Annotated in this window: 58 protein-coding genes and 1 other RNA gene (2 of these 59 cut by a window edge); 25 read left to right on the forward strand and 34 right to left on the reverse strand. The window is 36.7% G+C overall.

The features are described 5' to 3' along the window. Positions 1 to 988, forward strand: partial view of an SLC13 family permease gene (locus tag M0G43_RS11405; RefSeq protein WP_248026634.1) — the 3' portion only. 482 nt of this gene lie to the left of the window's left edge; 988 of the gene's 1,470 nt are visible here — the last part of the coding sequence; its start codon lies off the left edge, out of view; its stop codon occupies positions 986 to 988. A gap of 47 nt (positions 989 to 1,035) precedes the next feature. Here the strand turns inward: M0G43_RS11405 and M0G43_RS11410 are convergent, their stop codons facing one another. Genes M0G43_RS11410 through tilS form a run of 3 tightly spaced genes read right to left on the reverse strand, consistent with a single transcriptional unit; the run spans position 1,036 to position 4,944 of the window. Further along, a complete protein-coding gene (locus M0G43_RS11410; protein WP_248026635.1) occupies positions 1,036 to 1,998 on the reverse strand; it encodes a YheT family hydrolase in 963 nt (320 codons plus the stop codon). A 12-nt stretch (positions 1,999 to 2,010) separates the two neighbouring features. Then, positions 2,011 to 3,633: an adenine deaminase gene (gene ade, locus M0G43_RS11415; RefSeq protein WP_248026636.1), complete on the reverse strand. Its 1,623-nt coding sequence runs from the start codon at positions 3,631 to 3,633 to the stop codon at positions 2,011 to 2,013. Next, entirely contained in the window at positions 3,634 to 4,944 is a 1,311-nt protein-coding gene (gene tilS / locus M0G43_RS11420; protein WP_248026637.1) for a tRNA lysidine(34) synthetase TilS, read from the reverse strand. Between the two features lie 121 nt (positions 4,945 to 5,065). Here tilS and M0G43_RS11425 point away from each other — a divergent pair, with 121 nt between their 5' ends. Further along, positions 5,066 to 5,758: a hypothetical protein gene (locus tag M0G43_RS11425; RefSeq protein ID WP_248026638.1), complete on the forward strand. Its 693-nt coding sequence runs from the start codon at positions 5,066 to 5,068 to the stop codon at positions 5,756 to 5,758. Here M0G43_RS11425 and pabB read toward each other — a convergent pair. Then, entirely contained in the window at positions 5,750 to 7,054 is a 1,305-nt protein-coding gene (pabB, locus tag M0G43_RS11430; RefSeq protein ID WP_248026639.1) for an aminodeoxychorismate synthase component I, read from the reverse strand. The two genes, M0G43_RS11425 and pabB, sit on opposite strands and share 9 nt — an antisense overlap. A 93-nt stretch (positions 7,055 to 7,147) precedes the next feature. Here pabB and M0G43_RS11435 point away from each other — a divergent pair, with 93 nt between their 5' ends. From M0G43_RS11435 to M0G43_RS11445, 3 genes are read left to right on the forward strand one after another with little or no spacing between them, the layout of a single operon-like run. Beyond that, on the forward strand, positions 7,148 to 9,526 hold the full coding sequence (locus M0G43_RS11435; RefSeq protein WP_248026640.1) for a hypothetical protein: 2,379 nt from the start codon (positions 7,148 to 7,150) through the stop codon (positions 9,524 to 9,526). Positions 9,527 to 9,538: 12 nt separating this feature from the next. Next, a complete protein-coding gene (locus tag M0G43_RS11440; RefSeq protein ID WP_248026641.1) occupies positions 9,539 to 10,429 on the forward strand; it encodes an aldose 1-epimerase family protein in 891 nt (296 codons plus the stop codon). A gap of 40 nt (positions 10,430 to 10,469) precedes the next feature. After that, complete coding sequence (locus M0G43_RS11445; RefSeq protein ID WP_248026642.1) at positions 10,470 to 11,819, forward strand: DEAD/DEAH box helicase; 1,350 nt, start codon at positions 10,470 to 10,472, stop codon at positions 11,817 to 11,819. A gap of 134 nt (positions 11,820 to 11,953) precedes the next feature. Here M0G43_RS11445 and M0G43_RS11450 read toward each other — a convergent pair whose 3' ends face one another. The 7 genes from M0G43_RS11450 to M0G43_RS11480 all read right to left on the reverse strand — a co-directional run bounded on the left by M0G43_RS11450 (position 11,954) and on the right by M0G43_RS11480 (position 16,964). After that, the gene (locus M0G43_RS11450) at positions 11,954 to 12,781 is read right to left on the reverse strand and encodes a mechanosensitive ion channel family protein (protein WP_248026643.1); all 828 of its coding nucleotides are present in this window, start codon (positions 12,779 to 12,781) and stop codon (positions 11,954 to 11,956) included. 32 nt (positions 12,782 to 12,813) lie between these two features. Then, on the reverse strand, positions 12,814 to 12,987 hold the full coding sequence (locus M0G43_RS11455; protein WP_248026644.1) for a hypothetical protein: 174 nt from the start codon (positions 12,985 to 12,987) through the stop codon (positions 12,814 to 12,816). Beyond that, a complete protein-coding gene (locus M0G43_RS11460; RefSeq protein ID WP_248026645.1) occupies positions 12,971 to 13,567 on the reverse strand; it encodes an RNA polymerase sigma factor in 597 nt (198 codons plus the stop codon). Before M0G43_RS11460 ends, M0G43_RS11455 begins: the two co-directional genes overlap by 17 nt. Before the next feature lie 132 nt (positions 13,568 to 13,699). Then, positions 13,700 to 15,100, reverse strand: a complete 1,401-nt coding sequence (gene lpdA, locus M0G43_RS11465) for a dihydrolipoyl dehydrogenase (protein ID WP_248026646.1) — start codon at positions 15,098 to 15,100, stop codon at positions 13,700 to 13,702. A gap of 111 nt (positions 15,101 to 15,211) precedes the next feature. Further along, positions 15,212 to 15,775: a porin family protein gene (locus M0G43_RS11470; protein WP_248026647.1), complete on the reverse strand. Its 564-nt coding sequence runs from the start codon at positions 15,773 to 15,775 to the stop codon at positions 15,212 to 15,214. A gap of 99 nt (positions 15,776 to 15,874) precedes the next feature. Then, positions 15,875 to 16,501 (reverse strand): CPBP family intramembrane glutamic endopeptidase, encoded by a 627-nt coding sequence (locus tag M0G43_RS11475; RefSeq protein ID WP_248026649.1) that lies wholly within the window; start codon positions 16,499 to 16,501, stop codon positions 15,875 to 15,877. A 4-nt stretch (positions 16,502 to 16,505) separates the two neighbouring features. Then, positions 16,506 to 16,964 carry an Lrp/AsnC family transcriptional regulator gene (locus M0G43_RS11480; protein WP_248026650.1) on the reverse strand — a complete coding sequence of 153 codons (459 nt, stop codon included), beginning with the start codon at positions 16,962 to 16,964 and terminating at the stop codon, positions 16,506 to 16,508. A gap of 159 nt (positions 16,965 to 17,123) precedes the next feature. Between M0G43_RS11480 and M0G43_RS11485 the strand changes: the two genes are divergently transcribed. Further along, a complete protein-coding gene (locus tag M0G43_RS11485) occupies positions 17,124 to 18,326 on the forward strand; it encodes an aminotransferase class I/II-fold pyridoxal phosphate-dependent enzyme (RefSeq protein ID WP_248026651.1) in 1,203 nt (400 codons plus the stop codon). 257 nt (positions 18,327 to 18,583) lie between these two features. Here the strand turns inward: M0G43_RS11485 and M0G43_RS11490 are convergent, their stop codons facing one another. The 4 genes from M0G43_RS11490 to M0G43_RS11505 all read right to left on the reverse strand — a co-directional run bounded on the left by M0G43_RS11490 (position 18,584) and on the right by M0G43_RS11505 (position 21,205). Then, complete coding sequence (locus M0G43_RS11490; protein ID WP_248026652.1) at positions 18,584 to 18,754, reverse strand: hypothetical protein; 171 nt, start codon at positions 18,752 to 18,754, stop codon at positions 18,584 to 18,586. Positions 18,755 to 19,269: 515 nt separating this feature from the next. After that, positions 19,270 to 19,533, reverse strand: a complete 264-nt coding sequence (locus M0G43_RS11495; protein WP_248026653.1) for a hypothetical protein — start codon at positions 19,531 to 19,533, stop codon at positions 19,270 to 19,272. Between the two features lie 112 nt (positions 19,534 to 19,645). Then, positions 19,646 to 20,542, reverse strand: coding sequence for a hypothetical protein (locus tag M0G43_RS11500; protein WP_248026654.1), 897 nt, complete (start codon positions 20,540 to 20,542; stop codon positions 19,646 to 19,648). 243 nt (positions 20,543 to 20,785) lie between these two features. Then, on the reverse strand, positions 20,786 to 21,205 hold the full coding sequence (locus M0G43_RS11505; protein ID WP_248026655.1) for a hypothetical protein: 420 nt from the start codon (positions 21,203 to 21,205) through the stop codon (positions 20,786 to 20,788). A gap of 96 nt (positions 21,206 to 21,301) precedes the next feature. Here M0G43_RS11505 and nhaC point away from each other — a divergent pair, with 96 nt between their 5' ends. From nhaC to M0G43_RS11525, 4 genes are all read left to right on the forward strand, one after another. Next, positions 21,302 to 22,786, forward strand: a complete 1,485-nt coding sequence (nhaC, locus tag M0G43_RS11510) for a Na+/H+ antiporter NhaC (protein WP_248026656.1) — start codon at positions 21,302 to 21,304, stop codon at positions 22,784 to 22,786. 210 nt (positions 22,787 to 22,996) lie between these two features. After that, on the forward strand, positions 22,997 to 23,641 hold the full coding sequence (locus M0G43_RS11515; RefSeq protein ID WP_248026657.1) for a peroxiredoxin: 645 nt from the start codon (positions 22,997 to 22,999) through the stop codon (positions 23,639 to 23,641). A gap of 77 nt (positions 23,642 to 23,718) precedes the next feature. Next, positions 23,719 to 24,033 carry a thioredoxin family protein gene (locus M0G43_RS11520; RefSeq protein ID WP_248026659.1) on the forward strand — a complete coding sequence of 105 codons (315 nt, stop codon included), beginning with the start codon at positions 23,719 to 23,721 and terminating at the stop codon, positions 24,031 to 24,033. Next, on the forward strand, positions 24,014 to 24,271 hold the full coding sequence (locus tag M0G43_RS11525; protein WP_248026661.1) for a DUF6952 family protein: 258 nt from the start codon (positions 24,014 to 24,016) through the stop codon (positions 24,269 to 24,271). Before M0G43_RS11520 ends, M0G43_RS11525 begins: the two co-directional genes overlap by 20 nt. 92 nt (positions 24,272 to 24,363) lie before the next feature. On the opposite strand, the gene katG is transcribed toward M0G43_RS11525, so the two are convergent. Further along, complete coding sequence (gene katG, locus M0G43_RS11530; protein ID WP_248026664.1) at positions 24,364 to 26,619, reverse strand: catalase/peroxidase HPI; 2,256 nt, start codon at positions 26,617 to 26,619, stop codon at positions 24,364 to 24,366. Positions 26,620 to 26,820: 201 nt separating this feature from the next. After that, on the reverse strand, positions 26,821 to 27,393 hold the full coding sequence (locus M0G43_RS11535; RefSeq protein ID WP_248026665.1) for a fasciclin domain-containing protein: 573 nt from the start codon (positions 27,391 to 27,393) through the stop codon (positions 26,821 to 26,823). Positions 27,394 to 27,575: 182 nt separating this feature from the next. Between M0G43_RS11535 and M0G43_RS11540 the strand changes: the two genes are divergently transcribed. Continuing rightward, positions 27,576 to 27,812 (forward strand): DUF2007 domain-containing protein, encoded by a 237-nt coding sequence (locus M0G43_RS11540; protein ID WP_248026666.1) that lies wholly within the window; start codon positions 27,576 to 27,578, stop codon positions 27,810 to 27,812. 29 nt (positions 27,813 to 27,841) lie between these two features. On the opposite strand, the gene M0G43_RS11545 is transcribed toward M0G43_RS11540, so the two are convergent. After that, complete coding sequence (locus M0G43_RS11545; RefSeq protein WP_248026667.1) at positions 27,842 to 29,467, reverse strand: ABC-F family ATP-binding cassette domain-containing protein; 1,626 nt, start codon at positions 29,465 to 29,467, stop codon at positions 27,842 to 27,844. Positions 29,468 to 29,585: 118 nt separating this feature from the next. Between M0G43_RS11545 and M0G43_RS11550 the strand changes: the two genes are divergently transcribed. Further along, positions 29,586 to 31,064: a TlpA family protein disulfide reductase gene (locus tag M0G43_RS11550; RefSeq protein WP_248026668.1), complete on the forward strand. Its 1,479-nt coding sequence runs from the start codon at positions 29,586 to 29,588 to the stop codon at positions 31,062 to 31,064. A 31-nt stretch (positions 31,065 to 31,095) separates the two neighbouring features. Here the strand turns inward: M0G43_RS11550 and fsa are convergent, their stop codons facing one another. From fsa to ffs, 3 genes are all read right to left on the reverse strand, one after another. Beyond that, on the reverse strand, positions 31,096 to 31,749 hold the full coding sequence (gene fsa, locus M0G43_RS11555; protein ID WP_248026669.1) for a fructose-6-phosphate aldolase: 654 nt from the start codon (positions 31,747 to 31,749) through the stop codon (positions 31,096 to 31,098). Positions 31,750 to 31,792: 43 nt separating this feature from the next. Beyond that, positions 31,793 to 32,596 (reverse strand): SDR family oxidoreductase, encoded by an 804-nt coding sequence (locus tag M0G43_RS11560; protein WP_248026670.1) that lies wholly within the window; start codon positions 32,594 to 32,596, stop codon positions 31,793 to 31,795. A 105-nt stretch (positions 32,597 to 32,701) separates the two neighbouring features. Beyond that, an RNA gene (ffs, locus tag M0G43_RS11565) (signal recognition particle sRNA small type) lies at positions 32,702 to 32,800 on the reverse strand. Between the two features lie 88 nt (positions 32,801 to 32,888). On the opposite strand from ffs, the gene M0G43_RS11570 reads away from it, so the two are divergent. The 3 genes from M0G43_RS11570 to M0G43_RS11580 all read left to right on the forward strand — a co-directional run bounded on the left by M0G43_RS11570 (position 32,889) and on the right by M0G43_RS11580 (position 35,927). Beyond that, entirely contained in the window at positions 32,889 to 33,920 is a 1,032-nt protein-coding gene (locus M0G43_RS11570) for a glutaminyl-peptide cyclotransferase (protein ID WP_248026671.1), read from the forward strand. Position 33,921: 1 nt separating this feature from the next. Beyond that, positions 33,922 to 34,311, forward strand: a complete 390-nt coding sequence (locus M0G43_RS11575) for an acyl-CoA thioesterase (protein ID WP_248026672.1) — start codon at positions 33,922 to 33,924, stop codon at positions 34,309 to 34,311. A 62-nt stretch (positions 34,312 to 34,373) separates the two neighbouring features. After that, a complete protein-coding gene (locus M0G43_RS11580; protein WP_248026673.1) occupies positions 34,374 to 35,927 on the forward strand; it encodes a right-handed parallel beta-helix repeat-containing protein in 1,554 nt (517 codons plus the stop codon). A gap of 64 nt (positions 35,928 to 35,991) precedes the next feature. Here the strand turns inward: M0G43_RS11580 and glyA are convergent, their stop codons facing one another. Next, positions 35,992 to 37,263 carry a serine hydroxymethyltransferase gene (glyA, locus tag M0G43_RS11585; RefSeq protein WP_248026675.1) on the reverse strand — a complete coding sequence of 424 codons (1,272 nt, stop codon included), beginning with the start codon at positions 37,261 to 37,263 and terminating at the stop codon, positions 35,992 to 35,994. 198 nt (positions 37,264 to 37,461) lie between these two features. Between glyA and fahA the strand changes: the two genes are divergently transcribed. From fahA to M0G43_RS11600, 3 genes are all read left to right on the forward strand, one after another. Beyond that, positions 37,462 to 38,757, forward strand: coding sequence for a fumarylacetoacetase (fahA, locus tag M0G43_RS11590; protein WP_248026676.1), 1,296 nt, complete (start codon positions 37,462 to 37,464; stop codon positions 38,755 to 38,757). Between the two features lie 171 nt (positions 38,758 to 38,928). Continuing rightward, a complete protein-coding gene (locus M0G43_RS11595; RefSeq protein ID WP_248026677.1) occupies positions 38,929 to 40,110 on the forward strand; it encodes a hypothetical protein in 1,182 nt (393 codons plus the stop codon). A gap of 134 nt (positions 40,111 to 40,244) precedes the next feature. Then, entirely contained in the window at positions 40,245 to 40,385 is a 141-nt protein-coding gene (locus M0G43_RS11600) for a DUF5679 domain-containing protein (protein ID WP_262917175.1), read from the forward strand. A 121-nt stretch (positions 40,386 to 40,506) separates the two neighbouring features. On the opposite strand, the gene ytxJ is transcribed toward M0G43_RS11600, so the two are convergent. Then, the gene (ytxJ, locus tag M0G43_RS11605) at positions 40,507 to 40,902 is read right to left on the reverse strand and encodes a bacillithiol system redox-active protein YtxJ (RefSeq protein WP_248026679.1); all 396 of its coding nucleotides are present in this window, start codon (positions 40,900 to 40,902) and stop codon (positions 40,507 to 40,509) included. 211 nt (positions 40,903 to 41,113) lie between these two features. On the opposite strand from ytxJ, the gene clpB reads away from it, so the two are divergent. From clpB to M0G43_RS11625, 4 genes are all read left to right on the forward strand, one after another. Further along, positions 41,114 to 43,723, forward strand: a complete 2,610-nt coding sequence (gene clpB / locus M0G43_RS11610; protein WP_248026680.1) for an ATP-dependent chaperone ClpB — start codon at positions 41,114 to 41,116, stop codon at positions 43,721 to 43,723. Positions 43,724 to 44,104: 381 nt separating this feature from the next. Continuing rightward, positions 44,105 to 44,767: a deoxyribose-phosphate aldolase gene (deoC, locus tag M0G43_RS11615; RefSeq protein WP_248026681.1), complete on the forward strand. Its 663-nt coding sequence runs from the start codon at positions 44,105 to 44,107 to the stop codon at positions 44,765 to 44,767. Between the two features lie 33 nt (positions 44,768 to 44,800). Beyond that, on the forward strand, positions 44,801 to 45,499 hold the full coding sequence (deoD, locus tag M0G43_RS11620) for a purine-nucleoside phosphorylase (protein WP_248026682.1): 699 nt from the start codon (positions 44,801 to 44,803) through the stop codon (positions 45,497 to 45,499). Positions 45,500 to 45,528: 29 nt separating this feature from the next. Then, complete coding sequence (locus M0G43_RS11625) at positions 45,529 to 46,050, forward strand: phosphoglycerate mutase family protein (RefSeq protein ID WP_248026684.1); 522 nt, start codon at positions 45,529 to 45,531, stop codon at positions 46,048 to 46,050. Here the strand turns inward: M0G43_RS11625 and M0G43_RS11630 are convergent. Then, the gene (locus M0G43_RS11630) at positions 46,043 to 46,783 is read right to left on the reverse strand and encodes a DUF6503 family protein (RefSeq protein WP_248026685.1); all 741 of its coding nucleotides are present in this window, start codon (positions 46,781 to 46,783) and stop codon (positions 46,043 to 46,045) included. The two genes, M0G43_RS11625 and M0G43_RS11630, sit on opposite strands and share 8 nt — an antisense overlap. Positions 46,784 to 46,875: 92 nt before the next feature. On the opposite strand from M0G43_RS11630, the gene smpB reads away from it, so the two are divergent. The 3 genes from smpB (at position 46,876) to M0G43_RS11645 (ending at position 50,342) form a co-directional block, all read left to right on the forward strand. Further along, positions 46,876 to 47,334: an SsrA-binding protein SmpB gene (smpB, locus tag M0G43_RS11635; RefSeq protein ID WP_248026686.1), complete on the forward strand. Its 459-nt coding sequence runs from the start codon at positions 46,876 to 46,878 to the stop codon at positions 47,332 to 47,334. Positions 47,335 to 47,442: 108 nt separating this feature from the next. Then, the gene (locus tag M0G43_RS11640) at positions 47,443 to 49,908 is read left to right on the forward strand and encodes a DUF5686 and carboxypeptidase regulatory-like domain-containing protein (RefSeq protein ID WP_248026687.1); all 2,466 of its coding nucleotides are present in this window, start codon (positions 47,443 to 47,445) and stop codon (positions 49,906 to 49,908) included. 134 nt (positions 49,909 to 50,042) lie between these two features. Next, a complete protein-coding gene (locus M0G43_RS11645; RefSeq protein ID WP_248026688.1) occupies positions 50,043 to 50,342 on the forward strand; it encodes a hypothetical protein in 300 nt (99 codons plus the stop codon). Between the two features lie 195 nt (positions 50,343 to 50,537). Here the strand turns inward: M0G43_RS11645 and M0G43_RS11650 are convergent, their stop codons facing one another. The 10 genes from M0G43_RS11650 to M0G43_RS11695 all read right to left on the reverse strand — a co-directional run. After that, positions 50,538 to 50,996 carry a hypothetical protein gene (locus M0G43_RS11650; protein ID WP_248026689.1) on the reverse strand — a complete coding sequence of 153 codons (459 nt, stop codon included), beginning with the start codon at positions 50,994 to 50,996 and terminating at the stop codon, positions 50,538 to 50,540. Positions 50,997 to 51,200: 204 nt separating this feature from the next. Continuing rightward, positions 51,201 to 51,794: a hypothetical protein gene (locus M0G43_RS11655; RefSeq protein ID WP_248026690.1), complete on the reverse strand. Its 594-nt coding sequence runs from the start codon at positions 51,792 to 51,794 to the stop codon at positions 51,201 to 51,203. A gap of 138 nt (positions 51,795 to 51,932) precedes the next feature. Next, positions 51,933 to 52,697, reverse strand: coding sequence for a DUF6090 family protein (locus tag M0G43_RS11660; RefSeq protein WP_248026691.1), 765 nt, complete (start codon positions 52,695 to 52,697; stop codon positions 51,933 to 51,935). Positions 52,698 to 52,862: 165 nt separating this feature from the next. Next, positions 52,863 to 53,534 (reverse strand): hypothetical protein, encoded by a 672-nt coding sequence (locus tag M0G43_RS11665; RefSeq protein WP_248026693.1) that lies wholly within the window; start codon positions 53,532 to 53,534, stop codon positions 52,863 to 52,865. Positions 53,535 to 53,862: 328 nt separating this feature from the next. Continuing rightward, the gene (locus tag M0G43_RS11670) at positions 53,863 to 54,336 is read right to left on the reverse strand and encodes a hypothetical protein (protein ID WP_248026694.1); all 474 of its coding nucleotides are present in this window, start codon (positions 54,334 to 54,336) and stop codon (positions 53,863 to 53,865) included. 181 nt (positions 54,337 to 54,517) lie between these two features. Beyond that, a complete protein-coding gene (locus tag M0G43_RS11675) occupies positions 54,518 to 55,564 on the reverse strand; it encodes a hypothetical protein (protein ID WP_248026695.1) in 1,047 nt (348 codons plus the stop codon). A gap of 160 nt (positions 55,565 to 55,724) precedes the next feature. Then, the gene (locus M0G43_RS11680; RefSeq protein ID WP_248026696.1) at positions 55,725 to 56,207 is read right to left on the reverse strand and encodes a hypothetical protein; all 483 of its coding nucleotides are present in this window, start codon (positions 56,205 to 56,207) and stop codon (positions 55,725 to 55,727) included. A 192-nt stretch (positions 56,208 to 56,399) separates the two neighbouring features. After that, positions 56,400 to 56,852, reverse strand: a complete 453-nt coding sequence (locus M0G43_RS11685; RefSeq protein ID WP_248026697.1) for a hypothetical protein — start codon at positions 56,850 to 56,852, stop codon at positions 56,400 to 56,402. 153 nt (positions 56,853 to 57,005) lie between these two features. Next, the gene (locus M0G43_RS11690) at positions 57,006 to 57,386 is read right to left on the reverse strand and encodes a VOC family protein (protein ID WP_248026855.1); all 381 of its coding nucleotides are present in this window, start codon (positions 57,384 to 57,386) and stop codon (positions 57,006 to 57,008) included. A gap of 137 nt (positions 57,387 to 57,523) precedes the next feature. Continuing rightward, positions 57,524 to 57,671 carry the end of a helix-turn-helix domain-containing protein gene (locus M0G43_RS11695; protein WP_248026698.1) on the reverse strand. The gene runs 680 nt beyond the window's last position, so only the last 148 of its 828 coding nucleotides appear in the window; its start codon lies beyond the right edge, outside the window; its stop codon occupies positions 57,524 to 57,526.

The following is a 57,671-nucleotide window of genomic DNA, read 5'->3' on the forward strand; positions in this document are numbered from 1 at the left end:
TACCGTAGAAAACGAAACACAGTTGTTCGGAAAAGCGTTAATGCTTGCCATTGCTTATAGTTCGTCCATAGGCGGTATCGCAACTTTGATTGGAACACCACCAAATCTTGTCTTGGCTGGCGTGGTGCTTGATACCTATGATTATGAGATTACCTTTTTGCAGTGGTTTATGTTTGGCTTTCCGATTGCTGTCATACTTCTATTCTTATGTTGGAAATATTTGACAACTTATGCCTTCAGTTTTAAACAGAAAGAATTTCCCGGCGGCAAACAGGAAATAATGCGTCTAAAATGCGCCTTAGGCAAAGTGAGTTATGAGGAAAAAATGGTGGCTTTGGTATTTGGAACAACTGCTTTTTTCTGGATAACCCGCTCGTTGTTGTTTGATAAGTTGTTGCCAGGATTGGATGATACCATCATTGCGATTGTTTTTGCAATAGTTCTTTTTTTAATTCCATCAAAAGAAAAAAAAGTAAAACTGATGGATTGGGATGATGCCGTAAAACTGCCTTGGGGAATTATTTTGCTGTTTGGAGGTGGTATGGCACTTGCCAACGGATTCGAAAGTAGTGGTTTGGCACAATGGCTGGGCAACCAGATGACCACCTTTGCAGGAGTGACCACTATTTTATTGATTCTATTATTGATTGCTGCGGTGAATTTCTTAACTGAAATAACATCCAATCTTGCCACGACCGCTATGTTGCTACCTGTCCTCGCTCCTATGGCTTTGACGGTTGATATCCATCCGTTTGTGTTGATGGTGGGTGCTGCAGTTGCTGCAAGTTGTGCTTTTATGTTACCTGTTGCAACGCCGCCAAACGCAGTGGTATTTGGTTCTGGTTATTTACGTATTCCCGATATGGTACGTAAAGGTTTTGTGATGAATATTGTCTCCATTATTATCCTGACGGCATTTGTATATTTTGTGTTGCCAATGCTGTGGGATTTGGTAGTTGAGGGTTTTCCGGAGGAGTTGAGAGGTTAGACGGTAGACGGTAGACGGTAGACGGTAGACGGTAGACGGTAACAAAACTAATTGTTCTTCACTACAAATTCCAGAGCTCGTTTTTCATTATAATAGACGTTCTTCTTATCAATAAATCCTACGTGTCCGCCGTGTTTTGGCATTTCTAGATAGAGATTAGTATTTTCTTTAGCGGCTTTTACTGGATAACATTCAGGTGATAGAAAAGAGTCATTGAGCGCATTAATGATGAGCGTCGGCACCTTAATGTTTGGAAGAAATTGAAGGCTGCTGCTCTTTTCATAATAGTCGAAAGCATCTGTAAATCCGTGCGCCTTGGAGGTATAAACATTATCAAAGTCGATTAACGCCTTGATTTTATTGATGTCTTCTTGGGTGACCATTTCTGGGAATTGTTGATGTTTGACTTTCAGTTTTCCTTTGAGATGCCGTTTGAAACGTTCGTGATACAAAATGTTCTTGAAACTGTGAAGGGCATCCGAAGAACCTTTTAAATAGCAAGGCACAGAAACAGCGATGCCGGCTTTTATTTGAGAAGGAAGCTGTTCTCTCTCTCCTAAATATTTCAAAACAACATTACCGCCAAGACTGAAACCTTTCAGATAAATTTCATCATAATTTTTAGAAGAAAGAATGTGATGAATGACTTCATCCAAATCTTCCGTAGCACCAGAATGATACGATTGAAACTTGGTGTTTTCTTCGCCACTACAGCCTCTGAAATTTACACATACCGCATCAATTTGATTATTATTGAACAATTTTGCTGTGCCTGTCATATAAGGTCGCTGTGAATCGCCTTCGAGTCCGTGTAAGATGATGATAAGTTTGTCTGACTTCTCTTTTGAAAAACTCCAATCCAAATCCAAGAAATCTCCATCTGACAATGTCAGGCGTTCACGTTCTTGATTGACGCCACTCACCCGTCTTACCAAACCTGAATAAACGGTGGATACAAAGCCATTTTTGAAGCCGATGGGTGGTTTGTAAGTTGAGTCTAAAATTGGCATTTATAGTTTCTATTAATCAATAGTTACTGATGTGAATTTAAAGTCTTTTCCGTTGAACAAGCCTTTATCGCTCAACTTCAAAGATGGGATGACCAACAATGCCATAAACGATAATGTCATATATGGTGCATTGAGTTGACTGCCTAACTGCTTCGCCATTTTGTCGAGCTCGGCGTATTGTTTTCCAATAGTTTCTCCATCTTGGTCACTCATAATACCTGCAACTGGGAGCGGAACCACTTTTTCTTCTTTTTCCGAAACTGCACAAATGCCACCTTTGTTTTCAATAATGAGATTGACGGCTTTGCAAATCATTTCGTCAGACACACCCACAGCAATAATATTATGCGAATCGTGCCCAACCGATGACGCAATAGCACCTTGCTTTAATCCGAAGTTTTTGATAAACGCAATGGCTGGTGGCGCATTATTGTAGCGATTGACAACGGATATCTTTAGAATATCTTTCTCAACATTGGAAACCAGATTGCCATCCACAATTAAACTATCCAGTTTCAACTCATTCGTTACCAATTGACCTTCCAAGGCTTCGATGACGCGTATTTGTTTTGCTTCAGATTCAAACCTGAAATCGGACACTTGTTTTTTATCACAGTTGAAATTATTCAGATTATTGAATTCTACTGTTTTGATGAATGATGTTCCGTTATTAAAAACCAACTCACCGTCAATGTACGTTTGAATCGTTTTGAACTGTTTTAAATCTTCTACAACAATAAAATCAGCGGCATCACCGACTTGAAGCTGCCCAACCTCAAGGTTATAATGTTTGACAGGGTTAATGCAGGCCATTTGAAGCACTTTATAAACATCGATACCTTTTGCCACAGCTCTTGCGCAAAGGTTATTAATGTGATGCAACATCAAATCATCAGGGTGTTTGTCGTCACTGCAAAACATCATACGTTCAAAATGCTCCGGAATCAAATCGGCCAACGCTTCAAAATTCTTGGCTGCACTACCCTCTCGAATCAGGACTTTCATCCCTTTTTGTAGCTTCTCCAGGCCTTCTTCATAGGTAAAACATTCGTGGTCAGTTGAAATGCCAGAATTGATATATTTGGTAATGTCGTCACCTCGCAATCCAGGAGCGTGACCATCCACAGGTTTGTTGAAATGTTTTGCCCAAGCGATTTTTTTCATCACTTCTTCATCTTCAAACAACACGCCTGGATAGTTCATTAGTTCTGCCAGATATTTGATTTCGGGATTTTCAAGCAGCTGTTTGATACCATCAGAATCAATCGTTGCACCAGCCGATTCAAAACTGGTAGCTGGAACACAAGATGGCGCACCGAAATTGAATTTAAACGGCACCTTATTGCCATTGTCAATCATAAACTCAACGCCTTCGATACCCAAAACATTGGCGATTTCGTGAGGGTCGGAAACCGTTGCGACCGTTCCGTGAGTGACTGCCAACTTTGCAAATTCGCTCGGCACCAACATCGAACTTTCTATATGGATGTGCGCGTCTACAAAACCTGGAAGGATAAAATGGTCAACGTTATGGTCTTTTTCCTTAATTGATGAAATCTTTCCGTTTTCAATGCTGATTTCACCTTTATAAATGCGTCCGTTTGGAATATCGACAATTTGACCTTGTAGAACCATTTATTGCAATGTGATTTTTAGAAGTTTATTGGTGTTTTGTTTTACTTTGAAACGCTCGTCAGCTCTCATACCTATAATCCAAACAATCGTTGAATCCGAAGAAAGCACATACACTTTTTCTTTATCAAGCCTCGACAATTTTTCATCCTTTAGATATTTGCTCACTTTCTTTTTGCCTTTCATTCCGATGGGATGGAAATAATCGCCATCCTCCCATTTACGGATTGTCAACGGGTATTTCAAAGTTTCGGCATCGACCAAAATTGTATTTTTTTCTGTTTTGAAGATGGCATCGGCTTCGTCAAAAAATAGAATTCCGAGAGGTGTTTCAACCGTTTTATCTTCTTTGAAAATTTGAATTTCATCAGTTTCTTCTTCAGAATTGATAGCACTCAACAACAAATAATCCCGATTTCTTAACAACCGATGAGTATCGGAAAAGACCTGTTTGCCAGTTTGCGCATCCAAAAGCCCAACCACATCATTCCATTCGGTAAAGTTGAAATCTTTCAACAGCTCATAGAGATAAGCTTTCGGATTGGAAAGTTTTTTTATTTTTTTGACATCCAATTTAATTAAATCATCATCAACAGAAATAACTTTCTTCTGTGCTCTAATCAGCGAATCATCCACCAATTGTTGTGCATCCTGTAGATTGGAAATCGTTGTTTTGAAGTTCTGAAGCAGTTGCGGATTCATCTGTTTCAAAGTCGGAATAATGTCGTGACGCAGTTTGTTACGCAAGTATTTTTTGGAGGCATTGCTGCTATCCTCTCTCCATTCAATTTTGTTTCCGATGGCATAGACTTCTAGGTCTTCCCTTGAAAACGGCAATAGTGGCCTAACGACATTGTCATTCACTTCGGGAATGCCTGTCAAACCTTCCAGTCCTGTACCACGAGTAAAATTGATTAAAAAGGTTTCCAGATTATCATCGGCGTGATGTGCCGTGAGAATGTAATCAAAATCCAATTGCTGTGAGAGCTGCTGAAACCAATCGTAACGCAACTCGCGTGCAGCTACTTGAATAGATACTTTATGCTTTTTTGCGAATTCTTCAGTTTCAAAACTTTCGATGAAGACTTCCAAGTCCAAATCTTCTGCCAAATCGAGCACAAAAGCTTCATCAGCATCACTTTCAGCAGCGCGTAGGTTGAAATTGCAATGCGCCAAAGCGAAATTCAATGCTGATGTTTTACACAAATGCGCCAACACCACGCTGTCCAATCCACCGGAAATGGCAATGAGCAATTTTCCCTTAAACAGAAAAGGCAAATTGAGATTGAGATGGTTCTGAAACGCTGAAAGCATGGCTTAAAGATACAATTTTGGCGGTTTTATGGTATCAGTCTATTCAATTTATCATCAGGCATATGTTTTAAATAAACGGAATATTCCGTAACTTTAAGAGCAGGACATAAAGATGCAGCTTATGGAACAAACAGCGCAATCCAATGAAAGGTCCATTAAAAAGGACTATGACAAAAAGGTACTTTCGGTGGTGCAACACCTTCATCCTTATGTAAAACAACGCCTTCACGTTGCCGAAAGTGTCGGTATTCTTCCAAAAAATCTTTATTGTTCCAACGGAGTTATTGACGATTGCATCATCAAGTTATACGAGAAAGGTTTCAATCCTGACGCCGATGTCAAGCACATCAAACTGCAACTATTTTCAACCGTTGATGATTATCTTGAGGAGTTGTTTGTAAAAGAGGCATATCATAAAAACACAATCAGCACTAATCGATTGCTGAAGGAAGAACTGCATCGCTTGGAAGAATCGTTTACCATTGATGCCGAGGAAGACTATTTGATGCTGGAACAATTGGATGATATTTCCTATCACCAACACGGCCACGATTACGAGGTGTTTGTCTATGACGACCATAACAGTAGGATTTTAAATGAATTGGATTTGGAAGCGTCCACACAGCTCAACAACCGAAAAACCATCAGTAAGTTTTACAATTGGCTACCGATACGTGTAGCTAATATTGTGGACTTATACACGTTTGGGAAATTGGATTATAAGGACATTGCCAAAATCAAGCACATTGAAGTTAAGCGTGTTGAACGGATTTTAAAACAAGTCAAGAAAGGATTTCGCTCACATCTAGAATAGTTCCTGACTCTCCAAAACATCTCGCATAGCTTTCGCCTTTATGAGACATTCTTCGTATTCGTCTTGAGGCTTACTTTTTGCCGTGATGGCACCACCAACGGAGTATGATACATATTTCTTTTCAGCATTGTACAATATACTCCTAATCACCACATTGAAATCAAAGTCGCCTTCAGGAGTAAAATAGCCAACGGCTCCAGAATACAAACCTCTTTTAGTTTCCTCTAAAGCTTCAATGATGTTCATAGCAGAAATTTTTGGTGCGCCTGTCATACTTCCCATTGGAAAAGTGGTCTTTATAACATCTACAGGATGTGTGTTGTCCTTGACTTCAGAAGTGATGGTTGAAATCATTTGATGAACTTGGTCAAAAGTATAGACTTTACAAAGTTCTTCAACTTTGACGCTGCCTTTTTTGGCTGTGTGTGACAAATCATTCCTTACCAAATCGACAATCATAATATTCTCGCTTCGGTCTTTTTCGCTATTTTCCAGATTTTTTCTCAAATCTTGGTCCTCAATAATATTGGTTGAGCGTTTGCCTGTGCCTTTGATAGGCTGTGAAATAATCGTGTTGCCTTGTTTTTTCAGATAGCGTTCAGGAGAAGCAGACAATAAATAATGCTGATGACATTTTAAAAAAGTCGCAAAAGGAGGTCGCGAAATGCGATTGAGTTTATCATACGTTTCCAACGGATTGATGATGGTATCTTCAGCATAAAATTCTTGGCAAAAATTGGCTTCATAGATATCACCACGATGAATGTGCTTCAAAACGCGATTGATTCTGTCAAAATACTCATCTTTATGAATACGCAATTTGATTTTGATGTCGCTCGTTTCCAACGATTCTGATAAATCCACAAATTGATTGATGGTTTTTAAATCGTCCTGCAATTCATCTGCAACCATATTTAGATAGTGTGTTTCCAGAGAATTTCCTTTGAAAAAAAAGACTTTTTTAGGTTGGAAAAAGTACAATTCTGGAAACTCGATGCCATCAAAATTTTCAGAAGTCAAAGCTTCCAGGTCATTCTTCAAATCGTAGGAAAGGCTCCCAAAAATCCAGTCATTTGTGACGGTTTGATACTCTTTCAACTTATCAAACGCTTGATGGGAATCGGTTTTGATACTTGTAAAAGCATCTACTGCCAATATGGCGTCATAACTGCTATAATGCGGAGAATGCTTGTTGGAATCCAGCCAAATAACATCATCAAATTGTTGACTCCAAGTCAATATTTTTTTTTTATATTGCTCGATGTTCGATATGTGATTTTGTTGAATCTGTCTCAAGTCAAATTGATGGTTGTTGCCTCAAATTTATTAAGAAACTCTCAATAATATGATATATCAGCTCTTTTAAACCATCAAACCATCTCATTCCGCATGAATCCTGACAAACTTTTTTTACTGAAAGCCAAATATTTAATTGGCGCATTTACTTTCTTAACGGCTTCCATTGTTTATTCTCAAAGACCAATCAACATATCCTCTGAAGCTACTAAAGTAGACAACGCTACTTTTTTAAGGGTTATCAATGATGTTTTATTGAATCCATCAGATTTCTCTTTTGAAAATAATCCATCTGAAATTTCAACCTTCAAAACGGCTAAAAAATGGATTCAATATAAAAATGAGCTTGGTGCTTTTTCAGTAAAGCTGCCCGAAGAGCCAAAAGATATCTCACGCGAAATGCCGAATCCGCTTGATGAAGAAGGTGATCCTTATAAAGTACACATGCTTTCTTCGGTCGATGAGAAAAACAACTGCTTTTATTTGGTGAGATATAATGATATGCCAAATGGCTATTATATGAGCGACCGGGAAGCAGGCTTCTCGTCCATTCAAGAAAATTTACAAGGCAAAGCCATATTGGTGAGCGAACCAAAGGAAATTTATCTGGATTCAGTGGAAGGTCGTGAGGTTGAGTTATTGATTAGTGGGAGTTATCATGCCATCTTGAAAATTTACATTCGTGGCAATCGTGTGTATGTGTTGATGGCTCAAAAACTTAACACATCAGATAAAGTAGACCAAAAACGCGAATTTTTTAAGAGTTTCAGACTAGACCCTTATTCCAACATTAAACTTACCACTTTCAAGCCAGAGAGCAATAAATTTGAAGTCGGACTTTTTGGCGATGTAAAAACGACGGTAGACTCTGTAGGATATGAAAGCACGAGAGTAAAACAATCTATTAACCACTACTCCATCAATCCGACATCTGGAGGTTTATATCAATTGAATGAAGGTGAACTTCAAGAATATGTTCAGATTAAAGACTTGAGTGAATTTTACAAGGAGCATTTTGAACTTTATAAAGACTGGAATGATTCCATTATCTCTCAAAAAGACGTGAAAGTCAACGGAACCGACGGAATGGAGTTTTTGTTGGAAAACGGTTATTCCAAAATTAAAGAACGTCATCAAATTTGGCTAGACAACAATCACTTATTTGTGATGACAGGTTATCTGTCTGATGAAGAACGGAATAGCACTATTGCCAATGCGGCATTCAATTCGTTCAAATACAATGCTTCCAATGGCGCAAAATTTGATCGAATGAGTTCAAAAGCAGATTTATTGTTTAAGGATTTACATGCTGAAGATTCCATCAGAAGACATCGTGCTTATGGCGCATTTGATTATTATAAATTTGAGCAAGCTGATTTACCAAAACTCTACAACGCTTTGAATGAAACCTATACAGACACTACATATGCAAGTGCTATCAAGGAAGTGATCATTGGCGAGTTTGCAAATGTACACGATGCTCAAACCGTTGAAAATTTAAAATCAATGTACCTAACGACCTTTAAGAACGAGGAGGAAATAAAGGGAGCCATACTTGTAACGCTTCCGACCATAGAAGAAAATGGTGCTCTTGAAACCTACAAAGAACTTCTTGTACAATCGCCACCGACCAAATCTGAAAATTATATGTGGCAACTGCTTCAACCTTTTAGAGATTCAACGGCATTTACCATCGATAACATTAAGGTACTGACAGATTTGATGAAACACGAAGAGCACAGATATTACGTGATGAATATTGCAACTAACCTCATTACAGAGCATCCGGATAAAAAGGATGTTGTCCTTGATAATAAAGAGAAATTCTTAAAGCACGTAAAAGAGGATCTAGAATCATACACCAAATCACTCAAAGACAGCATTGAAAACTACGAATACTATGGTGTCATCTATTCCTATTTATCTTTTTTCAACGAATCAAGGCTCGATACGCCAATTTCAGATGAATTTACCTCTAAAATCATAAGTGATTCCAACCTTTCGTGGCATAGAAGTTTGGCAATGACCTCACGGATTTATAGCAATCAAAGTTTGGATCCGATTTTAGTGAACAGTTTTATGGATAGTTTGAATTATCGTTTCGAACTTATGAAAGCCTATAAAACTGTTGGAAAGTTTGAGAAAGTACCAGAAAAATATAAACAAAATAAAGCTTTTGCAGAATTGTCGCTTTACACATACTACACAGAGGATGATTATGGCTATGAAAGCATTGATTTCTTGGGTGAGATCACAAAGAATGATGACGTTTACTATGCTTATAAGGTTAAATATGAAGAAGATGAAGAAACCGTCACGTCTTACATTGCGACTGTTGGACCAATAAAGGATGTGATGAGCATGGAATCATTGGAAAATTATGATGTGCATACAGATTGGGAACAATTGGACATTATAAAATGGAAATCGCAGGCAGAGGCATTGATTCCTGATGTTTCTGAAGAAGATTAATATGCGTTAAACATGATACAACTTCAAAACGAATTTCTTAACATACGCATCGATAAAAAAGGCGCTGAACTTTGCGGTATTGCATCCACAAAAAAAGATACAGAATTTATGTGGAATGCCAATCCAGACGTTTGGGCAAATTATGCACCGAATCTCTTCCCTATCGTAGGAATGTTGAAAGATGAAACTTATTTTTTTGATGGAAAAAAGTATTCTTTGCCAAAACACGGATTCATTCGCAATAATCCGAATTTCCATATTATAAAACAAACAGACACCGAAGCAGTTTTACGACTTTCTTATGATGAAAATACACTAAAATTATATCCATTTAAGTTTGAATATGATGTCATTTATGAGCTTGAAAACTCTACCTTGAAAGTCTCTTATCGAGTCAAAAATGTCGATGATAAGACTATGTATTTTTCAGTTGGTGGTCATCCCGCTTTTAAATGCCCTGTTTATGACAATGAGCGTTATGATGATTATCAGCTAATCTTTGAAACGCATGAAACTTCTGAAACTCATTTGTTGGACTTACAAACTGGACTTGTTACCGATAAAAGCGAACCTGTTTTTGATTCCCCAACAATTATAAAATTGCGTCATAATCTTTTCGATAAAGATGCCTTAATCTTTAAGGATTTAATATCTCGAAAAGTGAGCCTTTATAGTTCTATAAACGGAACGATTCTAACCGTTCATTTTGATGGCTTTCCTTATCTAGGCCTTTGGGCAAAGCCAAATGCCGATTATATCTGCATCGAACCTTGGCAAGGAATTGCAGATAGCATACATACAAATCAGCAGTTAATTGACAAAGAAGGAATTACACATCTTCATCCGAATAAAACATTTAAAGCCACTTATAGTATTGAAATAGAAAAAACTCATTTAGTCTAACCCAAATAATTATGGTAGCTTTGCAGAATAATTTAGGATTGTGACTTTTAGAGATTTAAATTTAAACAATGTGCTATACAATGCCCTCGACGATTTAGGGTTTGAAGAGCCAACACCTATTCAGCAGCAGGCCTTTGGAATGGTGGCATCTGGCAAGGATGTTGTCGGCATCGCGCAAACAGGTACAGGAAAGACATTTGCTTACCTCCTTCCCATTTTACGAGACCTTAAGTTCTCAAAACAAGACAATCCTAGAGTGATGATTTTGGTGCCAACCAGAGAATTGGTGGTGCAAGTAGTTGACGAGATTGAAAAGCTCACAAAGTACATCAATACTCGTGTTCTAGGAGTTTATGGTGGCGTGAACATCAATCAGCAGAAACAAGATGTTGCGCAAGGTCTCGATATCATTGTGGCTACGCCTGGTCGTGTATTTGACTTGGCAATGAGTTATGTTTTGCAACTTAAATCGATTCAGAAATTGGTCATTGATGAAGTTGATGTGATGCTCGATTTGGGTTTCAGACATCAATTGCTGAACCTTTTTGACATTATGCCAGAAAGACGCCAGAACATTATGTTTTCTGCAACGATGACTGAAGAAGTCGACGAACTCATCAATGAATTCTTTGTAACGCCAGAACGCGTAACAGTGGCCGTTTCTGGTACTCCTTTGGAGAACATCACACAACAGCGTTATGACGTTCCGAATTTCCATACCAAGTTCAATTTGCTATCCCATTTACTAAAAGACAGAGAAACTTTCAACAAAGTTTTGGTATTTGTGTCGCACAAAAAAATGGCAGATCGACTGTTTGATCTTATGGAAGAACATTTTTATGGCGAAAGTTGCGTGATTCACTCAAACAAAACACAAAACTATCGATTGAGAAGCATTGAGCAATTTGAAACTGGCGAGCATAGAGTACTTATCGCTACAGATGTGATGGCTCGTGGTTTGGATATTGATAACATTAGTCACGTCATCAATTTTGACACACCACATTATCCAGAAAACTATATGCATCGTATCGGTAGAACAGGTCGTGCGGAACGCAAGGGGCAAGCCTTGATGTTTTCTACTAATGAGGAGCAGGAATATATCAAAATCATTGAAGAATTGATGCAAATGGAAATTCCATTGCTTGAACTTCCTCAAGAGGTCGAGATTTCCAAACAATTGATTGAAGAAGAACGTCCTCAAATAAAAGAGCGCCACAATCCCATAAAACGCAACAACGAGAACGCTGGAGATGCTTTTCACGAAAAGAAAGACAAGAACAAAAAGGAGAACAAAGGCGGCTCTTATCGTGCCAAAATTGCGGCCAAATACAAAAAGCCAAAAACAAGAGGCGACAAAAACTACAATAAGCGAAACAAGAGGAAATAATCGGCTGATTAAATCTCATTATAAATTTTTGAGACCATAAAAAAGCCCTTTTCGAGCAAGTTCGAAAAGGGCCAAAAAAGAGAGGAGAATCCAGAACGATTTTCCCAGTATTTTTCGCCTTAACCCAAATAAGGCTAGTTCTGGATTTTAATCTCGCTCTCCGTAATATTCTTTATTGGAATAACTATTTTTCCTTCTGAAGTTTTCAATATCATTGAAATGTTATCAATTGCTTCCACCTCACCCTTCATTCCTCGATATTCAATCTTTTGACCTATTTCATAGGTTTTTCTCACATAAAAAGTTCTTAATAAATCAGCTGCCACAGCTTGTGCTCCCAGCCCAAGCGCTAAAGCAAAAGCAAGTAAAAACGCACCCAATATTAATGTAATGTTGTTAGTAATGACATCTGTATTGACACCTGCCTGATTCAAAGCGGTTATGGTTGCAAAAACCAAAACCATTAGAAAAAGTAATTGACTTATAATGTTTGAGCCTGAAAGTTCAAATGACTCAAAAAAGGACTTTACAGTATTTTTCAGGAAATTTGCTAGCAATAGACCAAGCACAAAAATCACCAATCCCGTGAACAGCCTTGGAATATACCTCAACAAGTTAGAAATTTCCTCTGATATAATCTTGAGGTTCATGATATCTGAAGCAATTATCAGAAATGCAATGAACATCGTCCATTTTATAAAATTCAAAATGATTTTCGTAATGTCAAGCTTCAATTTTCGGTTGCCAAAAAATGCTACTTCATTGATTTTGCTTGTAAGTCTTTCAATCTTTATCAACTTCAAAAGTTTTTTTACCGCAAATAATACAAACTTCGTTAGTAACCAACCAATTACTAATACCAAGATCGCACCAACGATGTTCGGTATTGCTTTTCCTATTTCATTCCCCATCGCATTTAAAGAATCGAGTGTCAATTCTTTCCATTTTGAGATTTTTTCCATGTTTTTATAGTTTTTTATTAGCAGTTGTTTTGTTAGCGGTTTCTTTTTTTAATGGTCTCCTCAATCACCTTTCCGACATTTAAAGAGAAAAGATCCGCAAGTTCCATCAATAGCTTGGCGGTAGCGATATCGTTCATCACTTTTGCCTTAAGTTCTGGCGGAACTGACTTAAGAGGTTTATCTAATTTTCTAAACGGATTCTCCATGATTGATTTGGTTAATGTCGGCATAAACCGCAATAAGTTTTTCTTTTGCACGTTTAAGGCGCATTTTTACGGCACTTTCACCTATGTCCAATACCGATTCTAGTTCTTTGATAGTAAGAAAATCTTGATATTTCAACAACAGTATCATCTTGTCATCTGGTGAAATCAACTCTAATGCCGACTTCAATTTATCTACACGCATCTGTAGAAAGCTATATTCATTCTGCTCATCCTCTGATTCGTCCTCCACAATGGACGGATCTACCGATTTTTTCTCCATTTTTTTATGGACATCTCTATTTACATAGTTAACACAATGATTGTAGGTAAATGCATACAGCCATGTGGAGAATTTTGCCGTTCCTTTAAACGTACTCAATTTCACAAACAGCTTAAGAAAAACATCTTGAGTTAAGTCTTTGGCCTCATCTTCATTTTTTGAAAAACCCAAACATTTATTATAAACCATTTTTGAATGCCTATCATAAAGTATCTCGAACAGAAGCGTGTCGTTAGTTCTGACAATAGCAGTCACCAATTCTTCGTCTGACACTTCTTTGAAATCTTTATTGGTCTCCAAGTTGGTTGTTAAAAGTTACGGTTTATATTGTAAGACACATCGTATCAAATAAAGTCACACATTTTTTTTTAATAATGAAATAAAAAAAGATTGCCCAATGGCAATCTTTTTCATTTGTTATGTCGTTGCCGCTTAAACGTGCAAGGCTCTATCTTCAGTGGCGGCCAACGCAGCTTCCTTAATGGCTTCTGTAAACGTAGGGTGCGCATGAGACATTCGAGACACGTCTTCTGCACTCGCTCTAAATTCCATAGCAACCACAGCTTCCGCAATCATATCAGCAGCACGAGCACCTATCATGTGGACACCTAAAATCTCATCAGTAGATTTATCTGCAAGAATTTTTACAAATCCATCAAGATCCATACTGGCACGACTACGTCCTAAAGCTCGCATCGGGAATTGTCCAACTTTATAGTCTACATTAGCCTCTTTTAATTGCTCTTCTGTTTTTCCAACGGAAGCAACTTCTGGCCAAGTATAAACGACGCCAGGAATCAAATTGTAATCGATGTGAGGTTTTTGTCCAGCCAAGGTTTCAGCTACAAATACACCTTCTTCCTCTGCTTTATGTGCCAACATAGCACCTTTCACAACGTCGCCAATGGCATAAATATTCTTTACATTGGTTTGAAGGTGATCATTTACTTCAATCTGACCTCTATCCGTCAATTTTACACCAGCAGCTTCAGCGTTCAATCCGTCTGTGTAAGGGCGTCTACCTACAGACACCAAACAGTAATCACCTTTAAATTCTACTTCTTCTCCTTTTTTATTGTCGGCTTTCACAATGACTTCATCACCTTTTCTCTCAACGGATTTCACTTTATGCGAAACTTCAACAGAGAATTTTGCCTTTTTAAATACTTTATTGAGTTCTTTAGATAGCCCAGAATCCATCGTTGGGATGATTCTATCCATATACTCCACAACAGTTACTTCTGCACCCAATCGTCTGTAAACCTGCCCCAATTCCAAGCCAATGACTCCGCCTCCAATCACAATTAAATGCTTTGGAACTTCAGTCAATTTTAAAGCTTCAGTAGATGTTATAATTCGCTCTTTATCAATAGTTATAAAAGGTAAACTTGAAGGCTTGCTTCCAGTAGCGATAATGGTGTTTTTTGCCTCGATTTCTTCATCTTTCTCACCTTTTATGGTGATATGAGTTGCATCCTTAAAACTTCCAACGCCTGTGTAAACATCAATCTTATTTTTCTTCATCAAGAAGTCAATACCACCGGTAGTTTGGTCTACAACCGACTGCTTACGAGCAATCATCTGTTTCAAATTGACTTTGATGTCTCCGGGAATATCGATACCATGCTCTTCAAAATGCTTAATCGCATCTTCGTAGTGATGTGAAGAATCTAAAAGTGCCTTACTTGGAATGCAACCAACATTGAGACAAGTACCTCCAAGAGTTGAGTATTTTTCGATAATGGCAGTTTTCATGCCCAATTGCGCACAACGGATTGCTGCTACATAACCTCCAGGACCAGAGCCTATAACGGCTACATCATATGAATTCATAAAATTGTGTTTTTCGGTTTGTTAAAATTGACCACAAAAATACGATTTTGATTCACCAATAGCGAATAAGGATTGATGATTTTTGCAATATTTTAAAGTACTGAATCTGTATTAATTGATATAAAAACTTAATGATATTTGCAAAACACCATTCTTTAATTTTTCTCCATATTCATAGTCGTTAATATCGCGAAGGCCAAAATAGTAGCGAGCGTTGATACCAATAACTGATTCAGATTTAAAACCTAATCCTAAATTAAACCCATAGTCCTGTCCTTTGATGTTTTCAACATTAGAATCATAATTACCATCAGAGCTTTGCCTTGCCGAGACTAAAATTCCGCCTTGAGGTCCAGCTTCTAAAAAGAATCCTTTGCTAGGGTAAAATCTAAACATAATAGGAAGATTTATGTAATTTAAACGGAATTCTCTACTAGAACCGTTTTTTGCTTTTGCTCCTTGAGAAGAGAATAGCACTTCAGGAGCCAAAGAAAATTGTTCTGAAAACTCGTTTTCAATACCAAACCCCGCATGGAATGAAATTCTTGTAGTAAAGGATCGGCTTTCAGAACTAATATTTGCGAAGTTTATACCTGCCTTTATAATATTGTGTTGATTTTGTCCAAATATAAATATTGATGACAAAAAAGCTATAGATAAAAAAATATACTTCATTGGGGGTTCGGATGATTTATAAAATTCCTACGTAAAAATATCATTAATTATCATTAAAGCAAATGAAATTCTCAGTACAAGCTTAAGCACATCCAATAATCAACTAGGAAACCCAAGCATGTTGCCCATTCCCACGGTAAATAACCAACAGCCATAAATGGTATGCTCTATAGACACCAACAGGGTTGATTTAGTTTTGTCATAGGTCAACGCAAATAAAATGCCGCCCAGAAAGGTCATCAAAAGCACCAATGGATTTCGATAAAAAATATGCGCCAGTGAAAACACAATGGCATTTACAAAAATGAATAAGGATCTGCTTCTGAATAATGATGCATACCTCTGAAAATAAAGGGTTCTATAGATCAATTCCTGTGGATAGACGGAAAACGTAGCGTACAGAAATAGAATGACCATCCACAATTTTGGCTTTTGAAATAAGACATGAAAAAGGTCCTCCCTAGCAGTAAACCACATATAGAGAATCGTCAATGCCGCTATGATGGTAAGTTTGATGAGTACGTGCTTAAAAAATGACCGCCATTGAAGATTTGGAGCCATCTTAAATTTGTTGCCTTCCACCATCAAAAGCACATAAATAACATATATAAAACCGGAAACCGCTAAAAATGCCTTGATGATAAAAGGATAATCAATGGCGAAACTCACGGGCAGGGCAATAAATATCAAGAAAAATTCTGTTAATCTATATCTTACCGATTCCATGATTTTAAAGGTTGATAGCCGTGGTGTGTTTGACTTCATTTATGACAAACATGCTGTGCGTGCTACCTATATGGCTTATGGAAGTCAGCTTTTTGACCATAAATTCCCTAAACTCCTCCATATTGCCAACGATGACCTTAAGCAAATAGTCATAATCTCCACTAATATGGTAACATTCCATGACTTCTGCAAGATTAGCCACCTCTTTCTCAAATTTAATCACATAATCTTGAGTGTGTTGCACCAATTTAATATGGCAAAAAGCAACAAAAGTCTTCCCTACTTTTTCTTTCTGTACTAAAGCAACATTTTTAAAAATGACGCCTTCTTTTTCAAGCTTTTTGATGCGCTCGTATACTGCCGTGACTGACAAGTTCAGTTTATTGGAAAGCTCTTTATTGGTTCGCTTACTGTCCTCCTGAAGAAGTTTTAGAAGTTTTTTATCGATAGCATCAAAATTCATAATTGAAAATTTTTCAGTTTAAAGTAAGTTTTATGAGCAACGACTAACTCTTATTCTAATAATCACTATAAAATTAGAATAAAATTCTAAATATCTACAGATACATTGATTTTTTGTCCTATTAAAATGATATTTGATGAACAATTAAACACTAAAGTAATGGCATTTAAACCAGCTAACAATATTCAGGATTTACAATATTTTGGGGAATTTGGAGGTGTGAATCCTTCTATTTCAGATTCATCAACCTATACATTTCTTTCGGCAAAAACGATGTTCGATACCTTTGAAGGCAATGCCGATGGCTGTTATCTCTATTCACGACACTCCTCGCCTTCCAATCTCTATTTAGGCGAAGCCTTGGCTGCAATGGAAGGTACAGAGACAGCCAATGTTACCGCTTCAGGTATGGGTGCCATCACTGCTGTGATCATGCAATTGTGTGGCAATGGTGATCACGTCATCAGCAGCAGAACGATTTACGGTGGCACTTATGCGTTTCTGAAGAACTTTACGCCACGAATGGGAATCGACACAACATTTGTTGATATCACAAATCTCGATGCCGTGGAAGCTTCCATAACAGAAAACACTAAAATGATTTTCTGTGAGACGGTGAGCAATCCTTTATTGGAAGTTGCGGATTTAAAAGGTTTGGCTGCGTTGGCTAAAAAGTACCATATTAAGTTGGTGGTCGACAATACCTTTTCGCCTTTGAGCATCTCTCCTATTCAATTGGGCGCAGATGTCGTGATTCATAGCTTAACAAAGTTTATTAATGGTAGCAGTGACACTGTGGGTGGCGTGATTTGCGGCACACAGGAGTTTATAGATAATTTGCGCAACGTCAATGATGGTGCCTGTATGCTGCTTGGCTCCACTATGGATAGTTTGAGAGCTTCGTCTATCTTGAAAAATTTAAGAACGCTCCATATACGGATGCAGCAACATAGTAAGAACGGATTGTTTTTGGCGCAGAAGTTTGAAGCGGATGGATTGAAAACGGTGTATCCAGGACTTGAATCTCACCCTTCACATCAGCTATTCAAGGCGATGATGAATGAACAGTATGGTTATGGCGGTATGCTGACCATTGATGTTGGCAACCTTGCCAAAGCCAACGAACTGATGGAACTGATGCAAAAACGAAATCTCGGATATCTTGCCGTGAGTTTAGGATTTTATAAAACCTTGTTTAGCGCGCCAGGAAGTTCCACGTCTTCTGAAATACCTGAAGACGAGCAAAAAGAAATGGGCTTGAGTGACGGATTGATACGTTTCTCGATAGGGCTTGATGCGGATATACAGCGTACTTATGAGATGATGAAAGCTTGTATGGTGGAGCTGGATGTTTTGTCTTGATGTGTTGTTGAAACGGTTGGAATGGGTTACCGTTAGGTAGGAATGAGCTTCCAATGGGCAAATATAGTTTTTAACTATGGCAAAATGGGGTTCTGTCTCACTGAAAGACACGAATTCCAAATTCGTGCCATCGGGTTTGATATCCATTGAATTCTTGACGAAAAGAAATAAAAGGAATAAAGTGCATTAAGGTTAATAGTTTTTTCATTGAAGCTGATTTTAATATTATAACATAAAATCTCATAATATAAGATGCTTTATTCTTCTTTTACGGTCACCTTAAAATTCTTATATAAAAACTCCAATATGTAAGCTACAACAAGAAATCCTATAGCAAACAGTGAAGTCAATTTGAAACCTTCCATAGTTAAAAACACATATTTGAATGTACTTGAGATTATTTCAATTGGTTCAGCTGAACCTTTCATGTTAAGAATATTATTTATCAGAAAAAATAGATAAATTATGCAATAGCACATTAATATTCTTCTTATAAATGAAAGTCTAATGGTGATTTCTTGCTTCACAAATTAAGATTGATTAATTAAGCCTAAAAGTATTGAATTTTTTCATAACATAATTTAAATCAGTTGTTTTTGTTTCTTCTTGATGAATAGTAAAAGATTAATATTAAATGTTGTCTAGATTATTAAGTGCAGTCAAATAGTTAAAGCAAGTAAAATCTTAAGATATAATGACCCGATTACATCTTTTTCAATTAATGTAAGAATAGTTTTATAACATTAACCACTTAATCGATATATTAATTATTTCACCTAATGAATCACTAGAATTTTGAGATATTTGATATAAAATCTATAAATAATAATTAATTAGATCTAGCCCCTCAAAATGAAAAAGAAACAAAAGAAAGTCATTAAAGAAAATATATTGTTTTTGATTGAAATTATTACGTTCATATTTTTTATCTGGCAATTAATAACTAATTATTAGGAACTTTCAAAACCGATTGATAAACCATATTTTCAAGAAGTCTGTTTGGCTGCATCCCTCTTGTTAGGATTTGAAGCTTCTTGTGCAATTGCTGCAACCTTTTATTTGCTTGTCCGTTTGTATTGAATGTTTTTAGTTCTGAAATCAGGTTCTCGATTATCAGAATATTCAACAGTCTTTTATGTTGTTCTTTATTCAGTGTCGGAACACCCAAATAAAGAACTTGTGTTGCGTAATAGCTTGTGAAATACATAAAACAAAATTACCACAAATTGTAGTTAGGTGTTGCTTTAAAATGTAGCAATGATTTAAGGGATAAACCCTTGAAATTATTTGCTATCAAGGGTAATGATTATTATTGGATATTACTGAATTGAATCCTTTTTAAGTTTAGATTCATAATTAATCTTAGGTTCCATCATTTTATAGCCTTCTGGTGGAAACAATTTGTCAATTTCAAGAACTAAAATGCTATATTCATAATTTTCATTTATTGGAATGCTATGTGGCATCATTTTATCTGGATGGTATTTAACAAAAATATACTTATCATTAAAATATGCTATGTGATAATAATCTACTAATAATCCATAATTATCATACATATAGTCTTCAAAGTAATCATAGTTGACGAAATTTTTAGGGATTGTATTGTTTCTGCCAAATCTTTCGACATAGTTCAAGGTAAGTATAACAATTATCAAAAGATTAATTACTGCAGTTAATCTACTAAAAGGATGCAATATTAGGAACAATATTTTTTTAACTTTTTGCAATTTGGTCTTTACAACTGTTACTTTTTCAAAATTCACACTAAATAAAACAACCATACCCATTATGCTTAATACTAGAACCATAAAATCTTTAGATTCGATAAACCCAAATACTCCCTTTCCCTCATAAATTCTTTTTGCTATATTAAATCCCTCATAAATCCCACTTGAAATGCCAACCGTGGGTAATACTATTTTATAATATGTATCAAGTCTTTTTACAACAGGTCTAAAAACGTAAAGTGCAATTATTGCCATCAAAACAGGAATGAATGATACAAGTGGGACCAATATCATTAATATTATTCCATCTGGAACTAATTGAGATAAAGAAAAGAATCTTAAATATGGCATACCAAAACTCATTAATGATAAGCCTTGCCATATTGCTCCTAATAAAGTAATAATAACTAAAAAAACTGGTGTATAAGCTTTAACATTGTCTAACCATTTTTTTAGATTGTTTTTAAATGTTATTTCTTCTGCCATAATTGTATTTTGGTGATTTTTTATAAAAATAACAAACCCATTCATTTGATTGAATGGGTTTTATGATTAGATATTAACATAAGTTTCAAGACATCTTCAAAATGTCTTAATCGTTAGACCCCCACTGCCGTGGGAATGTAAAAAGAATTAAACGGTAACTTATTTGGTGCGCGTGAACTTGAAGCGGCTTATCTGTTTGTACTGATCGCTGCTGCTGTACAACTTTACACAGCTAATTTAACATTACCCAAAATTCGCAGCCCCAGAATCAGAATTGGCAACCTCGGAGTCAGAACTGGCAACCCCGTAGTCAGAATTAGTAAGTGCGGAGTCAGAATTAGCAAGTGCGGAGTTAGAAATGTCAAGTGCGGAGTTAAAAAACCTAAGTGCGGAGTCAGAATAGCCAACTGCGGAGTTAAAAAACTTAAGTGCGGAGTCAGAATTAGCAAGTGCGGAGTCAGAATACCTAAGTGCGGAGTTAAAAAAGTCAACTGCGGAGTCGGAATTGGTAAGTGCGGACTTAAAAAAGTCAAGTGCGGAGTTAGAAAAGTCAAGTGCGGAGTCAGAATACCCTTCCGCAACTACTAAATTCAAAACAAAATACAATAACAACCCAAAACCTCTGCTAACTGCCACTGCAAACTGCCTACTCCCTTCAACCAACTGTTTACGTTTTCATTCCACCGAGTCATATTTGCACAGCTATTTATAAAATCGTAACATTACATTCCGTAAATAACTCCTAACTAAAATATCCAAATGGAAAGCCAAGACATCAAACCACGAGTGCCACAAGATGAACATGTAGTTGAAAACAAGGAATTAAGTATATGGGAAGCCCTGATTCCCGTAGTTGTTTTGGTGGGTATGTTGGCCTTTAACGTCTATACCTATGGCGATGAGGCACTTTCTGGGTCCAATCAATTCATTCTCCTTTTGGGCGGTGCGGTTGCTGCCATTGTCGGGTTCTTTAACAAGGTCAGTTTCGACCAAATGATGGAGGAAGTGTCTGAAAACATCAAATCCACAGGAGGCGCCATCTTAATACTGTTGATGGTGGGAGCACTGGCCGGTACTTGGCTTATCAGTGGCATCATTCCGACCATGATCTATTATGGACTTCAAGTGTTGAATCCTACCATATTCTTGGCAGCGTGTGTCATTATCTGCGCCATCATTTCTGTGGCAACAGGTAGTAGTTGGACGACATCAGCAACCGTCGGGATAGCGTTGATAGGTATTGCAGAAGCATTGGGCGTACCTTTGGGAATGACGGCTGGTGCCGTAATTTCCGGAGCCTATTTTGGAGATAAAATCTCTCCAATGAGTGACACTACCAACCTTGCTCCTGCTATGGCGGGAACTGACTTGTTCACGCATATTCGTTACATGCTTTACACAACAACCCCAACCGTGATAGTGGCGTTGTTAGTGTTCATCATCATCGGTCTTAATCTAGAACCGAAAGGTGCTGCTGATACACATCTTATCTTACAAGACATAGATTCGGCAATTAATGTCAGTCCTTGGCTTTTTGTAGCACCTGTTATAGTAATTGTGTTGATTGTTAAGAAAACTCCACCATTAATTGCCCTACTGATTGGAACCTTATTAGGAGGTCTGGCTGCACTTATCTTTCAACCAAATATTGTAGCCGCCATCGGAGGAAGTGAAACCCTCAATTTTACTTCAGGCTACAAAGGAATTATGAATGCCATCACTGTTGATACAGCCATACCAACGGAAAATGAAGCCTTGCAAGGTCTTTTTACGGCTGGCGGTATGAGCAAAATGCTTGGTACCATTTGGTTGATTCTTTGCGCAATGGTGTTTGGTGGCATTATGGATGGCATCGGAGCTTTGACCACAATTAGCAAGGCATTATTAAAATTATTCCATACCACCTTCGGATTGTTTGCAAGTACTGTTGCCAGCTGTTTAGCCTTAAATGTGACGGCAAGTGACCAATATTTAGCCATTGTAGTTCCAGGTAAAATGTATGCAAAAGCTTTTAAAGATAAAGGTCTAGCACCAGAAAACCTCTCCAGAACACTCGAAGATTCAGGTACTGTAACTTCCGTATTGGTACCGTGGAATACTTGCGGCGCCTATCAAAGTGGTGTGTTAGGTGTCGATACACTACATTACGCTGGTTACGCCATTTTTAATTGGTTGAGTCCGTTTATGACCTTACTGTTTGCGGCTTTTCAAATAAAAATCAGGCAACTTACAACTGCTAAATAAATAATTCTTCATGCTTTTGATGGCTAATTTATGAGGTTGGTAGTTTTCAACCTTAAAAATTATTGATTTGGCAGATTTAAATCGTCTTTTCTGAAGCCATACAGCCACACTATTTTGTTATTAGTTTATATAATTAATATGAATGATGAAATCTCTCTTACCAGAGGTACATTTGCAGCATAATTTAATAATCTTAAAAACAAAAAACACATGGCATTTGTAGGAAAAAAATTTCCAAATTTGAGCGTCAACGCAATGAACGAAATGGGAGACACTTTTAAGTTGAACGTTCTTGAAGAGGCAAAAAATAACAACAAGAAAGTATTGTTATTCTGGTATCCAAAGGATTTCACCTTTGTATGTCCAACAGAATTGCATGCATTTCAAGCTGCTTTGGCTGAATTTGAAAAACGCAACACAATCGTTATTGGTGCATCTTGCGATACTGCTGAAGTTCATTTTGCTTGGTTGAATACTGCGAAAGATAATGGTGGTATTGAAGGCGTTACCTATCCTCTATTGGCTGATTCAAATAGAAACCTTGCTTCAACATTGGGTATTTTAGATATTACTGAAGAAACCTTCAATGAAGAAACTGGTTTGTTCACGGTGGAAGGTGATAACGTTACGTACAGAGCTACTTACATTATTGATGAAGAGGGAACTGTACAACACGAAAGCATCAACAATATGCCGTTGGGAAGAAATGTCAACGAATATTTACGCTTGATTGATGCCTTGACACACGTTCAGGAAAAAGGTGAAGTTTGCCCTGCCAACTGGGAAGAAGGCAAAAACGCCATGAATGCAAATCGTGAGGGTGTTGCTGAATACTTATCAGCACACTTGAACTAAATAAACTATATAGATACCAAATTCCGAGAGTTCTTCTTAACGGAATTTGGTATTTTAATTTTTAATCATTTTAACTGATGATCACAGAATTAGAAAAAGACAATTTGAATCAATTGGTATCTGATAACGATACGGTTGTAGTGCAATATTCAGCAAGCTGGTGCGGCAATTGCCGAATCATGAAGCCTAAATTTAAAAAATTGGCGACAGAGAATGAACGTATCACATTTGTAATGGCTGATGCTGAAAAATTCCCGAATTCAAGACAATTGGCAACAGTTGATAATCTTCCGACGTTTGCTACATTTAAAAAAGGTGCGTTTGTAAATCAAGTTCAAACAAATAAGTTTGAAGTTTTAAAAGAACTAGTAGATGAAGTTGCCAGTAATTAAACATTTGACTCAATTTATAGAGAATAACGATGAGGATTTTGTGGTAGAAACCATCGAAACTTTAGAAAACCTTACCGAAGTCCCTTCTTTAAAAGATGAAGAGCTTGATGTCATTGGTGAATTGATATCCAATATGTATGGCGCGCTTGAAGTCCATAAAATGGTGAAGGATGGCACTCCAAAGAAAGAGGCTTTAAATAATTTTATGTCGCGAGTGCTTGGCTCTATTGACAAATAAAATAGCTGAAAACTATTAACAAATAAAAACCACTTCAGTTGAAGTGGTTTTTTGCTATTAATCTCAAAGCTCTTTATTACCAAAGAACTTTATTATTTCAAATCATAACGATCTAAATTCATCACCTTTGTCCAAGCTGACACAAAATCGTTTACAAATTTCTCTTTGGAATCTTGACACCCGTAAACTTCGGCAATGGCACGCAATTCAGAATTGGAACCAAAAATCAAATCAACTCTTGATCCTGTCCATTTTACTTGTCCTGTTCTGCGGTCACGACCTTCAAACTCATTTTGAGCATCGGAAGTGGCTTTCCAAGTAGTTGACATATCCAGTAAGTTGAGGAAAAAATCATTTGTCAGCGATTCTTTTTTGTCTGTAAATATACCGTGTTTGGAACCATTGAAATTAGTGTTCAATACTCTCAATCCGCCAACCAAAACAGTCATTTCAGGTGCAGTCAGCGTCAATAATTGTGCTCTATCCACAAGCATTTCTTCTGCAGACGCTTCGTGCGTTTTTCCGATGTAGTTTCTAAACCCATCAGATCTAGGTTCTAATGCCGCAAATGAATCCACATCAGTTTGTTCTTGGGTCGCATCAGTTCTACCAGCCTTGAAAGGTACTGAAACATTAACACCTGCATTGCTGGCTGCTTTTTCCACAGCTGCATTTCCTCCGATGACAATCAAATCTGCAATTGAAACTTTTTTATTTCCAGATTGAGCTTCATTAAATTCCTTTTGAATCTTCTCGTAAGTTTTTAATACTTTAGATAATTGCGTAGGGTTATTAACTGTCCAATCCTTTTGCGGTGCCAAACGAATACGTCCACCATTAGCGCCGCCTCGCTTGTCTGATCCTCTAAATGTTGAAGCCGAAGCCCAGGCTGTTGAAACCAATTCAGAAACTGATAATCCAGAATCGAGGATTTTACTTTTCAAACTTGATACGTCAGAATCATTCACCAAATCATATGACGCTTTAGGAACTGGGTCTTGCCAAATCAATTCTTCTTGTGGCACTTCTGGTCCTAAATATCTATCGATTGGCCCCATATCACGATGCGTCAGTTTGAACCAAGCACGAGCATACGCATCTGCAAACTCTTCTGGATTTTCGTAAAAATGTCTTGAGATCTTTTCATAAATCGGATCCATTCGCAATGACAAGTCTGTCGTTAACATAAAAGGTGCGTGTTTCTTTGTTGGATCGTGTGCATCTGGCACTGTGCCTGCTCCTTCATTATTTTTTGGACGCCATTGGTGAGCTCCAGCTGGGCTTTTGGTCAATTCCCACTCATATTCAAAAAGATTTTTGAAAAATGTATGACTCCACTTTGTTGGTGTATCAGTCCAAGCACCTTCAATACCACTGGTGATGGTGTCTGCACCCATTCCACTGCCGTAGCTGTTGGCCCAGCCCATTCCTTGCGCTTCGATGCCTGCTGCTGCTGGTTCTTCCTTTACATATTTATTTGGATCTGCGGCTCCGTGTGTTTTTCCGAAGGTATGTCCGCCTGCAATCAATGCCACAGTCTCATAATCATTCATCGCCATTCGACCGAACGTTTCACGAATATAATGAGCTGATTCCACAGGATCTGGATTTGCATTATGACCTTCTGGATTTACATAAATCAATCCCATATGTGCAGCTCCTAATGGATTTTCCAGTTCATCATCCATATATCTATCCTTATTACCAAGCCATTCGCCTTCAGAACCCCAATAAATATCTTCCTCTGGCTCCCAGACATCTTCTCTTCCACCTGCAAAACCAAACATTTTCAAGCCCATAGATTCGTGGGCACAGTTTCCAGCCAAAATCATCAAATCTGCCCAAGACAGACTTCTACCATATTTTTGCTTGATCGGCCATAGCAACAAACGTGCTTTATCTAAATTGGCATTATCAGGCCAACTATTTAAAGGTGCGAAACGCTGTGTACCAGAACCTCCGCCACCACGTCCATCAGCAATACGATAGGTACCAGCACTATGCCAAGCCATCCTGATCATGAACGGTCCATAATGACCATAATCTGCAGGCCACCAATCTTGTGAATCGGTCATAAGATCGTATAAATCCTGTTTGACTGCCGCTAAATCCAATTTTTTGAATTCTTCTGCATAATTAAAATCCTTATCCATGGGATTGGACAAGGATGAGTTTTGACGTAGAATGCCAATATTTAACATGTTTGGCCACCAGTCTCTATTTGAAGTTCCTCTACCAGCAGATTTTTTGATTGCGCCACTTGAAAAAGGACATTTTCCTGCTTCAGATTCATTTACTTCCCAGGCTTTACCATCGTTTCCGTGTTCAGAATGCTTGTTGTTTTCCATTTTTGATTGTTTTACGTAGTTGATAATTTTTAAAATTAAACAATACAAATCAGAAATTGATAACCTGTCAATTTTTATACAAAATATTGAAATTGATAAAACTTATTGAATCAACTATCTTCAACAAAAAACCTCTCCAGAAAATTCTGAAGAGGTCTAACCAACCTAAAGATTAATTAAATTAATCTTATACTTTACATTTTAGCCTTTAGGCAACAATACTTTGTCAATCACGTGAATCACACCATTAGATTGATTGACATCAGCAATTGTTACTTTAGCCGAATTTCCGTTTTCATCAGTAACATACACATCTTTTCCTTTTGCCCAAGCAGTCAAAGTTCCACCGCTCACGGTTTCTATTTTCGCTTTGCCATTTCCTTTTTTAATAAGTTCAGCAATATCATTTGCATTCCATTTTCCAGAAACCACGTGGTATTTCAAAACTGTTTGAAGTTTTTCTTTGTTTTCTGGTTTCAATAGTGTTTCAACTGTTCCTTTAGGTAAATTGTCAAAGGCAGCATTAGTAGGAGCGAATACTGTAAATGGTCCTTTGCTAGCCAGTACATCAACTAAATCTGCTGCTTTTACCGCTGCAACCAACGTTGTGTGGTCTTTAGAGTTCACTGCATTTTCAACAATATTTTTTGAAGGATACATTTCCGCACCTCCTACCATTTTGGTTTTCTCCATTTTGCTTTGTGCATTGAAATCTTGAGAAAAGAACAATGCAACTACGAAGATTGCAATACCTAATAATTTTTTCGTTTTCATAATAATTGTTTTAAGATTGTTTTGCCAATACCTACGTGATTAATGAATCAACGGTTTTACCTATTTCTGCTTTAACAAACAATTAACTTGAAAATCGAATTTTTGGAAGAATATTTGAATTGCTTTATTTAGTTATGAGCAATTTTTTGTATCTTAAGAACAGTTATTAGAAGCGAATGATTATGGAAGAAAGAGATTATATTAAAGTGTTTTCTGGTACGTTTATCATCGTACAGTTAGCTATGGACAGACTCGAAAGTGCAGGCATCAATGCCGTTGTAAAAGAAGAGTCTGGACTGGGCAGACATTCTGGTTTTAGTTCAGCGAATTCTGGCTATCAAGAATTATATGTTTCTCGAGAAGAGCTGGATTTTGCCATTCCGATTATTGAAGCTGTAAAAGCTGATTTGGAAGTATAAAAAAAGTCCTTTGAAAAGGACTTTTTATTTTAGGCAGTGACAGAATACATCTTGTCTCGCAATTCTTTTATTTTCTTGTCATCCATATATTCATCAAACGTCATATATCTATCAATGATACCGCTTGGTGTCAATTCGATGACTCGATTGGCAACCGTTTGAGCAAATTCATGATCGTGAGTTGTAAATAGAACTGTTCCTTTAAAGTTTTTCAATGAATTATTAAACGCTGTGATACTTTCCAAATCCAAGTGATTGGTCGGCTCATCAAGCATCAATACATTGGCTCTCATCATCATCATTCTGCTCAACATACAACGCACTTTTTCTCCTCCAGACAATACATTTGATGTTTTAAGCGCTTCTTCACCACTAAAAATCATCTTGCCCAAAAATCCTCGGATATACACTTCCTCGCGCTCTTCTTCGGTAGTTGCCCATTGACGCAACCAATCAACCAAGGTCAATTTGTTTTCGAAAAATTCGCTGTTATCCAAAGGTAAATAGGATTGTGTGGTTGTAATTCCCCAAGAATAAGTTCCTGCATCAGCCTTTTCATTTCCATTGATGATTTGATAGAATGCAGTGGTAGCTCTTGAATCTCTTGAATACACCACTACTTTATCACCTTTGTTCAAATTGATATCGATATTCTGAAATAACGTTTCTCCATCAGCAGAAGCTGCCAAACCTGAAACATTCAAAATTTGATCTCCAGCTTCTCTTTCACGCTCAAAAATAATGGCTGGATATCTACGGCTTGAAGGTTTGATGTCGGCAATGTTCAATTTGTCAATCATTTTCTTTCTACTTGTTGCTTGCTTTGACTTTGCAACGTTCGCAGAAAAACGACGAATAAACTCCTCCAATTCTTTCTTCTTCTCTTCAGCCTTTTTATTCTGTTGTGCACGCTGTCTCGCTGCTAATTGAGACGATTCATACCAAAATGTATAATTACCTGAATAGTGATTGATTTTTCCAAAATCGATATCAGAGATATGCGTACAAACCGAATCAAGAAAGTGCCTATCGTGCGAAACTACGATGACACAATTGTCATAATTTGCCAAAAATGTTTCTAACCAGTTGATGGTTTCGTAATCCAAGTCGTTGGTAGGCTCATCCATAATCAATACATCAGGATTGCCGAACAAGGCCTGCGCCAATAGCACACGGACTTTTTGTTTACCATCCATATCTTTCATCAGGGTATAATGAAATTCTTCCTTAATTCCCAAGTTTGAAAGCATCGCAGCAGCATCACTATCAGCGTTCCAACCGTTCATTTCTTCAAACTGAACTTGCAACTCACCAATTTTCTCTACATTTTCATCGCTATAATCGGCGTACAAAGCATCAATTTGAGTTTTTAAATTGAATAACGGCTTATTCCCCATCAACACAGTTTCTAAAACGGTGTGTTCATCATAAAGATTATGGTCTTGCTCTAAAACAGACATACGTTTTCCTGACTCAAGGTGCACATGCCCAGAAGTTGGATCCATTTTGCCAGATAATATCTTTAAAAACGTTGATTTACCTGAACCGTTGGCACCAATAATACCATAGCAATTGCCTTGATTAAAGATGGTATTGACCTCATCAAAGAGAACACGTTTACCAAACTGTACTGAAAGATTCGAAACTGATAACATAGACTGTTTAAATTTTTTGCAAAAGTAGTTAAAAGCTTCGATATCAAAAAACTTATAAAAATGCCCTAAAAACATTTAACAGCGCCTTAACAACTGTATCAGTCTACAAATTTTATTTTTGTTTATAAGTTTAAAGCTGACGGCCGCGCACATCATGATGATTCGAGTTTTATTATTATTGACACTATTCACACTTTTGGACTGTAAAGGCAATTCGGAAAGTGAGGATGGTTATGTTTATTTTGGAGGGGAAATCATCAATCCTAACAATGATTACGTGGTACTGAACAGTCCTGAAGACGAATCTGATACGTTGTATTTAGACCAAAACAATCGCTTTTTTGAAAAAATGCCTCTAGCCAAAGCTGGTTTGTACACTTTTATTCATGGAGGCGAATATCAAAGAATACTTTTTGAACCTTCTGATAGCATAATGATACGATTGAATACCATAGATTTTGACGAATCATTGGTGTTTACTGGAAATGGTGCCAGAAAAAACAACTATTTGATTGGTGTTTTTGTTGAAAATGAAAGTGACAACAAAAAATTCATGAAGCTGATGTGGGACATGGAACCTAAAAAGTTTGAAGAAGTCTTAATTGCAGATAGAGAAAAAAAGCTTGCAGAGCTTGACCAATTTTTAGCACAAAAAGAGTATTCACCACTTTTTAAAATGATTGCAAAGAGCAATATAAACTACGATTACTATTACAATAAAGAACTATATCCTTTTGGTTATTACGGTTATAATAATCTGATCCATTATAAGGATTTACCAGAAGGTTTTTATGATTTTCGGTCCGACGTAGAATATAATAATGAAGAACTGGCTGGTGTGATTCCATATTACAGATTCCTTTTTTATCATTTCAACAATTTGGCTTTAGGGAAATACTATGAAACGGCAACACATAATGTAGTTTTTGATAATAAATCAGCAGTTTATAATTTAGAGAAGTTACGTTTGATGGATAGTCTCATAGATAGTGACAAAATTAAAAATCACCTTTTAAAATATACGACGCGTGATTTTGTAACGGTCAGTCAAGATAGCTCTGAAATCAATGAAATGTTAAGTTTTTATTTGCAACGAAGCACCAGCGAAAGCGACAAAGACTATATTAAGAAATTGGTGAGTTCAGTGAAACGACTTAAAGCTGGTAATGTAGTGCCAAATATCAAGCTTATGGATGATAAAGATAATGAAGTAGAATTAGTGAGTCTTGTTAAACAACCGACGCTCATTTATTTTTGGTCATCCAACCTTCCGATGCTTTTAAGAAACAGTCATTATAAGGTCAAATCTTTGAAATCTAAATTTCCCCAAATGGATTTTATAGGCATTAATATCAATGATGATGATAAAACACATTGGGAAACAACTTTAACCCAATATAAATTTCCAACCACAGATGAATATCGTTTTGTCGATTCCAAAGAAGCCATGAACGACTTGGCAATTAATTCGGTGAATAGATCAATTTTAGTTGATAAAGATGGTAAAATCATTACTTCAAACGCCATGATATTTACTTCGGAATTTGAAGATGAATTGGCACAACTATTGCAAACAAAAAAGCTCACAAATAAATAGTGAGCTCTTTCAATTATAATTTTCTTAATTATTAATTTCCTTTCTTGTAATCAGCCAAGAATTTCTCTAAACCGATATCCGTCAAAGGATGGTTTAACAATCCTGTAATCGAACTCAAAGGACCTGTCATCACATCTGCGCCTAGTTTCGCACAGTCAATTACGTGCATTGTGTGACGAACAGAAGCAGCTAGAATTTCAGTGTCAAAGCCGTAGTTATCATAAATCATACGAATTTCGGCAATTAGGTTCAATCCATCTGTAGAAATATCGTCCAAACGGCCTATAAACGGTGAAACGTATGTTGCACCAGCTTTTGCAGCCAATAGAGCTTGTCCAGGAGAAAACACTAATGTCATATTGGTTTTGATACCTTTATCGCTGAAATATTTACAAGCTTTCACACCATCTTTTATCATCGGAAGCTTCACTACAATTTGATCGTGCAGGTCAGCCAACGCCTCACCTTCTTTCACCATTCCTTCAAAATCGGTTGCAATCACTTCTGCGCTGACATCACCATCAACAAGATTGCAAATATCTACGTAGTGCTTCAAAATGTTATTGGTACCAGTGATACCTTCTTTAGCCATGAGCGATGGGTTTGTGGTTACACCATCCAAAATCCCCATATCTTGTGCTTCCTTAATCTGCTCTAGATTAGCAGTATCGATAAAAAATTTCATTAGATATAATTTGTTTAAGTTGTGTTTTTAAAGTGATGCAAATTTACAACTTATAATGATTTTGCAACATTTTCTCATAAACTTTATCAGGAAGAATACGCTTCAAAACTATCGAGAATTTTTGCATAAACTCACCCACTTTATAATGGACTTTTGGTTTTTCGGTTAAAATGATTTCGTGAATTGCCTTCGCCATCAATAATGGATCTTTTCCTGAATCTACGTGTTCATCCATCAACTTTAAAGTATTGCCATATGGATTTTTATAAGGAGAATCATCCAATACTGGAGCGTGATAGCGGCCAGCAGCAATATTTGTGGCAAAATCACCAGGAGCAACATTGGTCATCTGGATGTTAAAATCCTTTATTTCCATTCGTATTGCTTCGGTTATCAACTCCAATGCACCTTTACTTGCGCTGTAAACGCCTCTATATGGTAAGCCCATATAACCTGCGATGGAGGTAATATTTATAATCAATCCTGAATTTTGTCGTCTCATTTGAGGCAAGACAGATTTGATAACATTGATAGGCCCGAAAAAATTGGTTTCAAAATTTCGTTTTATTTCTTCCATTGGAATTTCTTCCACAGGACCTGTAATTCCTGCGCCAGCGTTGTTGATGAGAACATCAAATCTTCCTTCCTTTTCGATGACAGTTGTGATGGCTTTTTCTATGGAAGCAACATCAGAGACATCGAGTTGCACCAATTCAAATGAGGTTTGAGCGTAACGCTCCGGATTTCTACTGGTTCCGTAAACCTTGAAATCTTTAGTTGATAAAAACTCGCCTATGGATTTTCCAATACCTGAAGAACCACCTGTTATCAATACAACTTTAGACATATTCAATTAAAAATTAACAATGAATGATGAACAATTTACAAATATGGCTAAAATAGGAAGAAGTTTTGATAGGGGTTCCTGCCTTCGCAGGAATTCAAAAAAAAAAAAAGGCAAGCTACCTACATCACACCGCTACGACCGTTTACCTTTGCTGCGTTCCCGCCCTGGAGGATTCAACAGGAGCTGGTTGTGTAGGACTTGCCGCTGCAAAGATACAATCTTTTAATACTTTCGCAATGATTTTTTAAACTGAATTTAATTAAATAACTTGCTTGAAAATTCAATCAAAGCTATGTCTTTCGCTAAACTTTTTACAATCACTGCCTTAAGCATTTTTTTATGGACCTGTGGTGATTCTGACCCTAAAAAAAACAATTTTTCAATAGCTACGGATGCTGAAAAAAACACTATTGAATTAGGAAAAACCCTTAAACTTTCCATTAACAACCCAACTAATCTAGAAATAACATCAGTTTCTTATCAATTGAATGGCGAAAAAATTTCTGAAAATTTCAAGGTGAATTCGAATTTGGGAGAACAAACCATCACTGCAAAAGTGACCTACGAAGACACTTCGGAAGAAGTTTCGACCAAAATCATCGTTTTAAACAATGAATCTCCGAAGATATATTCTTATAAAATCATTAACGAATATCCACACGACATCACATCATACACACAAGGACTGGAATTTCATAATGGTGAACTCTTCGAAAGTACAGGGCAATACGGTGAGTCAAAACTTCGCAAAGTGAATTACAAAACGGGTGAAGTTTTACAAAATATCAGTTTAACCAATCAGTTTTTTGCCGAAGGTTTAACCGTTTTAAATGACAAATTATATCAGTTGACTTGGCGCGAAAACACAGGTTTTATCTATGATGTGAAAACTTTGGAAAAGACTGGAACCTTCAAATACGGCAAAAGTAAAGAAGGTTGGGGATTGTGCAACGATGGCAGTAAGTTGTACAAATCAGACGGAACTGACAAAATCTGGACTTTGGATGCTAATAATTATACTGAACAAAATTTCATTCAGGTATATACCAATAACGGAAAAATTCCAAGTTTGAATGAATTGGAATGGATAGATGGCAAAATATACGCCAATATCTACCAACGTAATGGTGTTGCCATCATCAACCCTAAAAATGGTGCTGTTGAAGGTGTTATCGACTTTTCACCCTTAAAAGAATTGGTCACACAGCATCCGCAATTGGATGTTTTGAACGGTATAGCATACAATCCTCAAACGAACACCATTTTTGTGACTGGTAAGGATTGGGATAAATTATTTGAGGTCGAAGTATTTTTACAGCAATAAGATGCAAACTTTCGAAAAACATCATATCGTAGAACAAGAAGATTTGGACCATCTTAACCACGTCAACAATGTTCGGTATGTGCAATGGGTTCAAGATATTGCAGAAGCACATTGGAAGTCAAAAGCTTCCGAAGATATCCAAGAATCCTTCTTCTGGGTTCTTATGAAACATACCATCGAATACAAAAATGAAGCGATTCTTGGTGATGTTTTGAAAATGGTGACTTACGTCAAAAAATCTGAAGGTGTAACCTCTATTCGAATGGTTGAAATTTATGATGAAAACACCAACAAACTACTTGCAACTTCAGAAACAACGTGGTGCTTTATGAATGTTTCCTCAAAACGTCCTGCTCGAATTCCTAAAGAGATTGTCGATTTATTCAATTAATTTCAGTTTTGAATACTAATTCATTGTCCCAAAAGTTATATTTTTGACCATACTGATTTTTTATGAAAAGATTTCTATCATTCGCTATTACTATTTGTGTATTGATTCTTTGGAGCTCCTGCAGAAAGGATTTTGAGTTCGAACCAAGCACAGGCAACCTTCAATTTTCAAAAGACACTGTTTATCTCGATACGGTTTTTACAAGCATCGGTTCTAGCACCTACAATCTTAAAGTGTATAATAGAAGTGACAATGATATTGTGATTCCGACTGTTCGTTTGGGTCAAGGTCAGGCATCCAACTATCGATTGAATGTTGATGGAATGGCTGGCAAAGAATTTCAAAACATTGAGTTGCTTGCAAAAGATAGTATGTTCATTTTCATCGAAACCACCTTTGACATTCAAACCGTTGTAGCTGCAGACAACCAGTTTTTATATACCGATGCCATAGAATTTGATAGTGGTTCCAACTTGCAAAAAGTAGAACTGGTGACTTTAGTGAAAGATGCGGTGTTCATCTATCCAAATCGAAACTCCGAAGGCGTCATTGAAACCTTGACTTTTGATGTTGATGGAGATGGAACGGATGATGAAACCACATTGCAAGGCCGTTTTTTAGAAGATGATGAATTGACTTTTACCAATGAAAAACCGTATGTAATTTATGGTTATGCAGCTGTCGATGCAGGCGAAACCTTAACGATTGAAGCTGGTGCAAGAGTTCACTTTCACGCCAATTCGGGCTTGTTGGTCACTAACAATGCATCGTTGAAAGTGGAAGGAGCAATTAGTAATAATCCTGAATTGATGGAAAATGAGGTCATATTTGAAGGTGATCGTTTGGAACCTTTGTTTTCTGACATTCCTGGTCAATGGGGAACTATTTGGCTTTATAGCGGAAGTGTCGATAACCAAATCAATCACGCCACCATTAAGAATGCAACCGTTGGTATTTTGGCTGAAAATGATCAAGGTGCACCATTGGACAAATTGACTATTACAAACTCGCAAATTTATAATTCGAGTAACTTCGGCATTTTAGGTAGAGCTACGTCTATCACAGCCACTAACGTGGTCATTAATAAAGCTGGCCAATCTTCCTTCGCTGGAACGTACGGAGGAAAGTACAACTTTACGCATTGTACTATTGCCAACTATTGGACCAGTAGTTTCAGACAGTTTCCTGCCTTGTTTTTAAACAATTTTATTATTGATGAAAATAACGCAATTTTCACAAATGATTTGACAGAAGCTAATTTCAACAATTGTATCATTTACGGTAATGATAACCCGGAATTTATGTTGGAAGAAGATGACCATGCTGCATTCAACTTCAAATTTGCAAATTGTTTGATGCGTTTTCAGAATACCAACAACGTACCTACTGGTCCAAATTATGATTTCACCAACACAACTTTATACGAAGAAGTCATCTTAAATCAAGATCCAAAATTTAAGGATTCATCAAACAATAAAATGATGATCTGTAGTGATGAAGACTCTCCTGCTATTGGTCGAGGTGGTGATTTTATGGTTACTACTGATATTTTAGGCAACACCAGAACATCAATGCCAGATTTAGGTGCCTATAACGGCAGTAACTGTGAAGATTAATTTCAAAATATAGAAATAAAAAAACCTGCCATAGTTGACAGGCTTTTTTAATCGCTTTTTAGATTTAAGAAAATAATGGTTTCCCTTTCATCATTTCATTGACTTTTCCTCCGACAGCCTCTAAAGTTGAATCCTTATCATAGTTTTGAATCACTTCATCAATCAATTCAACAATCACTTCCATATCTTTCTCTTTCATCCCTCTAGTTGTGATGGCTGGAGTTCCGACACGAATACCAGAAGTGACAAACGGGGATTTATCATCAAAAGGGACCATGTTTTTATTGACCGTAATTTCAGCTTTAACCAAAGCCTGTTCCGCGTCTTTACCTGTTATATTTTTGTTTCTTAAATCAATCAGCATCATATGATTATCCGTACCTTCTGAAATGATGTTATATCCTTTAGACACAAAAGCAGCAGCCATAGCCTCTGCATTGGCTTTTACTTGTAACATATAGTGTAGAAAATCATCTGTTAACGCTTCACCAAATGCAATCGCTTTTGCAGCGATGATATGCTCCAAAGGCCCTCCTTGATTGCCCGGAAACACTCCAGAATCCAACAGGGACGACATCATCCGCAATTCACCTTTAGGGGTTTTCAAACCGAAAGGATTTTCAAAATCTTTACCCATCATAATCATACCACCTCTTGGCCCACGCAACGTTTTGTGTGTGGTCGTCGTTACAATATGGCAATGTGGCATTGGATCATTCAAAATTCCTTTGGCAATCAATCCTGCTGGATGTGAAATATCTGCCATCAAAATTGCTCCAACGCTATCAGCCACTTCCCTGAATTTCTTAAAATCCATATCACGAGAATAGGCAGAAGCTCCAGCGATGATCAATTTTGGCCGTTCTTTTTTTGCTGTATCGGCAAGTTTATCATAATCAATTCTTCCTGTTTCTTTATCAACACCATAAAATGATGGTTGATAAAGTTTTCCTGAAAAATTCACTGGAGATCCGTGTGTTAAATGACCTCCGTGTGATAAATCAAATCCTAAAATTTTATCACCAGGCTTAAGACACATTGAGTAAACTGCTGTATTGGCCTGACTGCCTGAATGTGGCTGTACATTGACATAACTAGCTCCAAACAAAGTTTTTGCTCTATCAATTGCCACTTGCTCTACTTCATCTACCACTTCGCAACCTCCATAATAACGCTTTCCAGGGTAACCTTCTGCATATTTATTGGTTAATACAGAACCTGCTGCCTCCATAACTTGATTGCTTACAAAATTTTCTGAAGCAATAAGCTCTAGTCCATGTAGTTGCCTTTCTTTTTCGGCTTCAATAAGTTCAAAAATCTGTTGGTCGCGTTGCATAATGTGTGTAGAATTAAAATTTTTTCAAAAATAAGAAAACCGTCAGTCAAATGCATTATAATTTGATTTTTTAGTTTGTCAACATTTGTATTCAAACGATGTTCAAAAAGACGCAGATTTTAAGGTTTTTTTTAGGTTTAAATTAAAAATATTATGTAGGTTTGACTACATTTAACAAACAACTCAACAACAACACTTATGCCTTTATCAGCTAACAATCCAGATAGAACATCGTGGCTTCACGTTGGGAAAAATTCAGATTTTCCTATTCAGAACATTCCTTTTGGGGTGTTTTTAACGCGTGATGACATCATAACCATCGGAACCCGAATAGGTGACACAGCAATAGACCTTGGCGCCTTACATCAATTGGGCTATTTTGATGGTATTCCACTGACTGATGATATTTTCTTACAAGACACTTTGAATGATTTCATTGCAGATGGGAGAAAAACCTGGAGAGCCGTTAGAAATAGAATTGCTGAAATTTTTGATAGCAACAACACAACATTAAAAAATAACACCAAACATAAAGAAATCGTTTGCTTTCGTCTTGATGAAATAGAGATGCAATTGCCTGTACAGATTGGTGATTACACAGATTTTTATTCAAGTTTGGAACACGCCACAAATGTTGGTACGATGTTTCGCGGAAAAGACAATGCCTTGATGCCAAACTGGCTTCACATTCCAGTAGGCTATCACGGAAGAAGCTCGTCTATCATCCCTTCTGGAATTCCTGTTCACAGACCACAAGGACAAACCATAGCTGATGGTGCTGAAGAACCTGTGTTTGGTCCTTCAAAATTAATCGATTTTGAATTGGAGATGGCATTTATCACAACAGATGCCAATGATTTGGGTGAGCCAATACCAGTTAACGAAGCCGAAGAATACATTTTTGGTCTGGTATTATTCAATGATTGGTCAGCTCGTGATATTCAAAAATGGGAATACGTGCCACTTGGACCATTTCTTGCAAAAAACTTTGCATCATCTATGTCTCCTTGGATTGTAACGCTCGATGCTTTAGAACCTTTTAAAGTGGAGAGCCCTAAACCATTGAAACCAGTGTTGCCTTACTTGCAATCAAAAGGTAAAAAAAGTTATGATATTAACCTTGAGGTTGCCATTAGACCTAAAGATGCCAAAGAAACCATCGTAAGCAAATCCAACTTCAAATATATGTATTGGAATATGTCTCAACAATTGGCGCATCATACTGTGAATGGCTGCCCAGTCAATTCTGGGGATATGATGGGCAGCGGCACCATTTCTGGTCCGACAGAAGATTCCTATGGTTCTATGCTAGAGCTGACCTGGAGAGGCGAAAAACCCTTAAAGATGAAAGATGGCACTGAACGTAAATTCATCAATGATTACGATACTGTGATTATGCGAGGACATTGTGAGAAAGATGGCACACGCATCGGTTTTGGTGAAGTATCAACGCAACTACTTCCAGTTTACAATCAGAAAAAGAAGAAAAAATAGTTAAAGCTTAAAGCCTGAAGATTAAAGCACGAAGAATTTAAATGTTTTTCGTGCTTTTTTATTTCTATTCGACAATCTAATTTCCATCGTCCAGCTTCAAACTTCAAGCTAAATTCAAAATTGGCACACCTTTTGGATTCTGATTATTATAAACCAATTAAATCCAGAATTATGAAAGCAAAATTACTCTTCGCAGCACTTGCACTACTGCTTGCATCTTGCAGCAGTAAAAAGCAAATTGAGAAAGCACTTCACTCTGGAAACTACGACCTAGCTATTGAAGATGCTTTAAGGAAACTTGAAAACAACAAAGACAAAGCCCGTAAACAAGATTTTGTCATTATGTTGGAAGATGCGTATTACAAAGCCGTTGACCGTGACCTGAATACCATCAATCACCTTAAAAAAGATGGTAACCCAGAAAATTTCAAAGCTATTTATGAGCGTTATTTAGATATGAACGCCAGACAAGAAGCCATCAAACCAGTTTTGCCTTTGCAAATTGGCGGAAAAGTTCTTAATCTGAAGTTTAGAGATTATAGTAATGACATCATAGCCTCAAGAAATAATCTTGCAGATTATATGTATAAAAAAGGCTTGGCCTTATTGGATTCTGATAATAAATTTGATATTAGAGAGTCTTATGAAATTTTTAGGTACATCGAACGAATTTATCCTAATTATGAAGATACCAGAAGTTTGATGGAAGAAGCATATCAATTGGGAAGGGATTTCGTGATTGTAACGATTGAAAATCAAACAAATCAAATCATTCCACAGCGTCTTGAAGACGATTTGTTGAACTTTGACACCTATGGCCTTAACCAATTTTGGACAGTATATCACGCTAACTTTGATAATGAAATTGATTATGATTATGCAATGCAATTACAGTTGAAACGCATCAATATTTCAGCAGATGAATTGCACGAAAAACAATTGTTAAAAGAAAAACGAATTGTTGATGGGTGGAAATATTTATTGGATGAAGATGGAAATGTGGCGAAAGACAGTTTAGGAAATGACATCAAAGTTGATAATATCATAAATGTAAAAGCACGATATTTTGAATTCAATCAATTCAAATCGACCCAAGTGATTGGAAATGTTGTGTACATCGACTTAAAACACAATCAAACGCTAGATGCGTTTGCTATAGATAGCCAATTCATATTTGAAAACAGATATGCAACTGTTCGAGGGGATAAAAGAGCGCTGGATAGAAATGAATTGGACCTGTTGAACGGAAGACATATTTTCTTCCCATCAGATGCCCAAATGGTTTATGATACTGGTGAAGACCTAAAATCAAAACTGAAACATATTATTGGTTCTTATAGAATAAGAGCTTAAGAATTAAAAACTCTCTATTTATTAGGGAGTTTTTTTTATATCCTTTAAAATTTTTTATCAAATTATGGTTTTCCGTTTGTTAGTTATGTGCAGAAAACTTACTTTTATCCATCACGAACCTTAAAAACTTAAACATGGAAGCATACTGTGTAAAATGTAAATCAAAAAAAGAAATGAAAAACGCTAAAGAAACCACAATGAAAAATGGTAGAAAAGCGATGAAAGGCGAATGCCCAACTTGCGGTACTGGCATGTTCAGAATCATGGGGAAATAATTTTCCTTCCTTTTTTGAAAGATTGAAACTCCCAATTTCCCATTGGGAGTTTTTTTATCCTATGATTCTATTTTAATACTAATGATGCATAGAGATATTCTCCAACTTCCTAACTTTTTTATCAGCCGGCTACTTTAGATAACTCCAAATCATTGATACTTCCATGGCTTGCGTGAGTAACCACTTCCCCACTCTTTATGACTATTAATTGCGGTGATTCATGTATCACTTTAAATTGCTCGGCTATGGTATTTGAAATATCACGATGACTCAACAAATCCAAATAATATAAATCTGCCTCATCTTCAGAAAGTTTATAATCTTTCTTAAAGTGTGAAATGACCATTCGGCTAATTCCGCAACGTGTGGAATGTTTAAAAATCAATTGTGGTCTGGTTTTAGATTGTTCAACAATTTTGTCCAATTGTGCTATATCATTCAAATCTATCCAAGGTATATTTTCAGTCTGTACTTTTTCGGCTGGTGAGCCACCAAATAGCATATCAAAAAATCCCATAATTATAGTTCTTTTATCATTCTCTTAACTGAAAAGCAATGTACTTTTCAGTAACTTTATGTCATCAGTCGAAACAACTTTCTAAACTTACAAAGTGACGAAACGTCACGTTATTTCTACAATTAAGCGACATTTTGTCTTGTGAATTCAAATGGTAAGATTGTTGCCTCATTCTGAATGTAAATTAAAACATAAAGAACAAAATTAACATATGAACTTTAATAATTATACTATAAAATCACAGGAAGCCATACAGCAAGCGCAACAACTGGCGCAGAGTCTTGGCAACCAGCAAATAGAAAATGAGCACATCTTCAAGGCTATTTTTGAAGTGGATGAGAATGTGTTACCGTTTCTTTTGAAAAAACTTAACGTCAATGTTGTGACGCTTGAGCAAGCTTTGGATAAACAATTGGAAAGTTTTTCTAAAGTTTCTGGTGGTGATATAATGCTTTCACGTGAGGCCAATAAAACCTTAAATGAAGCTTCTATCATAGCTAAAAAACTAAAAGATGATTACGTATCAATCGAACATTTGATTTTGGCAATTTTTAAATCAAACAGCAAAATTGCTCAAATGCTGAAAGACCAAGGTGTCACAGAAAAAGCATTACAAGCAGCAATTGATGAGCTTCGTCAAGGTGACCGCGTGACGTCTCAAAGTCAAGAGGAAACCTATAACAGCTTGAGCAAGTATGCCAAGAATTTAAATCAATTGGCAAAAGATGGCAAGCTAGACCCAGTCATCGGTCGTGATGAGGAAATCCGTAGAATCTTGCAAATCTTGTCGCGTCGTACCAAAAACAATCCGATTTTAGTTGGTGAACCTGGTACTGGTAAAACCGCTATTGCAGAAGGTTTGGCACATCGTATCGTAGATGGTGACGTTCCTGAAAATCTAAAGGACAAACAGATTTACGCCCTCGATATGGGAGCTTTGATTGCTGGCGCCAAATATAAAGGTGAGTTTGAAGAGCGCTTAAAAGCTGTCATCAAAGAAGTGACTTCCAGCGAAGGCGATATCGTCTTGTTCATTGACGAAATCCACACACTTGTTGGTGCTGGTGGTGGTCAAGGTGCTATGGACGCTGCGAACATCTTAAAACCAGCTTTGGCTCGAGGTGAGTTGCGAGCTATTGGTGCCACAACTCTTGATGAATACCAAAAGTATTTCGAAAAAGACAAAGCATTGGAGCGTCGTTTTCAAAAAGTAATGGTAGACGAGCCAGATACCGAAAGTGCCATCTCGATTTTGAGAGGTATCAAGGAAAAATACGAAACACATCATAAGGTTCGCATCAAGGACGAAGCGATTATAGGTGCGGTGGAATTGTCAGAACGCTACATCACAAATCGTTTTCTTCCGGATAAGGCTATTGATTTGATGGATGAAGCCGCGTCCAAACTTCGTATGGAGATCAATTCCAAGCCAGAGGAACTGGATGTTTTGGATAGAAAGATTATGCAGTTGGAAATTGAGATTGAAGCCATTAAGCGAGAAAAAGACGAAGCAAAGTTGAAAACGCTTCGCAATGAGTTGGCAAATTTGAAAGAAGACAGAGCTGAAATTTTCGCCAAATGGAAAACTGAAAAAGATGTGGTGGACAATATTCAGAATACCAAATCTGACATTGAAAACTTTAAACTTGAAGCAGAACGTGCCGAACGTGATGGTGATTATGGAAAAGTAGCCGAAATCCGATACGGTAAAATCAAGGAAGCCCAAGAAAAGTTGGATGCTTTGCAAAAAGAATTGCAAGAAACCCAATCAGGAAACTCCTTGATAAAAGAGGAAGTAACGTATGAAGATATTGCCGAAGTGGTCGCCAAATGGACTGGCATTCCAGTAACCAAAATGCTTCAGAGTGATAGAGATAAGCTTCTGAATCTTGAAAATGAATTGCATAAACGTGTTGTTGGTCAAGAAGAAGCCATTCAAGCAGTCAGTGATGCTGTAAGACGAAGTAGAGCCGGTTTACAAAACGCTCAAAAACCAATTGGAACATTCCTGTTCCTCGGAACTACAGGTGTTGGTAAAACTGAATTGGCAAAAGCCTTGGCTGAATACTTATTTGACGATGAAAATGCGATGACACGTATTGATATGAGTGAATATCAAGAACGTCACGCGGTGAGCAGATTGGTTGGTGCGCCTCCAGGATATGTTGGTTATGACGAAGGCGGACAATTGACGGAAGCCGTGAGGAGAAAGCCGTATTCCGTTATTCTATTGGATGAAATAGAAAAGGCGCATCCTGATACTTTCAACATTTTGTTGCAAGTTTTGGATGAAGGACGTTTGACAGATAACAAAGGACGATTGGCAGACTTTAAAAACGCAATTATCATCATGACCTCCAATATGGGAAGTCATTTGATTCAAGAGCGATTTGAAGCAACAAAAGATATCGAAACCGCTATGGAAGCTGCAAAGGTTGATGTTCTAGGACTTTTGAAACAAAGTGTAAGACCAGAATTTTTAAACCGTATCGATGATATTGTAATGTTTACGCCTTTAACTAAAAAGGATATCACAGAGATTGTTGGATTACAGTTGAAAGGATTAACCAAAATGCTGGCAAAACAAGGCATCACATTTGATGCAACGGCAGAAGCCACGGAATATCTTGCAGCCAAAGGTTACAATCCCGAATATGGTGCACGTCCCGTAAAACGAGTGATCCAGAAAGAAGTATTAAATGAATTAAGTAAAGAATTGCTTTCTGGCAATATAAAGACGGATAGCATCATTCTGTTGGATTCATTTGACGATAAATTGGTGTTCAGAAATCAAGAACTCTTGGTTGATGAACAGCAATAATATAAAACCCAGCCCCTTAACCAAGGCTTGGTAGTTTAGTAGTTTTTTCATAATAATTTGGTTGGTTAGTGAAGGGCAGCATGATTTTCGAGAGAAAGGAGTGCTGTTCTTTTTTTTGTGCTGAAGTCAGACGATAGCAGTTAAAAATGTTAAACATTTTCTAATTTTTGAATTGAATCAATCTTTTGACCGTTATCGCTCGTAATTAAAATAGAGCGAGATTATCTTTAGCCCAATTATTTGAAGAGATTAAACTCCTCAAACTAAATTGTTTAAAATTTACAACAAAATAATGATGTTACCGTTCATCTAAAAAACCTTTTGTTTCTTTCTAAAATAAACCGTTTATCGTAGTTTTGCTACCACTTAACCTATAATTAAATGAAAATTAATAGCTATATAGACCACACGGCCTTAAAACCCACTACCACCGAACGAGATATCATCAACTTGTGCAACGAAGCCAAGCAAAATCAGTTCTATTCTGTTTGTATAAGTAGTTGCTACGTTCCGTTGGCCAAACAACTGGTATCCAAATCTTCTGTAAAAGTATGCGCAACGGTAGGCTTTCCTCTTGGAAGCGCATCAACGCAAGCTAAAGTTGCCGAAGCAAAACAGGCAGTTAATGATGGTGCTGACGAAATTGATATGGTTATCAATATTGGCTATTTGAAAAGCAAGAACCACGTGGCTGTGTTCAAAGATATTTCTGATGTCAAATCTGCAATCGGAAAAATTCCTTTGAAAGTCATTCTTGAAATCAGCGAACTTTCTAAAAACGAAATCATCAAGGCGTGCGAAATCTGTATGGATGCTAACGTAGATTTTATCAAGACCTCTACCGGTTTTTCTAAAGGCGGAGCAACTCTTACTGCCGTTAAAATCATCCGCAAAACAGTTCGCAACAGTGCCAAAATTAAAGCTTCAGGCGGTATTCAAGACTTTGAAACTGCGGTTAAATACATCGACGCCGGTGCCAACAGAATTGGAACCTCGTCTGGTATTGCTATACTTTCTGGAGAATTGTCCACCCAAGATTATTAAATGCGTATCTTTGATGATGATTAATGTCATCATATGAGCGTACACATCGAAGCCAAAAAAGGCGACATTGCTGAAACCATTCTGCTACCCGGCGACCCTTTAAGAGCCAAATGGATTGCTGAAACTTTCCTGGAAAATCCTGTTTGTTTCAATAAAGTAAGAAATATGTTTGGCTATACCGGCACGTATAACGGCAAACGTATTTCTACAATGGGAACAGGAATGGGCGTGCCTAGCATCTCTATTTACGCACACGAACTTATCAATGAATATGGTGTTAAAAACCTCATTCGTGTGGGAAGCGCTGGCTCTTATCAAAAGCACGTTGAGATTCGAGATATTGTTCTAGCAATGGCTGCTTCGTCCAATTCTGGTGTGAATGAATTGCGTTTTGGTGGTGCTGACTATGCTCCTACGGCCAACTTCGGATTGCTTCAAAAAGCGGTTGAAGCTGCAAATGCAAAGAACATTCCACTGAAAGCTGGAAATGTCTTTACTTCGGATGAGTTTTACGCAGATGATTTTGAATCTTACAAAAAATGGAGCAAATTTGGTGTGCTTTGTGTCGAAATGGAGACAGCCGGATTGTATACTGTGGCAGCGAAACATAATGTCAATGCCTTGAGTATCCTGACCATTTCAGATTCTTTGGTGACTGGTGAAAGAACCTCTTCCAAAGAACGTGAAACGACTTTTAAAGAGATGATTGAAATTGCCCTCGAATTGGCTTAATCCATAACAAACAAAAAACACGTATTCAGATGAAACAATTAATTTTAGTGCTAACACTTATAACTTCCTTCACTACCTTTTCTCAAAATATCGCACTTAATAAAAATTCAGAAGTCACCACCTACTACTTTATTCGTCACGCTGAAAAAGATCAAAGCAACAGTGCAGATAAAAATCCTCATTTGTCGAAAGAAGGTCTTGACAGAGCTGTCAACTGGAGCACAATTCTTGGCAATGTAAAATTTGATGCCATTTATTCTACCGATTATCATCGCACCAACGAAACAGCAGCACCTGCTCTAAAAAAGAATAAACTTTACATCACATCATACGAATTTCCTAAAATCATTCAGGAGGTGGATGCCTTTTTGAAGGAAACCAAAGGAAAGAATATTCTAATTGTTGGTCACAGCAACACCACTCCTGTATTTGCAAATGCCATCATCGGTTATAAGAAGTACGAAAATATGAGTGAAGATAATTACGGTAATCTGTACATCGTTACGATTGTTGACGGAAAGGTCACTGATACTGTACTGAACATCAATTAAAACTCACGTTTTTCAATTCTATTTTTGAAAGGAGTTCCAATTGATTCTTTTGGAACAAATCATCTAAATTTTCCAGACGTGTATTGTCGGTTGTCGGTTTGTAATTGTTGTAATCCACAAATCGTACACCGTCGATATAGCGTTCATTATAAGCTTCTCTAAATCGAAGTCCTTTCCCATCATCTTCATTATAGGAATACGCCAAATAATCAATGTTGAAGGTTTTCTGATTCACCCAATAGATAAACACATCTTCAAAGTCCTCTCCTCCTCCATTTTCATCAAACGTTACCTGAATCTTATAATAATTTTTATCCATGATGGTTGCTTCTCCCAAATAAATTTTATTAACCGCTTTGCCATCCAAACCAGAAGGCAACACCGCAAAATAATGCACCGAATTGACCGAAGCCGAGTACTTTGTCGCCATCGAATCTGCGACAGCGACAAGGCTATCATTGATGTAGCGTTCAAATCCTTTATTGCCCAAATAATCGTGAATCAAACTATCACCTTGTTTAAACTGTCGCTGCAATTGAAATTTTCCTTGGGTTCTGGCAGCGATGTAATGCTTATCTCTAAAGTCAAAAGAGAGTACGGCGTTGTCCAATTTCTTGACTCCTGAAGCGTTGATGGCTTTTTGAATGACCTCATCAGCATCAATTAATTTCTTTTCTTCAGATTTACAATTGAACAACATCAAAGCAATCAAACAAAACGATAGATATTTCATAGCATAGTGCGTTAGTGGGTGTCTTACAAAACTACCAATTACTTTACTGTATCGTTTAAAAAGTTATCTTAAATTATTTACCTTTGCCCTCCATGCAAAAAAACATCAACATACTCAACAAGAAAGCGCGATTTGCCTACGAAATTCTAGACAAATACACGGCTGGTATTGTGCTGACTGGTACTGAAATTAAATCCATCCGTAGCAGTAAGGCATCGATTGCCGAGAGTTTTTGTGAGTTTAATGATGCTGGCGAGTTGTTCGTTATCAATATGACGATTGAGGAGTATGCTTTTGGAACGCACTACAATCATCTTCCGAAGGCGGAACGCAAACTGCTTCTTAACAAACGAGAACTCAAATCACTTCAAAAAGAGGTGAACATTAAAGGGAATGCCATCATTCCGTTGCGATTGTTTATCAATGAAAAGGGCTACGCCAAGCTTGAAATCGCTCTTGCGAAAGGGAAAAAACTCTACGATAAGCGTGAGACCATCAAAGACCGCGACAATAAGCGCAATCTCGACCGTATCAAAAAGATCTACAAGTAATTTTAGGATTTCGCTAACAGCACCAACCCATTTTATTGGTTATGTTTGAATTTCAATAGGCAACCTTTCTCCTGAAATGTGCGTCTATACTAACAGAACCATCACACTATGACGAAAACTCTACTGACTACGCTCCTATTTTTTATGTCGATAATTGCCTTTTCACAAGTGAAAGGTACCATCACAGATATCAACAACAAACCACTCCCTTCGGTGAATATTTATATCGAAAACACCTTCACCGGAACCACTACCAACGAGGCTGGTAACTATGTGTTGAACATTACTTCCACTGGAGACTATCGTATTGTATTTCAGTATTTAGGATATAAGACCTTAAAGAAAAACATCAGCATTGATCAACTGCCATATACACTTGATGTGCAGCTTGTTGAGGAAGAGATTTCACTCAATGAAGTGGTGATTAATTCTGATGAGAATCCTGCGGATAAGATCATCCGTCAAGCGATTGAACATCGGAAGGAAAACCTCGAAAAAATCAATTCATACAAAGCCGATTTCTACTCACGCGGCTTGATTCGCATTAAGGACGCTCCTGAAAAAATCTTGGGGCAGGAAATTGGCGATCTTGGCGGCGGACTCGATTCTACGCGAAGCGGTATCATCTATCTGTCGGAAACCATTTCTAAAATTGAGTTCTTGCGTCCGGATAAGTTGAAAGAAAAAATTACCGCGAGCAAGGTCGCTGGCGATGATAGCGGTTTTAGTTTCAACACGGCTGTGGATGTCGATTATAATTTCTACGAAAATACCATAGAGCTGGGCAGCCAGATGATTTCACCCATCGCCAACAACGCTTTTGGCTACTATCGTTATAAGTTGGAAGGCGTTTTTTACGATGACAAAGGCCATCTCATCAACAAAATCAAAGTCACGCCACGTCGTGAGAACGATCCTGTGTACTCTGGATTTATCTATATTGTGGAAGACCAATGGACCATCTATGCGCTCGAACTCGAAATGACAGGCATCCAAGCGCGTATTCCGGCGGCCGATTTTATCCAGATTCAGCAGGACTTTTCTTTTTCGGAGAGTGCTGGTGTTTGGGCAAAAATCTCTCAAACCATCGACTTTAAATACGGCATTTTCGGTATTAAGGGCGACGGTAGGTTTACCTACGTGTACAGCAATTATGTGTTCAACACACCTTTGACCAAAAAAGATTTCGGGCGAGAAATACTCTCTTTTGCCGATGAGGCGAACAAGAAAGATTCTCTCTATTGGAAAACCATTCGCCCTGTGCCATTGACATCCGAAGAAATCAATGATTACGTAAAGAAAGATAGCATCCAGATTGTGCGCGAGTCGAAGACCTACAAAGACTCGGTAGATGCCGTGAACAACAAGTTTAAGTTTGGTGATCTTTTGGGCGGCTATAATTACAGCAATACCTATAAAGAATATAGTTGGGGCATCTCCTCCCCTTTGACGACGCTCACTTTTAACACCGTGCAGGGCTGGAATGCCGATGTGGGCGGCTACTACCGTAAAAACTACGACAAATTCAAGCGCTATCTGTCTATAGGCGGTTCGGTCAACTACGGTTTTAACGATGACCGCTTGCGTGGTACGGTGGGTGCCACCTATAAATTCAACAATACCAGCCGCGCGTATCTCTCGGTTTCGGGTGGTGTCACCACGGCGCAGTTTAATGCCAGTGAGCCCATCAGCAGGCCCATCAACACGTCGTTTTCTTTGTTTGCAGAGGAGAATTTTATGAAACTCTACGACCGCAGTTTTGCGCAGGTGTCCTATGCCGAAGAGTTGTTCAACGGTTTTAGGTTGAGCTCCACTTTGAGCTATAACCGCAGGAAGGCGCTTTTCAATACCACCGACCAGGCTTGGTATCCGCAGGATGATAGAGACTATACCAGCAACAATCCGCTGGATGCGACGGCGTATGGTGTGGCACCGTTTGAGACGCACAACATTGTGAAGCTCGATGTCAATGCCAGCATCCGCTTTGGGCAAGATTATTTCAGTTATCCCGATGGTAAGTTCAACATTCCTGATGATGATTACCCTACCCTTTACGTGGGTTACGAAAAAGGTTTTGCAGCGAGCAATTCTGACTACAACTTTGACCAGGTAAAGCTACGTGTGGCGCAGGGATTTAGCATCAAGGACAAGGGACGCTTTAATTATAACCTCAAAGCTGGTAAGTTTTTTGGCGCTGATGACATTGCCTTTATGGATTATCACCACTTTAACGGCAACCAGACGCATTTTGGCACGGGTACTTACCTAGATGTCTTTAATAATTTGCCTTATTATGCGTTGAGCACCAATGATGCCTATGTCGAGCTGCACACGGAGCACGATTTTAACGGCTTTCTTCTTGGCAAACTGCCGCTTATCAACAAGCTCAACTTTAATTTGATTGTGGGTGCGCACGCACTCGCCACGCCCGATACGAAGCCATACCAAGAATACACGGTGGGGATTGACAACATAGGTTGGGGCAAGTTCCGCTTTTTGCGTGTGGACTATGTGCGCAGCTATATGGGCGGATTTGTGAATGATGCGTGGGTGTTTGGGATTAAATTCTTCTGAAATTAATGATTGACGATTAATGATGAGTGATTGTTGATTTAAGATTGCTGAAACATAGCCACTAATTCACGAATGTGCTTTCATAAAACCAAAATACAGCACTTAAATACGGTCGATATCTATTTTTCAAACCATTGATAGTAAAGCAATTAATTCACGCCGACGCATTACCCGAACAATCCGACGCATTACCCGAAGTCTCCGACGCGTTACCCGAACATTCCGAAGCATTATCTGAACACGCCGACGCGTTACTCGAAGTCTCCGACGAATTATCAGAACACGCCGATGCGTTACCCGAACATTCCGACGAATTACCCGAAGTCTACGATGCGTTACCCAAACATTCCGAAGCATTATCTGTACACGCCAAAGCATTACACGTAAAATCGGTAGCCTTACCCGAAGATGCGGAAGGGTTATCTGTAAATTAAAAATTTGTTGAAAAAGTCTTTGTGTGGACTTTCAGAAGAAGTATTTAACTTGACATAACTTATACGCGTTGTTAGCAATCGTATTTATTTTTGCCCTTCTATTATTCTCGACTTTTTATAATTTAAAAATCTCAATTGGCTCAATCAACAAAAACTTGTTGAAGTTCATTTTTTTTAGGAGTTCTTCTCGATCATTTAATATAATTCCCATAAATTATTGTAAGGATATGACCAAATATCATCAAAGTTCTTGCCTCCATTTTTCGTATCGGTTCTTATATGAAAGTTTACTGTGTCATTTTTTATTTTACTTACTTCAAATTTATATCCTCCTGATTTATTAATTATCGTGTCAGCATTTTCAAGTTTAAAATCTTTAAGATTGATTTGACCACCGAAAAGAGTATAATCAGATTGATTAAATCCAACTATGACTATTTCACCATAGAATTCAGGCCCAATTTCTTTTGAGTTTTTTAACGATGGGATGATTCGAACTTGAGCATGGTCAAAAATATATTTATCCTTAATGAAGTTTTTTAAACTATCATTTTCAATTTTTAAAGAATTAAAATCTGCTTTCAATTTTTTTAGTTCTGTATTAGAACAACTTAAAATCAGAAGTAACAGTATAAAGGTTTTTGATATTTTCATTGGTTGGTCATATTTTTGCTAACAGTTTGGCTATGGTTTAGCTTCGCTGAATCTTCGATTTCGTTGCGTGAAAATCCGCGAGGATTTTCCGCCGTAAACCGAAGATAGTAAATTTGCAAGGACTTTCCGAGAGGACACGAGCACGAAGTGCGAACTGGCCGCAGGCAAAGTCAGAAGCAATGAACTAAAGCCGGTGTTGTGTTTTTAATTAAAAGTTGATTTTACTACTGCATTGAATAACTTTTTTCCTTTCAAAGAATCTTGATAAACAATTAAAACATCTAACATTTTGTCATCAAATATATTACTAACATTAATGAAAGTCGTGGTTACGCCATCATCACCAGGTAATTTTAATTCAAATAGCTGAAATTCTAAACCATCAATCAATTGGGTTGAGTAATTGGGTTCAATTTCTAAATCTGGGAATTTATATTTGACTGAATTCATCATTATTTCACTAGCACGTTTAAATTCATTTAAAAACGATTTTGTTGAGTCTAGAATTTTATATTGAGCTGAAATATTATTGTATTTATGATTTTCATATTGATAATCAAATAATTTCTTCGCTGTAATTATGACCCTTTGATTATAGGCCTCCTCAATAGTTTTAATTCCTTTTTCCTTACTCTTTTCAATTTCCTTTATTTCAGTTTTAACTAGTTCGTTTGGCAGTGATAATTGCCAATTAAACTCTTCTACAAATATGTCATTAGAAGGATTTGAGCAATTAAAAAGTAATATTAATGGTAGAAATTGAATTAAGCTTCTCAATAATTTAAATTTAGTAAACATTAAACAAACGGTTTTGTGTATGATTTGTGCGAAAGAGAATCCACAGGATTTTCAGTCGATGCAAATCAGTTGTTTAAATATATGAATTTTAATTGAAGAAAAATGTGAGCATGGATTATACACGTTGTTGTGCTTTCGTTATTTTTTCGCTTTAATTTCTGAATCCAAAAGTTGAATAATTTCTTTGTTAAGGTCCATACATTCTTTATATCTGTCCTTTACTATGTTGAAAAATATTATTTGATTTTCTATTCTATTTTCAAATTCAGGTAATTTTAGCATTTGTTTATTGTCAATGTCAAAGCCAGATTTTGGTAATTTTATATTTAAGCTATTATTGAAACCAATGACTTCATCAACTTTCAACCAACTACCATTTTTCATGATAAAATCAATCAATGCAAAATCAGATTTCTCAGAAGCTAATTCTCTTAAAGTTAATTCGTCTAATAGGGTAGGCCATGAAGATAAAAGGTTGCGTAAAGTATTATTTTTGATTAGTCCAAGGTTTCCTGAACTGACTAAATCATTTAAAAATCCGTTTTTAGCTGCGTAATCTGGAGATCCAGCAGCATCACTTAAATATTTTTCTACAATAAAATCTTCTCTATATCTCTTGCCTGTGTGGTTAAGTATAATTAAACAAGACTTAATATTTCTTGTATTCACACTATCAATGCGACGTAATTCTGATAGATTAAAATCAAAATCTTCTTTTAAGTTTATTAATGCTTCTAATTCTAATTTATTTCGAGTAGAATTTTGATTCCAATTGTTAATTGATAACGCAATTAAAATTCCAATAACAACAAGAATTATTTCTCCGATTGCATAAGTCAGATATTTTCCGAACTTATTTTCAGTCAGGGTTTTTTGTCTAATTTTTCTAAAGAATTTTATCATGGGTTAGCGGTTGGTTATAATGAAGCACAACGTTTTTGTATATGAGCTGTGGCCTGTCTCGGCACGAACCTCTCCTGGTAAAAACTGGCTTTGGAAAATCCGCAGGATTTTCCAAGTATGGACAGACCAAGCCATAGCTTATATACGGTGTTGTACGTAGTATTTTTATTCTGTAAATTTTGATGTAAAGTTTGGTGTATATGTTCGAATTAAATTTTCTGTGAATTTTTCTTTCTCTTGTTTATTTTCAAAGTATTTATCATCATCTTCGTCCTCTTTCATTAAATTGATGAATTCGCTTTTATATTTTTCTGTCATTTTATAAAGTTCAAATTGCGTATCCATAAATTCCACATATTCTTCATATCCATATATTCGTCTTTCTTTTTCAATTCCATTTTCGAATTCAATTAAAAGTGTGCTTGTTCTATCATAAGGCTCCTCTTGATTCAAATATACAATTAGAATTCCGCTGTATAAATCTATCAAAATTTCATCCTCATCTGGAAATACTTTTTTAAAGACTGAAACCATTTCTGTTTCCATTCTTTTATCAGAATCCATTTTTCTGCTGTAAATTTCTATATCAACTAAATATAATTTTTTGTTTTTTAGTTTGAATGTTGCAACATATCCTCTGTGGAGTGCGCTTGACATTATAGTCGCTTTTGGTTTTCTATCAGGATATTTTTCGAAATACGGTTCTAAAGGATTGTTTCTGATAAAATATTCCTCTCCGTCAATAATAATTTTATCTGGATATTGTCTCGTAGCATTTGCATTCGTAAACGCAAATGAAAATAGTAAGATGAATATTATTTTTAGTTCGTTTCTCATATTACGTACAACTCGTTATATCATCACTAAAATAATCATTTAATGGATGTAGCGTCGAGATATCGATACTTTTTCCTATGCTTTTTTGTCTTTTGTTATTCAGTAAAATGCCAAAGCTTCGCTTCTTTATAAACACCCTAAATATTAAATAAAAAAAAAACCACAAACTCCTATTACAGAATCTGTGGTTTTCAATGCCCTTCCAAACCTGTGTTGAGAGCAGTCAAGAGTCAGTCGAATCCGCCTACCCGAGCGCAGCGAACTTAAAAAAAGCAAGTATAACCGCAATGAGCTATACACGTTGTTGCGTGTCGTTTTTTTTATTCGGTTACCAACTCAAACAGAACTTGTTTTCGCCATCTTCTCGATCGATTTCCATCCATCCAGTTTCCGCTCCGTAAGTCCAAAATCCGATGAATTCCAGTTCAATTGGGTCAGTCTTTTTTGTAATGTTTATTTTGTCTAATTTCCAAATTCGAGTGTATTCATAGCCTTTTGTGTTTCGAGTATCTGTATCCAAAGTCCATTTTACTTTTCCATTCTCTTTTAAAGTCAAAATGGGTGAAAGTGAGTCAGTTCGGTTTTCTATCAATAGTTCCGCATTATCTGACAATTCAAATTTTTGTGCATATTCTGAAATTTTAATTGGCTCAATTAAAACAGCCTCAAAAGGTCCGTCATCCATTCCACAACCACTCGAAAAAGTGTACATCACGTAGCCTACAAAACCTATATATCCAACAATTCCGATTCCAATAATCGCAAATGTCCAAATCAGTATTCTTTTTGCGATTTTATTCATTTCTCAAATGCACGCCAACGGTCTCGGCTATGAGTAGTTGCGTGTTTTAGCACTAAACTTTGCAAGTACACACCAAACTGACACGAGCGCAGCGAACTGGCGCAAGCAAAATCCGCGAGGATTTTCAGAAGTAGGCGAGAACAAGCAATTACTTATAGCCATTGTTGTGCGTTCGTTATTTTTAAACAATACCTTTTCCTTTTTCCGTTATAAAGATATTGTCTTGATTTCTAGTTAAACATTCGATTTCAATCAATTTTGTTATTGTTGATTCTATTTCTAGAAGAGACAAGATATTATTATATCTCTTAATTACATTCGAAATGTTTGTTTCGCCTTTATTGACATAATTCACAAACCTAAGAACAGAATCATCTCTATGAGTAAATCCTTTCTTAAAAAATATCTTGTACTCAAAATCTCCATTTAAAGCTTCTTGAGCTTTATTAAAAGCAGAAATTAAATCCAATGTCTCATTATTAAAACCTTTGAATTCATATTCGATTGATTTGTAATTTATAGTTCTAATTGCATTAAGTTTAGAAAGCCTTTTCTCTTTTATAGGCTTTTCGTAGTTATTTAATTTGCCATCAATTATATTTTCTAACTCTTGAATTAAATTTTCAATATCCCTTTTGTTTAGTGTTATTATACTAATTGGACTATTTAATTCTTCACTCGATATTTTATGCTTTATAAAAGATGAAATTGTAAAACTCTCAAAATTTGATGCGTAACCTAGTTTTTTATATTCTCCATTTTTATGTAAGTACATTGATACTCCATCATCATATGGAAGAGCTTTTTTAATTCGCTCGTTGTGTTCTCTAGTTAAATGACAAGGATAACAAACCTCTTTAGGAAGGTATTTACTGTCAGTTTGTATAATTGGTATTCCACAATCTTCACATTTAAAAGCTGTCTTCGATTTCCACCAATCAGGACAATCTCTTGACCATTCATCAGGCGATGGGAAGTAAAATTCTGCGTTATATTTTTCAGCTAAAGTTTTTCCAATTCTTTTAGCTTCTTCGCTTAATTCTTTCTGGCTTTCAAAATCCATATAATTTAGAGTAGTTACTCTTTTCTTTTCATATCCACTATTAGTTTTAAAAACTAGCTCTACATCCAATGCTAAGTAATTAACATCCGAATACCATAAGCATTGAACAGCTTTAGGCTTTTTATTGTCTTCTCCAATAATATTCTGAATTATTCTTTTTAGCATTTCGGTTTTAATGACGCACAACGGTTTGTATATGGAAAGTTGCGGTTTTGTATGCGAGGATTTTCCGTAGGAAAATCAGAAGTAGCAAAACAAGCAACCTCCATCGGTTTAGCACTAAAATAGCAATTTTTTATATACGTTGTTGGCAACTGGTTTTTCTTTAAATTTTCTTCTTCAAATAATAAAAATACCCGATTTGTAGAACCAAATTAGGGACTGCAAAAATCATTAATATTATTAAGAAAAAGTACAAATGCTCTAAATCTAATGTAGGGAATTGATTTTCCGTAAATCCAATAAAAATCATTAAAAGAATCATTAATATAACAACGGTATAAGCAATTTTTGTAGTCGGTTTAAAAATCTTTTTTAAAAGGTCATTTGTAATCTCGGAATTTTTATATTTCGAATATCCATCTCCATAAAAAGACAGTGCCGCTAAAGGAATTATCGCTCCAGCAACAAGCCCAAAACTTGAATGTCCTTGAAAAGAGGAGTAAATCAGAAATCCACCGATGATAGCATTTAAGATTCCGCCAACAAGGATTGAAATAGTTACATATTTATTTTTGAGTAATGTCATTTTAACTTGTTGCCAACTCGTTATATCAACACTAAAATAATCATTTAATGGATGTAGCATCGGGATATCGATACTTTTTCCTATGCTTTTTTGTCTTTTGTTATTTAGTAAAATATTAAATCAAAAAAAAACCACAAACTCCTGTTACAGAATCTGTGGTTTTCAAAGCCCTTACAAACCTGCATTGAGAGCAGTCAAAAGTTAGTCTCATCCGCCTACCCGAGCAAAGCGAACGGATGAAATAAATTGCGGTTATACATTGTTGTACACAGTTTTTTTATTTTTAAGTTCTTCTAATTCTGGTTTAGTCAAAATATGTTCTTTAATCAGATTACCATTGTCAAATTCTAACACCTTAAATTCCACATTTTCTATATCAGTATAATTATTGTCAATTCTTATAAAACCAGAAAAGAAATCGCATTTTTTTGTTTTTGGGAACGCTTTGTCTAAAACACTTTCTGGAATGTAGAGTTCAGATGATTTCTTATTAATTCCGATATACCTGTTTAGAGAAATAATATATAATTCGTTTTTTTCTGATATTTCAAATTCAGCAAAATAACCTCTCCATAAAGAAGTAATCATAAAAGGTGTTCTAGTTACTCTTTCAGGATATCTTTTAAAATATTCATAGAGGATGTCATCCCAAATCGGGATTTCAATTCCGTTATATATTAATATGTCTCTTTTCTGAAGTGTCAATTTTCTTTAATTGTGTACAACGGTTTCGTATAAACGCAGTAGCGGATTTTGAAGCCGAACTTTTTGGTTTATAATTAACGTTAAATTTACGAAATAACTTTCGATTTGGCACTTAACCCGCTATTGCGTTTATACAATGTTGTGCATAGTGCTTTATTCTTCGGGTTTTGTATAAGTCACTATATCAATTCCAATTCCGTTTGGGTCTTTGATTGCGAAATGTCTGTCGCCCCAAGGTTCATCTCGGATTTCGATTTCCATTTGTATTCCTTTATCTTTTAGCTGTTTATAAACTTCATCTACATTTTCAACTTCAATAGTTAAATACACTCCCTTTCCGTTAAATTTCGATTGGAAAATGGGTTTTTGACTTGGGTGATTCGGTTGTAAAAAACTGATTTCTGCCGATTGGTCAGGTGTGTGAAGTAATAGATAAAATTCGTTTTCAAAGCTGACTCTAAAGCCCAAAACTTCTGTATAGAATTTCTTGGTTTCCTGCAATTTTTCGGTAATTATTCCTGCGTTAAGTTTCATCTTGTTTGTTGTTTGTGCATTTGTCCAACCTACAGTCAGAACAAATACGGTTAATAATAATGCTTTCATTGTCGATGATTTTGTTGCTACAAATTTAGGCTGACAAAAAGCCGAGGCATTGTAAAAATCGGACAAAATTAACGGAAGGCTTCGGAAGGTGTTACACCGTAAAATGTTTTGAAGTTTTTAATGAAATGGGCTTGGTCAAAAAATCCAACATCAAAGTACAGTTTGTTTTCTTTAAAGCTTTGTTTTGAGGGTTTTGAATTCAAAATATACTGAAAA

The sequence above is a fragment of the Subsaxibacter sp. CAU 1640 genome (assembly GCF_023156585.1).
Taxonomy (GTDB): domain Bacteria; phylum Bacteroidota; class Bacteroidia; order Flavobacteriales; family Flavobacteriaceae; genus JBPOFM01.

Coding starts and splice junctions, on each gene's coding strand:
- M0G43_RS11410 (WP_248026635.1), bottom strand. CDS start 1,998: ATGCCAATTTTAGACTCAACTTACAAACCACCCATCGGCTTCAAAAAT.
- ade (WP_248026636.1), bottom strand. CDS start 3,633: ATGGTTCTACAAGGTCAAATTGTCGATATTCCAAACGGACGCATTTAT.
- tilS (WP_248026637.1), bottom strand. CDS start 4,944: ATGCTTTCAGCGTTTCAGAACCATCTCAATCTCAATTTGCCTTTTCTG.
- M0G43_RS11425 (WP_248026638.1), top strand. CDS start 5,066: ATGGAACAAACAGCGCAATCCAATGAAAGGTCCATTAAAAAGGACTAT.
- M0G43_RS11435 (WP_248026640.1), top strand. CDS start 7,148: ATGAATCCTGACAAACTTTTTTTACTGAAAGCCAAATATTTAATTGGC.
- M0G43_RS11440 (WP_248026641.1), top strand. CDS start 9,539: ATGATACAACTTCAAAACGAATTTCTTAACATACGCATCGATAAAAAA.
- M0G43_RS11450 (WP_248026643.1), bottom strand. CDS start 12,781: ATGGAAAAAATCTCAAAATGGAAAGAATTGACACTCGATTCTTTAAAT.
- M0G43_RS11455 (WP_248026644.1), bottom strand. CDS start 12,987: ATGGAGAATCCGTTTAGAAAATTAGATAAACCTCTTAAGTCAGTTCCG.
- lpdA (WP_248026646.1), bottom strand. CDS start 15,100: ATGAATTCATATGATGTAGCCGTTATAGGCTCTGGTCCTGGAGGTTAT.
- M0G43_RS11470 (WP_248026647.1), bottom strand. CDS start 15,775: ATGAAGTATATTTTTTTATCTATAGCTTTTTTGTCATCAATATTTATA.
- M0G43_RS11475 (WP_248026649.1), bottom strand. CDS start 16,501: ATGGAATCGGTAAGATATAGATTAACAGAATTTTTCTTGATATTTATT.
- M0G43_RS11480 (WP_248026650.1), bottom strand. CDS start 16,964: ATGAATTTTGATGCTATCGATAAAAAACTTCTAAAACTTCTTCAGGAG.
- M0G43_RS11485 (WP_248026651.1), top strand. CDS start 17,124: ATGGCATTTAAACCAGCTAACAATATTCAGGATTTACAATATTTTGGG.
- M0G43_RS11490 (WP_248026652.1), bottom strand. CDS start 18,754: ATGAAAGGTTCAGCTGAACCAATTGAAATAATCTCAAGTACATTCAAA.
- M0G43_RS11495 (WP_248026653.1), bottom strand. CDS start 19,533: ATGTATTTCACAAGCTATTACGCAACACAAGTTCTTTATTTGGGTGTT.
- M0G43_RS11500 (WP_248026654.1), bottom strand. CDS start 20,542: ATGGCAGAAGAAATAACATTTAAAAACAATCTAAAAAAATGGTTAGAC.
- nhaC (WP_248026656.1), top strand. CDS start 21,302: ATGGAAAGCCAAGACATCAAACCACGAGTGCCACAAGATGAACATGTA.
- M0G43_RS11515 (WP_248026657.1), top strand. CDS start 22,997: ATGGCATTTGTAGGAAAAAAATTTCCAAATTTGAGCGTCAACGCAATG.
- M0G43_RS11520 (WP_248026659.1), top strand. CDS start 23,719: ATGATCACAGAATTAGAAAAAGACAATTTGAATCAATTGGTATCTGAT.
- M0G43_RS11525 (WP_248026661.1), top strand. CDS start 24,014: ATGAAGTTGCCAGTAATTAAACATTTGACTCAATTTATAGAGAATAAC.
- katG (WP_248026664.1), bottom strand. CDS start 26,619: ATGGAAAACAACAAGCATTCTGAACACGGAAACGATGGTAAAGCCTGG.
- M0G43_RS11535 (WP_248026665.1), bottom strand. CDS start 27,393: ATGAAAACGAAAAAATTATTAGGTATTGCAATCTTCGTAGTTGCATTG.
- M0G43_RS11540 (WP_248026666.1), top strand. CDS start 27,576: ATGGAAGAAAGAGATTATATTAAAGTGTTTTCTGGTACGTTTATCATC.
- M0G43_RS11545 (WP_248026667.1), bottom strand. CDS start 29,467: ATGTTATCAGTTTCGAATCTTTCAGTACAGTTTGGTAAACGTGTTCTC.
- fsa (WP_248026669.1), bottom strand. CDS start 31,749: ATGAAATTTTTTATCGATACTGCTAATCTAGAGCAGATTAAGGAAGCA.
- M0G43_RS11560 (WP_248026670.1), bottom strand. CDS start 32,596: ATGTCTAAAGTTGTATTGATAACAGGTGGTTCTTCAGGTATTGGAAAA.
- M0G43_RS11570 (WP_248026671.1), top strand. CDS start 32,889: ATGTCTTTCGCTAAACTTTTTACAATCACTGCCTTAAGCATTTTTTTA.
- M0G43_RS11575 (WP_248026672.1), top strand. CDS start 33,922: ATGCAAACTTTCGAAAAACATCATATCGTAGAACAAGAAGATTTGGAC.
- M0G43_RS11580 (WP_248026673.1), top strand. CDS start 34,374: ATGAAAAGATTTCTATCATTCGCTATTACTATTTGTGTATTGATTCTT.
- glyA (WP_248026675.1), bottom strand. CDS start 37,263: ATGCAACGCGACCAACAGATTTTTGAACTTATTGAAGCCGAAAAAGAA.
- fahA (WP_248026676.1), top strand. CDS start 37,462: ATGCCTTTATCAGCTAACAATCCAGATAGAACATCGTGGCTTCACGTT.
- M0G43_RS11595 (WP_248026677.1), top strand. CDS start 38,929: ATGAAAGCAAAATTACTCTTCGCAGCACTTGCACTACTGCTTGCATCT.
- M0G43_RS11600 (WP_262917175.1), top strand. CDS start 40,245: ATGGAAGCATACTGTGTAAAATGTAAATCAAAAAAAGAAATGAAAAAC.
- ytxJ (WP_248026679.1), bottom strand. CDS start 40,902: ATGGGATTTTTTGATATGCTATTTGGTGGCTCACCAGCCGAAAAAGTA.
- clpB (WP_248026680.1), top strand. CDS start 41,114: ATGAACTTTAATAATTATACTATAAAATCACAGGAAGCCATACAGCAA.
- deoC (WP_248026681.1), top strand. CDS start 44,105: ATGAAAATTAATAGCTATATAGACCACACGGCCTTAAAACCCACTACC.
- deoD (WP_248026682.1), top strand. CDS start 44,801: ATGAGCGTACACATCGAAGCCAAAAAAGGCGACATTGCTGAAACCATT.
- M0G43_RS11625 (WP_248026684.1), top strand. CDS start 45,529: ATGAAACAATTAATTTTAGTGCTAACACTTATAACTTCCTTCACTACC.
- M0G43_RS11630 (WP_248026685.1), bottom strand. CDS start 46,783: ATGAAATATCTATCGTTTTGTTTGATTGCTTTGATGTTGTTCAATTGT.
- smpB (WP_248026686.1), top strand. CDS start 46,876: ATGCAAAAAAACATCAACATACTCAACAAGAAAGCGCGATTTGCCTAC.
- M0G43_RS11640 (WP_248026687.1), top strand. CDS start 47,443: ATGACGAAAACTCTACTGACTACGCTCCTATTTTTTATGTCGATAATT.
- M0G43_RS11650 (WP_248026689.1), bottom strand. CDS start 50,996: ATGAAAATATCAAAAACCTTTATACTGTTACTTCTGATTTTAAGTTGT.
- M0G43_RS11655 (WP_248026690.1), bottom strand. CDS start 51,794: ATGTTTACTAAATTTAAATTATTGAGAAGCTTAATTCAATTTCTACCA.
- M0G43_RS11660 (WP_248026691.1), bottom strand. CDS start 52,697: ATGATAAAATTCTTTAGAAAAATTAGACAAAAAACCCTGACTGAAAAT.
- M0G43_RS11665 (WP_248026693.1), bottom strand. CDS start 53,534: ATGAGAAACGAACTAAAAATAATATTCATCTTACTATTTTCATTTGCG.
- M0G43_RS11670 (WP_248026694.1), bottom strand. CDS start 54,336: ATGAATAAAATCGCAAAAAGAATACTGATTTGGACATTTGCGATTATT.
- M0G43_RS11675 (WP_248026695.1), bottom strand. CDS start 55,564: ATGCTAAAAAGAATAATTCAGAATATTATTGGAGAAGACAATAAAAAG.
- M0G43_RS11680 (WP_248026696.1), bottom strand. CDS start 56,207: ATGCTACATCCATTAAATGATTATTTTAGTGTTGATATAACGAGTTGG.
- M0G43_RS11690 (WP_248026855.1), bottom strand. CDS start 57,386: ATGAAACTTAACGCAGGAATAATTACCGAAAAATTGCAGGAAACCAAG.